We start from the raw sequence: 57671 nt of genomic DNA on the forward strand, positions 1-57671 counted from the left end.
GACGCGCTGATCGCCCTGATCAACGCTGAGGTTTATCCGCACATTCCGCTGAAAGGTTCGGTGGGTGCCTCCGGTGACTTGGCGCCATTGGCCCACATGTCGCTGGTGCTGCTGGGCGAAGGCAAAGCGCGCTACAAGGGCGAGTGGATGGAAGCGGTCGAAGCGCTGAAAGTCGCCGGCCTGACTCCGTTGACCCTCGCCGCCAAAGAAGGCCTGGCGCTGCTCAACGGCACGCAGGTGTCGACCGCGTTTGCCCTGCGTGGCCTGTTCGAAGGCGAAGACCTGTTTGCCGGTGCCCTGGCCCTCGGCGGTCTGACCGTTGAAGCGGTACTCGGCTCGCGCTCGCCGTTCGACGCACGCATCCACGCGGCCCGTGGCCAGAAAGGCCAGATCGACGCTGCTGCCGCTTACCGCGATCTGCTGGGCGAGCGCAGTGAAGTGTCCGATTCCCACGAGAACTGCGAGAAGGTTCAGGACCCGTATTCCCTGCGCTGCCAGCCACAAGTCATGGGCGCCTGCCTGACCCAGTTCCGTCAGGCTGCCGAAGTGCTGGCCGTCGAAGCCAACGCTGTATCGGACAACCCGTTGGTATTCGCTGCTGAAGGCGACGTGATTTCCGGTGGTAACTTCCACGCCGAACCCGTGGCCATGGCGGCTGACAACATGGCGCTGGCCATCGCGGAAATCGGTTCTCTGAGCGAGCGTCGCATCTCGCTGATGATGGACAAGCACATGTCGCAACTGCCGCCGTTCCTGGTGGCCAATGGCGGCGTGAACTCCGGTTTCATGATTGCCCAGGTGACGGCGGCGGCACTGGCCAGCGAGAACAAGGCGCTGGCCCATCCGCATTCGGTGGACAGCCTGCCGACGTCCGCCAACCAGGAAGACCACGTGTCGATGGCCCCTGCTGCCGGTAAGCGTCTGTGGGAAATGGCCGAGAACACCCGTGGAATTCTGGCTGTTGAATGGCTGGCAGCGGCGCAGGGCCTGGACCTGCGCAATGGCCTGAAGACCTCGACCAAACTGGAAAAGGCTCGCGCCATTTTGCGTAAAGAAGTGCCGTTTTATGAGAAGGACCGGTTCTTTGCACCGGACATCAATGCGGCGATTGAACTGCTGGCTTCGCGGTGCCTGACTGAGCTGGTTCCAACCAAGCTTTTGCCTAGCCTGTGATGCCCCCATCGCTGGCAAGCCAGCTCCTACAGGACCCTGTAGGAGCCAGCTTGCTGGCGATTCGATTTTGAATACTGTGGAGACTAAGGGATGAAAACCCTCTGGCAACACTGCCACGTCGCAACCATGGCCCAAGGCGTCTACTCGATTATCGAGGACGCGGCCATCGTGACGTCCGGTGCGCTCATCGAGTGGATCGGCCCTCGCGCTGAACTGCCGGCGGGCGAGTACCCGGCGGTCAACGATTTGAACGGGGCCTGGGTCACACCGGGTCTGATCGACTGCCACACCCACACGGTGTTCGGCGGTAACCGCAGCGGTGAATTCGAGCAGCGCCTGCAAGGCGTCAGCTACGCGGAAATCGCCGCCAGCGGCGGCGGCATCGCCAGCACCGTGCGCGCCACCCGTGCCGCCAGCGAAGACGAATTGTTCGCCAGCGCCAGCAAGCGTCTGAAAAGCCTGATGCGCGACGGCGTCACCAGCATCGAGATCAAATCCGGCTACGGCCTGGACCTGGCCAACGAACGCAAAATGCTACGCGTGGCCCGTCGTCTCGGCGCCGAACTGCCGGTCAGTGTGCGCAGCACCTGTCTGGCGGCTCATGCTTTGCCGCCGGAATATGCCGATCGCGCCGACGATTACATCGATCACATCTGCGCTGAAATGCTCCCGGCCCTGGCCGCCGAAGGGTTGGTGGACGCCGTGGACGCATTCTGCGAATACCTGGCGTTTTCCCCGGCTCAGGTTGAGCGCGTATTTATAATTGCTCAGGAACTTGGCTTGCCGGTGAAGCTGCACGCCGAACAGTTGTCCTCGCTGCACGGCTCTAGTCTGGCGGCGCGTTACCACGCGTTGTCCGCCGATCACCTGGAATTCATGACCGAAGACGACGCCATCGCCATGGCCGAGTCCGGCACCGTCGCCGTGCTATTGCCCGGTGCTTTTTACTTCCTTCGCGAAACCCAATTGCCGCCGATGGAAGCCCTGCGCAAGCACAGTGTGAAAATCGCCATCGCCAGTGATCTCAACCCCGGCACCTCGCCGGCGCTGTCGTTGCGCCTGATGCTGAACATGGCTTGCACCTGCTTTCGCATGACTCCGGAAGAAGTCCTGGCTGGCGCGACGATTCATGCCGCCACTGCATTGGGCATGGCCGACACCCACGGTTCGCTGGAGGCCGGCAAGGTCGCGGATTTCGTCGCGTGGCAAATCGATCGTCCGGCCGACCTGTGTTACTGGCTCGGCGGCGACCTGGAAAAACGCGTCGTGCGCCACGGCGTCGAATCAAGTTTGTAGGAGATCTGTTGTGGATAAGGTTCTGAACTTCAAACAAGGCCGTGTGCCACTGCTGATCAGCATGCCCCACGCCGGTGTGCGTCTGACCCCGGCCGTCGAAGCCGGATTGATCCCCCAGGCGAAAAGCCTGCCGGACACCGACTGGCACATCCCGCAGCTGTACGATTTCGCCGCTGAACTGGGTGCCAGCACCCTGGCTGCCGAGTATTCGCGGTTCGTCATCGACCTGAACCGTCCATCCGACGACAAGCCTTTGTATGTCGGCGCAACCACCGGCCTGTACCCGGCCACGTTGTTCGATGGCGTGCCTTTGTTCCGCGAAGGGCTGGAGCCTTCCAAAGAAGAACGCGCGACGTACCTTGAGCAGATCTGGACGCCGTACCACAGCACCTTGCAAAACGAGCTGGCGCGTCTGAAGGCTGAGTTTGGCTACGCGCTGCTGTTCGATGCGCATTCGATCCGCTCGCTGATCCCGCACCTGTTTGACGGCAAGCTGCCGGATTTCAACCTCGGCACCTTCAACGGCGCCAGTTGCGATCCGCAGTTGGCGACGCAACTGGAAGCCATCTGTGCGCGTCACGACAATTACACCCACGTGCTGAACGGACGCTTCAAGGGCGGCCACATCACCCGGCATTACGGCAACCCGGCCGAGAACATTCACGCCGCGCAACTGGAGCTGGGGCAGTGCACGTATATGGAAGAGTTCGAGCCGTTCCGTTATCGCCCGGACCTGGCGGAGCCGACGCGAGTGGTGTTGAAGGAATTGCTGCAAGGGTTGTTGGCGTGGGGCGAAAAGCACTACAGCGCTTAAACACGAAACGCTGGCAAGTGGGCCTTTGTGGCGAGGGAGCTTGCTCCCGTCCGGCGGCGAAGCCGTCGTAAACCCGGACAGTCAGGTGTATCTGACAAAACTCGGTTGAAGGGTTTTTGGGCTGCTACGCAGCCCAGCGGGAGCAAGCTCCCTCGCCACAGGTTTGATTGCGAACTCTTGCCAGGCTGGGCATGCTCATTGACGTAAATCGGGTTTATGATGCCCCACGGCAGAATAATAGAAGTCCCCCCAGGGATGACCTCGACCCCTTACGGAGTGCGCAATGCAGACTTTGTACCCGCAGATCAAACCCTACGCCCGGCACGATCTGGCTGTCGATGCGACCCACACCCTGTACGTTGACGAAAGCGGTTCACCGCAAGGTTTGCCGGTGGTATTCATCCACGGTGGCCCTGGCGCGGGGTGTGATGCCCAGAGTCGTTGCTTCTTCGATCCCAACCTGTACCGCATTGTCACCTTCGACCAGCGCGGTTGTGGTCGCTCCACTCCCCACGCCAGCCTGGAAAACAACACCACCTGGGATCTGGTCGCCGACCTTGAGCGGATTCGCCAGCACCTGGGCATCGAAAAATGGGTGCTGTTCGGTGGCTCATGGGGTTCGACCCTGGCGCTGGCCTATGCACAAACCCACCCGGAACGTGTACATGGCCTGATCCTGCGCGGGATCTTTCTTTGCCGTCCGCAGGAAATCGAGTGGTTCTACCAGGCAGGCGCCAGTCGCCTGTTCCCCGATTACTGGCAGGACTACATCGCACCCATTCCACTGGACGAGCGCGACGACCTGCTCACCGCTTTCCACAAGCGCCTGGTCGGCAACGATCAGATCGCCCAGATGCATGCGGCCAAGGCCTGGTCGACCTGGGAGGGTCGCACCGCAACCCTGCGTCCAAACCCGCTGGTGGTCGATCGGTTCTCCGAGCCGCAGCGTGCGTTATCCATTGCGCGCATCGAATGTCACTACTTCACGAACAATGCCTTCCTCGAACCGAACCAGCTGATTCGCGACATGGGCAAGATTGCCCATCTGCCGGGCGTGATCGTGCATGGTCGCTATGACGTGATCTGTCCGCTGGATAACGCCTGGGAATTGCACCAGGCCTGGCCGAACAGTGAATTGCAGGTGATTCGCGACGCCGGCCACGCCGCTTCCGAACCGGGCATCACTGACGCGCTGGTAAGGGCCGCCAAGCAGATGGCTCACCGTTTGCTGGACCTGGCGCCCGAAGAAGCATGAAAGGCTTGCTGCAACGCGTGCGTGGCGCGCGAGTCGAGGTAGCGGGCGAGGTGGTCGGTGCGGTTGACCAGGGTTTGTTGGTGTTGGTGGCTGTAGAGCCCGAGGACACCCGGGCCAGCGCCGACAAACTTCTCAATAAACTGCTTAACTATCGGGTGTTCAGCGATACCGAGGGCAAGATGAACCTGTCCCTGGCGGATGTGGGTGGCGGGTTGCTGCTGGTCTCGCAGTTCACCCTGGCTGCCGATACCAAGAGCGGGTTGCGCCCGAGTTTCTCGACCGCGGCCCCTCCGGCGCTGGGAGAGGAGCTTTTCGACTATCTATTAGCCAAAGCGAAACAAGTGCATGGCACTGTGGCATCGGGTAGATTCGGCGCGGATATGCAGGTGCACCTGGTCAATGATGGCCCGGTAACCTTCCTGTTACAGACCTGAAAGCACTTGAAACAAGTTTTTAAGCTCATTTCGGCTGCAAACAGGGGTTTTTCGCGATAAATACTTTGTTACCCCTGATGCGTTGTAACGCGGCCTACTAGATAATCGCGCGCTACGGGGATCGGCGTTCGTTGGTCCATTTTGACTTAGGTAGAGACTTGTCTGGATCCGATTGGGGAATCATTTTGCCCCAGCGGAGTCGGAACAATGCTCGCCAACTTGGCAAGAGTGGTTTGTAGGGTCGGTTTTTTCACACCGCATTCCTCACAAACCCTTCAACTGGCCGTTGGTTTTTTGATCTGTTTTCGGCGAGGGTTGCTCGTGATTGTTAGTCCCTGTAATGCACCAAAATTGTCTGCCAAACGGTTACGTAACGCACTGGTAGCGGGCTCTGCACTGCTCTGCCTGTTCAGCGCCGGCCAGCTTTGGGCATTCAATCTGGATGATGTATCGGTCAAGGCAAAAGAGCTGGCCGGGCAGAAGTACGAAGCGCCGCGCAGTAACCTGCCGAACGAATTCCGTGAAATGAAATTCGCGGACTATCAGAAAATCCGGTTTCTGACCGAAAAAGCCGAGTGGGCTGATCAGAAGACGCCGTTCAAGCTGTCCTTCTATCACCAGGGCATGCATTTCGATACGCCGGTGAAAATCAACGAAATCACCGCGAACACTGTCGAAGAGATCAAGTACGACCCAAGTCGTTTCGACTTCGGCGACCTGAACTTCGACCCGAAGGCCACTGAGCAATTGGGTTATGCCGGTTTCCGTGTGCTGTACCCGATCAACAAGGCCGACAAGCAAGACGAAATCATGACCATGCTCGGCGCGAGCTACTTCCGCGTCGTCGGCAAGGGTCACGTCTATGGTCTGTCCGCCCGCGGCATGGCGCTCGATACCGCATTGCCATCCGGCGAAGAATTTCCGCGTTTTCGCGAGTTCTGGATTCAACAGCCAAAACCGGGCGACAAGCACCTGGTGATCTTTGCGCTGCTGGATTCGCCACGTGCCACCGGTGCCTATCGCCTGACCTTGCGTCCGGGCAGCGACACCATTGTCGACGTCAAGGCGCAGATGTTCCTGCGTGACAAGGTCGGCAAACTGGGTATCGCGCCGTTGACCAGCATGTACCTGTTCGGCGCCAACCAGCCGTCGAAAGTGCTGAACTACCGTCGTGAACTGCATGACTCCAGCGGCCTGGCGATCCATGCCGGCAATGGCGAGTGGATCTGGCGTCCGCTGAACAACCCGAAACACCTGGCTGTCAGCAACTTCTCGGTCGAGAACCCGCGTGGTTTCGGTCTGCTGCAACGTGGTCGCGACTTCAGCCATTACGAAGATCTCGACGACCGCTACGACAAGCGCCCAAGCGCCTGGATCGAGCCGAAGGGCGACTGGGGCAAGGGCACCGTCGATCTGGTCGAAATTCCGACCGCCGACGAAACCAACGACAATATCGTAGCCTTCTGGAACCCGGAAAAGTTGCCGGAACCTGGCCAGCCACTCGATGTTGCTTATCGTATGCACTGGACCATGGACGAAGCGTCGATCCACGCCCCGGACAGCGCCTGGGTCAAACAAACCCTGCGTTCCACCGGTGACGTTAAACAGTCCAACCTGATTCGTCAGCCGGACGGCAGCGTGGCTTACCTTGTGGATTTCGAAGGTCCGTCCCTGGCCGCTTTGCCTGCCGATGCGGACGTTCGCAGCCAGGTCAGCGTTGGTGACAACGCCGAACTGGTCGAGAACAGCGTGCGCTACAACCCTGAAACCAAGGGCTGGCGCCTGACGCTGCGCATGAAGGTCAAGGATCCGAGCAAGGCCACCGAAATGCGTGCCGCGCTGGTGCAGAACATCGTGCCTGCGGACTTGGCCAAGACCTCGATTCCGGCGTCGAACTCGTCGGTTGCCAAGGCCGACAAGGTTGCTGCCAAGCAACAAGAGAAAGCAGACAAGGACGCCAAGGCAGCGGAGGCCAAGCAGGCCGACGTCAAGCCGGTTGCAGATGCCAAGGACAAGGCCAAAAACAAAGACGCCCAGCAGCCTGTCGCTGCCGGCGCGGCCCCAGCCACACCGGAATCGGCGCCGACTGAAGAAGTCCTGACCGAGACCTGGAGCTACCAGTTGCCTGCCGATGAGTAATTCTCAAGTACAGCCAGAAACTCTTGCCGAGTATCTGGCGCATCTGCCGATGACCGACCAGCAACGCGCGGAGCTCGCGGGTTGCCGGTCCTTCAGCGAGCTGCATGAACGCCTGTCGTCATCCACGTTCGACGCTCCGACCGAGGCCGCCCAGGCTTCGGTGGGCAAGCGCCTGACCCTGAGCACTGCCGAAGAGTTGCAGGATGCGGAAATGCTGGCGCTCGACGCCAATGGTCGGGTCTGCCTCAAGGCGACCCCGCCAATCCGCCGGACCAAGGTTGTGCCGGAGCCGTGGCGCACCAACATTCTGGTGCGTGGCTGGCGTCGGATGACCGGTCGTACCAACCCGCCACAGCCGCCGAAGGACGAACGCGTCCTGCCGGCCGCGCGCTGGCGCACCGTGGGTTCGATCCGTCGCTACATTCTGTTGGTGCTGATGCTCGGCCAGACTATCGTCGCCGGTTGGTACATGAAAGGCATCATGCCGTACCAGGGCTGGTCGTTCGTCGACCTGAACGAAGTGCTGCACCAACCGCTGCTGCAAACCGCCACGCAAGTGCTGCCGTATGCCTTGCAGACCAGCATCCTGATTCTGTTCGGGATTTTGTTCTGCTGGGTGTCGGCCGGTTTCTGGACTGCGCTGATGGGCTTCCTCGAGTTGCTCACGGGGCACGATAAATACCGTATCTCTGGTAAAAGCGCCGGTAACGAGCCAATTCCGAAAGATGCGCGCACCGCACTGGTGATGCCGATCTGCAACGAAGACGTGCCTCGTGTGTTCGCGGGTCTGCGCGCGACGTTCGAGTCGGTTGCAGCGACCGGTGATCTGGATCGCTTCGACTTCTTTGTGCTCAGCGACAGTAACGACGCCGACATTTGCGTTGCCGAGCAGCAGGCCTGGCTGGACGTCTGCCGTGAGGCTGGGGGCTTCGGCAAGATCTTCTATCGCCGCCGTCGCCGTCGCGTTAAGCGTAAAAGCGGCAACCTCGACGACTTCTGCCGTCGCTGGGGTGGTGACTACAAGTACATGGTCGTCCTCGACGCCGATTCGGTAATGAGCGGCGATTGCCTGACCAGTCTGGTGCGTTTGATGGAAGCCACGCCGGACGCCGGGATCATCCAGACCGCGCCGCGTGCGTCGGGCATGGACACCCTGTATGCGCGCATGCAGCAATTCGCGACCCGCGTGTACGGTCCGCTGTTCACCGCGGGCCTGCACTTCTGGCAGCTGGGCGAATCGCACTACTGGGGTCACAATGCGATCATCCGCATGAAGCCGTTTATCGAGCACTGCGCCCTGGCGCCGTTGCCGGGTAAAGGCGCGTTTGCCGGTGCGATCCTGTCCCACGACTTCGTTGAAGCCGCGTTGATGCGTCGTGCCGGTTGGGGCGTGTGGATTGCCTACGACTTGCCGGGCAGCTACGAAGAACTGCCGCCGAACCTGCTGGACGAACTCAAGCGTGACCGTCGCTGGTGCCACGGCAACCTGATGAACTTCCGCCTGTTCCTGGTCAAGGGCATGCACCCGGTGCACCGTGCGGTGTTCCTGACCGGCGTGATGTCTTACCTGTCGGCGCCGTTGTGGTTCTTCTTCCTTGTGTTGTCGACGGCGCTGCTGGCGGTCAACACGTTGATGGAGCCGCAGTACTTCCTTGAACCGCGCCAGCTCTATCCGCTGTGGCCACAATGGCACCCGGACAAGGCGATTGCACTGTTCTCGACCACCATCGTGCTGCTGTTCCTGCCGAAGCTGTTGAGCATCATCCTGATCTGGGCCAAGGGCGCGAAAGAGTTCGGCGGCAAGTTCAAGGTGACCCTGTCGATGCTGCTGGAGATGTTGTTCTCCATGCTGCTGGCGCCGGTGCGGATGATTTTCCACACCCGTTTCGTCCTCGCCGCGTTCCTCGGCTGGGCCGCGACCTGGAACTCGCCGCAACGTGACGACGACTCCACGCCATGGAGCGAGGCGGTCAAGCGACACGGTCCGCAAACGCTGCTGGGCTTCTTCTGGGCACTGTTGGTGATCTGGCTGAACCCGAGCTTCCTGTGGTGGCTGGTGCCGATTGTCGGTTCGTTGATGCTGTCGATCCCGGTGTCGGTGATCTCCAGCCGTGTTGGCCTGGGCCTGAAGTCCCGTGACGAGAGCCTGTTCCTGATTCCTGAGGAATACAATCCGCCACAGGCGCTGCTGGCCACCGACCAGTACACCCACGAGAACCGCTGGCACGCACTGAACGACGGCTTCGTCCGTTCGGTGGTCGATCCACAGCAGAACGCCCTGGCGTGTTCGCTGGCGACGTCCCGTCACGGTCAGGCCGAGCCGATCGAATGGCTGCGGATCGAACGGGTTCGTCACGCCATGAAAGTCGGCCCTGAAGGGCTGACCAACAATGAGCGTGTGCAACTGCTGAGCGATCCGGTGGCTTTGGCCCGCCTGCATGAGCAGGTCTGGAGCGAAGGTCACCCAGAGTGGCTCAACGCCTGGCGCAAGTCGGTCAAGGCCGACCCTCACGCGCCACTGCTACCGCTCAAGCCAATGAGCGAACAGCCTCAGATGGCGTAATGAAAAAACCCGCGAAAGCGGGTTTTTTATGGCTTGAAGTTTGTTCTTGAGCTTGCACCAGATTCTGTACCGGTAGCGTCGGGTCGATTGCTTTCGCGGGCAAGTCGGATCGCCGCACCGCCGCTCCCACAGGGTCCGGTGGTGTTACGCAAACCGCATGAGCGCCGGAAACTTTGTGTGGGCTTGCCCGCGATTGCATCACCTCGGTCCTGAGTGAGCCGAGGCATGCGGATCACCTCAAACCCTGAACTTGCCCACCAACATCTGCAAATGCGTCCCCAACCGTGCCAGCTCAACGCTGGAGGCCGCTGTCTCCTCACTGGCAGCGGAAGTCTGATCCGACACATCACGCACATTCAGCACGCTGCGGTTGATCTCCTCGGCCACGGCGCTTTGCTGTTCGGCGGCAGCGGCAATCTGCTGGTTCATCGCCTGAATCGCCGAGACCGTGCGGGTGATGCTTTCGAGTGAACCACCGGCACGGCGGGTCAGTTCGACGCTGCTGTCGGTCAGGGCGCGGCTGTTGTCCATGATGGTCGAGACCTGCTGGGTGCCGTTTTGCAGGCCGACGATCAGCTCTTCGATTTCTTCCGTGGACTTCTGGGTGCGCTGGGCCAGGCTGCGGACTTCATCGGCGACCACGGCAAAACCGCGTCCGGCTTCACCGGCGCGAGCGGCTTCAATCGCGGCGTTGAGTGCCAGCAGGTTGGTTTGCTGGGCCACGGATTTGATCACGTCGAGCACGCTGCCGATCTTGTCGCTTTCGCGCTTGAGTTCGCCCATTGCCTCGGTGGAATGACCCACTTCCTTGGCCAGGCGCTCGATCTGCGCGATGGCTTCACCCACTACCTTGTCACCTTCGCGAGCTTGCTGGTCAGCGGCGACGGCGGCTTCGGAGGCTTCCTCGGCATTGCGCGCGACTTCCTGCACGGTGGCGGCCATCTCGTTCATGGCAGTGGCGACCTGGTCGGTTTCAATCTTCTGATTGTTGACCCCGGCGCTGGTCTGCTCGGTGACGGCGGACAACTCTTCGGCGGCGCTGGCAATCTGCGTCACGCCATCGCTGATGCCGCCGATCAGTTCGCGCAAGCCTTGGGTCATGCTCTGCATGGCGCGCTGCAGCTGGCCGAGCTCATCGCGACGCTGAGAGATCAGGTTTTGGGTCAGATCGCCGCTGGCCACACGCTGGGCCACGGCCAGGGTCTGGTTCAGCGGAATGATGATCTGGCGGGTGATCGCCCACCCGGCCAGCAGGCCGAAAGCTGTGGCGAGCACGGTGGCGAGGGTCAGCATGTTTTTGGCATGGGCAGCGTCGGTGTCGCGGATAACGGTTTGCGAGGTGGTGAGTTGGTTGCTCACGTCCAGCAGGATGTTGCCTTGGGCAGCCATGCGCACCAGTGCCTTGGCGCTGGCGGACTGTGAGTCGCGGAACTGGCTGACGGCGGCACGATAGGCCTTGAGCGAGTCGGTCGCCTGTTGCAGGTTGGCGAGATGTTCCTCAGGCAGTTTGGCTGGCAGGCTTTCGAGGTTTTTCAGGGCGTCATCGATAGCGTTCAGCGCGGGCTGTTCGGCGTCGCTCTTGCCGCTGTAGGTGTAACCGCGAACCTGGAAGCGCGCCTGCTGGATCAGTTTGCTCAGGTCGATCACGCTGTTGAAGGCGCTCACGCTTTCACCCTGGAGCATGGATTTTTCCACGTCGGCCACGCGGGCTACGGCGTTGTCGGCGGTGCTGCCGAGTTTGCTGCGGGCATCTTCGCGGTCGGCGCCGGCCTGGATCATTTCGCTGAACGCGCGACGGTACTCGGCGAGTGCAGTCAATTGCTGATCAACCTTGGCGGCATCAGCCGGTTGCTCGATCAGGGTGCGGGCGGTCTGAAGGCTGGTTTCGAGCTTGCCCAGCAAGTCGTTGACGACGCCCGGGCCTTGTTCGCCGCGACGCATTTCGTAGTCCAGGCGCGCGATGCGCAGATCTTTGGTCAGCCCATTGATCTCGGAAATGAAACCCAGTTTATCGCCGCGACTGATCACGTCGCTCAGGCCGGTCCAGCCGGTAAAGGTGATCAACAGGGTCAGAGACAGCACCAGACCAAACCCGATCCCCAGTTTGCGTTTGACGCTGACGTTTCCCAGACTCTCGGCTAGCCATTGGTACATGCTGAAAACTCCCCGGACCATCATTTGGTTTTATGGGAGATGTATCGGCTGCACTGGGCGTATCTGAAGGTGCTGAGAGTTTTTCAGATGCGTGGTGAGCTGTGGCGAGGGGGCTTGCCCCCGTTCGGGTGCGCAGCAGCCGTAAAAGTGGTGCATGCGGTTTGACCGGAGCAACAGCAGTGGCCGCTTCGCGACCAAGCGGGGAAAAGCCCCCTCGCCACAGTGATTGTGTCGGGGGTTTAGAAAAGGCGTGCCAGCAGCGCGGTCACGGCGGTTTCGACGCGCAGGATTCGATCGCCCAGTTGTACCGCTTGCAGGCCGGACTTGCCCAGCAAGTCGATCTCGTAAGGAATCCAGCCACCTTCCGGGCCGATGGCCAGGGTCACCGGTTCGCTGAGGCCGCGGGGGCAGGGCGGGTAGTTGCCGGGGTGGCCAACCAGGCCGAGGGTGCCTTCGGCGATCGCGGGTAGACGGTCTTCAACGAACGGCTTGAAGCGCTTCTCGATCATGATTTCTGGCAGCACAGTGTCCCGGGCCTGTTCGAGGCCAAGAATCAACTGTTCACGAATCGCTTCAGGTTCAAGGAATGGTGTCTGCCAGAAGCTCTTCTCGACGCGATAGCTGTTGACCAGCACGATCCGCGGCACACCCATGGCCGCCACGGTCTGAAACACCCTGCGCAGCATTTTGGGCCGTGGCAGTGCCAACACCAGGGTCAGCGGCAGCTTGGCCGGTGGCGGTTGGTCGAGGGAGACGCGCAGTTCGGCTTCATCGGCGTCCAGGCGCAGCACTTCGGCCGAGCCCATCAGCCCGCCGATTCGCCCGACGCGCATGCTGTCGCCGACTTCACAGCGGTGAACTTCCTGCATGTGCGTCAACCGGCGATCACGCAGGATCGCCCGGTCGGCCGCAATGAAATCGGCCTCTTCGAGGAGCAGCAGGTTCACGCTTGGGTCGCTGGCGGCTGGTCGTTGTGATCGTCAGCCGGTTGATCGTCCGGATGCTCGCCACGCTTGCTGATCAGGCTGCCAAACAGGATGCCGACTTCAAACAGCATCCACATCGGTATGGCCAGCAGGGTCTGCGAGAAGATGTCCGGCGGCGTCAGGATCATGCCGACCACGAAGCAGCCGATGATCACGTACGGGCGGATTTTCTTCAGGTACTTGACGTCGACCACGCCGATCCACACCAGCAGCACCACGGCCACCGGGATTTCGAACGCCACGCCGAAGGCGAAGAACAGCGTCATGACGAAGTCGAGGTAGCTGGTGATGTCGGTCATCATTTCCACACCGGCCGGGGTGGCGGCGGCGAAGAACTTGAAGATCAGCGGGAACACCAGGAAATAGGCGAACGCCATGCCGGCGTAGAACAGAAAGATGCTGGAGACCAGCAAGGGCATGGCGATGCGTTTTTCATGCTTGTACAGGCCAGGTGCGATGAAGCCCCAGATCTGATGCAGGATCACCGGGATCGCCAGGAACAGCGAGACCATCATGGTCAGCTTCAGTGGCGTCAGGAACGGCGACGACACATCGGTGGCAATCATCGTCGCGCCAACGGGCAGGTAAGCACGCAGCGGCGTCGAGACGAAGGTGTAGATCTGCTGGGTGAAGGCAAACAGCCCGGCAAAAATGATGAAGATCGCCGCTACGCAGCGCAGCAGGCGGGTACGCAACTCGGTGAGGTGCGAAACCAGCGGCATGTGCTGGTCATTTTCAGGGAGATCGCTCATGGGGCTCGCGGCGGCAAAGTGGTGTCAGTAGGCGCTGGCGTTGTCGGCGCGGCGGCTGGAGCAACGGGTTCAACCGGCATTGCTGCCACAACCGGCGCAGGTTCCGCTATCGGAGCGGCTGCCGGTGGGACAGCGGCGGCAGGCGTTTGAATCGTCTGCTCGCCCACGTGCTCGACAGGTGTCGGCTCTTGCTGGGTCGGCGTGAAGATCTTCCGCGCTTCCTGCTCAAGCGACAGGATGTGTTCGTTGTGCAGTTGCCGACGAATTTCGTCAGCACCGATTTCACGTTCAACTTCCTGTTTGATCGCATTGAAGCTGCGCTTCAGGCGCCCGACCCACAGGCCGGCGGTTCGCGCTGCGCCCGGCAGGCGCTCGGGACCCAGCACCAGCAGGGCGACGAGGCCGACGAGCAGCAGTTCAGAGAAGCTGATACCAAACATTAGTCAGTGCTCACACGTCTTTGCGGATCGGCTCTTCGACTTTCTGCGCCTGCACGTCGATGGTGTGCGGCTGGTTCACAGAAGCTTGTGGCTGAACAGGCGGAACCGGTTGGGCCGGGGTCGCGTTCGGGTCGGCCGGTTTTTCGTCATCGTTCATGGCTTTGCGGAAGCCCTTGATCGACTCGCCGACGTCAGTGCCGAGATTTTTCAGCTTCTTGGTACCGAACACCAGTACGACAACAACCAGGATGACGATCCAGTGTTTCCAGTCAAAAATGCCCATGTTGCTGCTCCTCTCTAACAGTTATTCAGGCGGACGGGCGCGAGGCTTTCTCGGCGTGTCCGGACAGACCGAAGCGACGGTCCAGTTCATCGAGTACAGCCTGAGGATGCTGCCCCAGTTGGGCGAGCATGACCATGCTGTGGAACCACAAATCGGCGGTTTCGTAGATCACATCGCTGCAGTCACCGCTGATGGCGGCATCCTTGGCGGCAATGATGGTTTCGACCGACTCTTCGCCGACTTTTTCCAGAATCTTGTTCAAGCCCTTGTGGTACAGACTGGCGACATACGAGCTGTCGGCGGCGGCGCCTTTGCGCTCCTCCAGTACCTCGGCCAGACGGGTCAGAGTGTCACTCATGTTTGTGTCCTGCGGAATAGATGGCGTGCGGATCTTTCAGAACCGGGTCGACTGTTGTCCAGTCGCCGTTCTCATAGACGCGGTAGAAGCAGCTCTGACGGCCGGTATGGCAGGCGATGTCGCCGATCTGCTCGACCATCAGAATGATCACGTCGGCGTCACAGTCCAGGCGCATCTCGTGCAGGGTTTGCACGTGGCCGGACTCTTCGCCCTTGCGCCACAGCTTGCCACGGGAACGCGACCAGTAAATGGCACGGTTCTCGGCAGCGGTCAGTTCCAGTGCTTCGCGGTTCATCCAGGCCATCATCAGGACGCGCCCGGTCTTGTGATCCTGGGCAATCGCCGGCACCAGGCCGTCGGCGTCCCACTTGATCTCGTCCAGCCAGTTTTTCATCTTCGACTCCGACAGCGGGCCCGACACTTCATTAGTCGAACCCAACGTTCAAACAGTGTGCCAGTCGTTAACCCAACTGGCTATCGACGAACGACCAGATACAAACCGACGGCCATCATGATGCCAGCCGGCCAATAGGCCAACTGATTCAATGGCCCGCCAGCGGCCAGGATGGCGCCGCCAGCCAGATGCGTGGTGCCGAGCAGGCGCAGGAACCAGTCGTCGCGGCGTCGATGCCACGGTGGCGGCGGGTCGTAGGCGTGGGGCTGGGACATGCGTTCGAGCAGGTCGCGGGCCATGTTGGCCAGGTGCGGCAGCTGTTCGAACTGGCTGTGCACGTTGCCGAGCAAGGCTTTGGGGCTGACGCGCTCGCGCATCCAGCGTTCGAGGAACGGTTGCGCGGTGTTCCACAAGTCGAGGTCCGGATACAGCTGACGCCCCAGACCTTCAATGTTCAGCAGGGTTTTTTGCAGCAGGACCAACTGTGGCTGCACTTCCATGTTGAAGCGACGCGCGGTCTGGAACAGGCGCATCAACACCTGGCCGAAGGAAATGTCTTTTAACGGTTTTTCGAAGATCGGCTCGCACACGGTGCGGATCGCGGCTTCGAATTCATTGAGTTTGGTTTCCGCCGGGACCCAGCCCGAGTCGATGTGCAGCTGCGCTACACGACGGTAATCGCGCTTGAAGAAGGCGAAGAGGTTGCGTGCGAGGTAATCCTGGTCTTCCGGGGTCAGGCTGCCGACGATGCCGCAGTCGATCGCGATGTATTGCGGGCTCCACGGAGTCACGGTGCTGACGAAAATGTTGCCGGGGTGCATGTCGGCATGGAAGAAGCTGTCGCGGAACACCTGGGTGAAGAAGATCTCCACGCCGCGTTCGGCGAGCATTTTCATGTCGGTGCGCTGGTCGGCCAAGGTCGTCAGATCGGTGACCTGGATGCCGTAGATGCGCTCCATCACCAGCACTTTCGGGCGGCACCAGTCCCAATAGACTTGCGGCACATACAGCAGTGGCGAGCCTTCGAAATTGCGCTTCAACTGGCTGGCATTGGCCGCTTCGCGCAACAGATCGAGTTCGTCGTAGATGGTTTTTTCGTAATCGCTGACCACGTCCACCGGGTGCAGCAGACGCGCATCGGACGAGAGTTTTTCGGCGGTGCGGGCAAGAATGAACAGCCACGCCAGGTCCTGGGCGATGATCGGCTTGAGTCCCGGGCGGATCACTTTGACCACGACTTCTTCGCCGGTTTTCAACTGTGCGGCATGCACCTGGGCCACCGACGCAGAGGCCAGCGGCTCAACGTCGAAACGGCTGAACACTTCGCTGATTTTCTTGCCGAGCTGTTCTTCGATCAGCTTGACCGACACCTGCGAGTCGAACGGCGGTACGCGGTCCTGCAGCTTCATCAGCTCATCGGCGATGTCTTCGGGCAGCAGGTCGCGACGGGTGGACAGGATCTGCCCGAACTTGATGAAGATCGGCCCCAGGTCCTGCAACGCCAGGCGCAAGCGTGCGCCACGGCTCAGGTCCAGGGTCTTGCGCGGGAACCAGCGCCACGGCAAGGCATAACGCAGCGCCCGCAAGAACCAGGGCAGCGGCAGGGCGAACAGCAGGTCATCGAGGCGGTAGCGGATCACGACGCGCTGGATGCGCAACAAACGGCGGACGGCAAGCAGCTTCATGCGTTATCGCTTGGGTCGAGGGATCGGGAAAGGCGCTCGAAACGCGCCTCGAGACGTTCCAGATCAAGTTTGATCCGGTCCAGTTCACTGAATCGGGCTTCGGCTTCGCGCTGACCGACGAGGGTGCGCGATTCTTCGGCCAGGTATTCGCTCAGGTTCTGCCCCAGGCTGGCGAAGCCTTGCTGATACCAGCGGGCGCGGCTGCGCAGGTGACCGCCGACCAGTTGCGTGGCCACGGGGCCGAGCCAGCGCGACAGCTCGTACTCCCAGTCCAGCTCCAGGTCCTGAAGGATCGCCGCCAGTTCCAGCAGCACGCCGCTGTCGCCATCGAGTTCGACTTCAGGGCCGTGCAGGATCGAAGTCTTGTCCTTGCTCATGGCCAGTTTCAACAGGCTCGAGGCCGGTGCACGCAAGGTGCAGTCGGCGCCGGTTTCCCATTGGGAGGCGAGCATCAGGCCTTCGTCGCTGGGCAGGATGAACAGTTGCAGCGCCGGGCTGCGACAGTCGACCGCAATCACTTTGCCGGTCAGATGCGCCAGCCGCGGCAGCGCCGTGCTGTCGAGACGCAGCACCCGGTTGATGCCGAGTTCAACGCTGGCGAGCAGGCCGGCGAGCAGCATCAGGGCTTGATGCCGCGGTGCAGAGCGACGATGCCTGCAGTCATGTTGTGATAGGTCACGCGGTCGAAACCGGCCTCGACCATCATCGACTTCAGGGTTTCCTGGTTCGGGTGCATGCGGATCGATTCGGCGAGGTAACGATAGCTTTCCGAGTCGTTGGTGATCAGCTTGCCCATCAGGGGCATGAAGGCGAACGAGTAGGCATCGTAGGCCTTGGACATCAGCGCGTTGGTCGGCTTGGAAAATTCCAGTACCAGCAAACGACCGCCCGGCTTGAGCACGCGCAGCATGGAACGCAGGGCGTCTTCCTTGTGCGTGACGTTGCGCAGGCCGAAAGCGATGGTCACGCAGTCGAAATGGTTGTCCGGGAACGGCAGCTTTTCAGCGTCGGCCTGGACGAACTCGACGTTGCCGGCCACACCCAGATCCAGCAGGCGGTCGCGACCGACCTTGAGCATGGATTCGTTGATGTCGGCCAACACGACCTGGCCGGTCGGGCCTACCAGATGCGAGAACTTTTTGGTCAGGTCGCCCGTGCCACCGGCGATGTCGAGCACGCGGTTGCCGCTGCGCACGCCGGACAATTCGATCGCAAAGCGCTTCCACAGACGGTGCATGCCGCCCGACAGGAGGTCGTTCATCAGGTCGTACTTGGCGGCTACCGAATGGAAAACCTCAGCGACTTTTTCCGCTTTCTGGCTTTCCGGAACGTTTTTGAAGCCGAAGTGAGTGGTGGGTTCGGCATCGCTGCCTTTGCGCTGATCAGTCATATCGCTGTCACCAAAAGAGAATGCGCGACATTCTAATCCCCAAGGGATGCTTTGTCTTGGCAAGGCTGAAGGTAAGATGGATCACCCTCGGGACGTTTTGCCGCAGTGGCGGTCAAGATTCACCGAACAAGCATTCATAAAGCAGGAGTCATTCAATGGCCCATATTAGTGTTGAACGTACCCACGGCCTGGGTAAGGAAGCGGCCCGCGAGAAGGCTGACAAGCTGGCGCAGAAACTTTCCGACCAGTATGGCCTGGAGCCGCAATGGTCCGGCGACACCTTGAACCTCAAGCGTTCGGGCGTGAAAGGCGCGGTGCATGTCAGCGAAGATTTGATCAAGGTCGATGTGGAGCTGGGCCTGATGATGTCGGCCATGAGCGGCATGATCAAAGCGGAAATCGAAAAGGCGCTGGATAAAGCCCTCGCATAAACGCGCTCTTGTAGGAGCACGCTTGCTGGTGATGCAGGCAACTCGGTATTTCAGTTGCACCGAGGTGATGCCTTCGCGAGCAAGCTTGCTCCTACAGTCAGAGGCAACCCTCTATCTATGTCAGTTGTTAGGGTGCCGTTTCTAATTTTTCTCCCTACCTTTGTGCCCAAGCCCGACACTTCTTGCGGGCAGTTCCTCAAACCTTCTGCGCGTGAGGTGCACCATGGCCAAAGTTATTCTGAAGAAAAAAATCGACGCATCGACCACTGCTCTGGGCGACGTCAAATCCTATGCCCGCAAGATCTGGCTGGCAGGCCTGGGTGCTTACACCAAGGTCGGTCAAGAGGGTGGCGAGTACTTTCAGGAACTGATCAAGGCAGGTCAGGTTGTTGAAAAGAAAGGCAAAAAAGTAGTCGCTGAGAAACTTGAAGCAGCGAATGCCGAGATCGATGAAGCCAAGACCGAAGTGAGCACTTTCAAAGGCAAGGTCGAAGTTCAACTCGATCGTGTCGAGAAGGCGTTTGACACTCGTGTCGCAAGTGCCTTGAATCGTATCGGCATTCCGTCTAAACATGACGTTGAGACACTCTCTGCTAAGCTCGATGAGCTGACGGCATTGCTCGAACGTGTCGCGCGTAAATCTTAAGGAGAACGGGATGGCTGGCAAAAAGACTACTGACAAAGAAGGCAGCTCGTGGATCGGGAAAGTCGAAGACTACTCCCGCAAAATCTGGCTGGCTGGCTTAGGCGTGTACTCGAAGATCGACACTGACGGCAGCAAGCTCTTCGATGCATTGGTTAAGGACGGCGAGAAAGCCGAGAAGCTCACCAAGAGCGCTGTTGGCAAGACCGTCGACGCCGCCAAGGACTCCGCTTCTTCGGCCAAGTCGCGCATCAGCGGCGTGAAGGACCGTGCGCTGGGCAAGTGGGATGAACTGGAAGGGGCTTTCGACAAGCGCCTGAACAGTGCCATTTCGCGCCTGGGCGTACCGAGCCGCAATGAAGTCAAGGCACTGCACAGCAAGGTCGATACCCTGACCAAGCAAATCGAAAAGCTGACCGGTGCCAAGGTTGCGCCTGTTGCAGCGAAAACTGCAGCAGCCAAACCAGCAGCCAAAGCCGCTGCAAAACCACTGGCTAAAGCAGCTGCAAAACCAGCGGCCAAGACAGCGGCAGCAAAACCTGCTGCAGCCAAGCCAGCGGCCAAACCAGCTGCCGCGAAAGCCGCCGCTAAACCGGCTGCCAAGCCAGCAGCTAAACCTGCGGCCAAAACCGCAGCGGCTAAACCTGCTGCGGCGAAAAAACCAGCTGTGAAAAAGCCGGCTGCGCCGAAAGCAGCAGCGCCAAAACCAGCAGTGGCTGCCGCCAAACCGGCAACCCCGGCACCTGCAGTCAGTTCGTCGAACTCTGCAATCGCGCCGACCCCTGCTGTAACCCCGACTGCCGCGCCAGCTCCATCGACGCCAACCAGTCAGTCCTGATTTCAGGGCTCATGAAAACGCCCGGCCTGTGAAGGTCGGGCGTTTTTGTTTGTATGGAAAAAAATCGCAGCCTTCGGCAGCTCCTACAGATCTCATTGGTCTTCCAGATACTCCATCGCCATCTGTTCGGTCGCCGCCTTCATCGACGCAAGCAGGTGCGGCGCCACCAGCATCATGATCTGGTAAATCACCAGTCGCACTTCACCTTCGCGGCCGAGAATTCGCTGGTAGTCCAGTGAAAACAGCAATGTCATGGTGATCTGTTCCACCAGTTGCCCAAGCGCCTGGGTTTCACTGACCAGCAAGCCTTGCGCCTGCAAACGCGCCAGCAACGACGCCAATGTGCGCTTGAGTGAATTGAGCAGATTGCGAATGCCCTTGGCCAGTTTCGGCAAGCGCCCGGCGAGGTTCGACAGGTCCTGGAACAGAAACCGGTAGTGCGACAGGCGTTCGACGATCAGGTGCAGGAACAGCCAGTAATCCTCGGGTGCCAATTCGACATCGGGCGGAGGGTCGAGCAGTGGCGCGAGTTCGCTTTGAAAGCGTTCGAACAGTCCGAGAATCAGCGGTTCCTTGCCGTGGAAGTGGTAGTAGAGGTTCCCTGGGCTGATGCCCATTTCGTTGGCAACTTCCATGGTGGAGACATTCGGTTCGCCCTTTTCATTGAACAAACTCAGGGCACATTCGAGGATCCGGTCGCGGGTTTTCATCCAGTCTTCTTATCGATCAGGTCATGCCACGGCAGGCAGCTGCCGTGGCTCGTTGAACGTCAGCGCACGTGCACGTAAGTGCCGGGTGCCGCCTCCATCGGTGGATAGTTCTGGTTGCCGAGCGCCGCGTGTGTTTCTTTTTGCGCGCCCGAGCGTTCCTGGATCCAGCTCAGCCATTGGCCCCACCAGCTGCCCTCGACTTGTTTGGCGTCGTAGAGCCAGGCCCGTGGGTCGCTGCTCAGCTTGGCGCCCTCGACGTAGTTGGCTTTCGGGTTGCTCGGTGGATTGAGAATGCTTTGTATGTGACCGCTGTTGGACAGCACGAAGCGTCGCTCGCCACCCAGCAGCAGCGTTGAGCGATACACCGCATCCCACGGCGTAATGTGGTCGTTGATCCCGGCAACGCTGAAGCTGTCGACGGTCACCTTCTGCAAATCAATCGGCGTGCCGCAGACTTCGAGACCGCCCGGATGGCTCAACGGGTTGTGCTTGAAGAAGTCGAGCAAATCACCGTGCAGGGCGGCAGGCAGGCGCGTGTTGTCGTTGTTCCAGTAGAGGATGTCGAATGCTGGCGGTTCTTTGCCCAACAGGTAATTGTTGACGAAGTAGCTCCAGATCAAATCGTTAGGGCGCATCCAGGCGAAGACCTTGGCCATGTCGCGCCCGTCCAGCACGCCCTTCTGGTAAGAACGGCGCTTGGCGGCTTCCAGGGTCTGTTCGTCAGTGAACAGGGTGGCAGGCGAATCCAGTTGGCTGTCGAGCAGGCTCACCAGGTACGTCGCGCTGGAGACCCGGCGCAGCTGTCGCTTGGCCTGCAAGTGTCCCTGCAACGCCGCAATGGTCAGCCCGCCGGCACAGGCGCCCATCAGGTTGACCTCTCGGGCACCGGTGATGGCCCGGCAGACGTTCATGGCTTCTTCCACGGCCTCAACGTAAGTCGACAGCCCCCATTCACGGTGGCGCACATCCGGGTTGCGCCAACTGATCACGAAGGTTTGCAGGCCATTCTTGAGTGCGTACTGGACGAAGCTGTTGTGCGGGCTCAAATCAAAAATGTAGAACTTGTTGATCTGCGGTGGCACCACCAGCAGGGGTTTTGAGTACTGTTTTTCGCTCATGGGTTTGTACTGGATCAACTCCAGCAGCTCATTGCGAAACACCACCGCGCCGGTGCTGGTGGCGACTGTTTTGCCGACCTCGAACGAATGCTTGGTGACTTGCCGGGGCAGGCCATCGTTGTGCAGGAGGTCGTCCACCAGGTGGCCCATGCCGCGCACCAGGCTGTTGCCGCCGGAGTTGAAGATTTCCTTGATCGCCAGCGGATTGAGCAGGCTATTGGAAGGTGACATGGCGTCGTTGATCAAGGCAAAGGCGAAGTGCGCACGGGCACGGTCGTCCGGGCTCATGTTGCTCTCGTCGATCCACTGACTGACCTGTTTCTGCCAGCTCAGGTAGGCCTGCAGGCTGCGACGATAAAACGGGTTGAGGCTCCATGCCGGGTCCGCGAAACGGGCGTCCTGCGGGTTGGTCGGGTGCAGGGTGTCCCCCAGCAACACGCGCCCCAGTTGACCGCCCAGTTTCAAGGCATGGCGTGCCGTGTGCACCGGGTTTCGCAAACCGTGAGCGGCCATACTGCGCAGAGTCGACAGCAGATCCCGGCCGCGCAGACCGGTGATCGCACTTTGTGCGTTGATGAACGTGGCGGGAGTGGGTAGAGACTCCCTCACGGGTTTATCGCGCATGACTCAACACTCCTTCGTCTTCAGGCCAAATACAAATACCGAACCAGAACACCATAGACGCTGTAATGGGTTGTTGCGCGGCACGGCGTCCTGCCGTTCCCTTTCAATCAAGGTTTAGCCGCCCATTGGCGCCGGATGCGGATGCATCACCGCGCGCTGTCGCTCCTCTTCCAGGAATTTCATGATGATCGGGGCGACCGCTTCGGCCCGGGTGATCAGGAACAAATGCCCGTCATCGATGATGTGCAACTGGGCGTTGGGAATCCGCCAGGCCAGTACGCGCATGTTGATCAGCGGGATCAGCGGGTCATCATCGCCCGCCAGCACCAGGGTCGGCTGCTTGATCTTGTGCAGCCAGTGGATGCTGGTCCAGCCAACGCCGGCGAACAGTTGCCAGTAGTAACCGAGCTTGCCGGCCGATCGCACTTTTGCGGCATGGCTGGCGGCCAGGGTCGGGTCGCGACGGAACGAGCCACCGTAAATCAACGGCGCAATGCGGATCACGTGGGACGGCTGAATGTAACGCCGCGGGCTGGCCATCAACCAAAGCACTTTCGGCTTGCCCGGCACCATCACCGCACCGGCCGCGGTGGCGGCCAATACGAGCTTCTTGCAGCGCTCGGGATAGTCAAAGGCAAACTGCTGGGCGAGCGCGCCACCCCAGGACACACCGATCACGTTGACTTGCCCGTAATCGAGGTAGTCGAGCATCCGCGCCGTCAGCTTCGCCAGACCCGGAAACCGAAAAGGCCGGTTCGGCGTCGACGAGCCGCCAACACCGGGCACGTCGAAAGCGATGACTTCCAGGTCCGGGTCGAGCGCCGCGATGAACGGAAATACCAGCTCCAGGTTGGCGCCGATGCCGTTGAATATCAGCAAGGGCGTCAAGTGAGGCTTGCCGGGGCGTACCGCCGTGCGGAGCGTCTGGCCATCCAGCTCGACGGTACGGAATATAAAGGGTTGCGGCATGCTTCGGGGCCCTGTGGGTCGCGTTGTCAAATTCTTCCCCGATCCCCTGTAGGAGCGAGCTTGCTCGCGAAAAACGCAAAGGCAACGCATTCATCCAGACAGCGCGCGTTATCGTTGACGTCCATCGCGAGCGAGCTCGCTCCTACAAGGGGCGAGGTGTGTCAGTTACCGCTCATGTACATAGGTGCCGGGTGCAGCTTCACCTGCCGGATGGGCCTTGTTGCCCAGTTTCAACGGTGCCTTTTTCAGGTTGCCCGAACGCTCGGCCTGCCAGGCCTGCCAGTGCAGCCACCAGGAGTCGGTATGTTTGGTCGACTCCAACTGCCAGTCATCAGCGTTGACGGGCATTTCGGTGCTGGTCATGTAGCGCGATTTCGGGTTGCCTGGCGGGTTCAGGATGCTCTGGATATGCCCGCTGCTGGACAGCACGAATTCAACCTTGCCGCCGAACAGTTGGGCCGACTTGTAGCAGGAGCGCCACGGGGTAATGTGGTCGCTGGTGCCGGCCAGGGCAAAGATGTCGGCAGTGACCTGCTTGAGATCGATCGGCGTGCCGCACACTTCCAGTGCGTTCGGGCGGATCAATGGATTGTTTTTGAACATTTCGATCAGGTCGCCGTGGAACGCGGCAGGCAGGCGAGTGGTGTCGTTGTTCCAGAACAGAATGTCGAACACCGGCGGCTCGTTGCCCAACAGGTAGTTGTTGACCCAGTAGTTCCAGATCAGGTCGTTGGGGCGCATCCAGGCGAAGACTTTCGCCATGTCGCGGCCTTCCAGCACACCGGCCTGGTAGGAGTGACGCTTGGCGGATTCGAGGGTTTGCTCGTTGACGAACAGGGCAACGTCGCTGTCCAGGGTCGTGTCGAGCACGCTGACCAGCAGGGTCAGGGCATTCACCTTTTTTTCGCCGATTGCCGCGTAGTGGCCCAGCAGTGCGGTGCAGGTGATCCCGCCGGAGCAGGCGCCGAGCATGTTCACGTCTTTGCTGCCGGTGATTGCAGTGATCACGTCGACGGCTTCTTTGAGCGCCTCAATGTAAGTCGACAGGCCCCACTCGCGTTGCGCCTTGGTCGGGTTGCGCCAGCTGACGATGAACGTCTGAACATTGCTGCGCAGGCAGAACCGCGCCAAGCTCTTTTCCGGGCTTAGGTCGAAAACGTAGAACTTGTTGATCTGTGGCGGTACTACCAGCAGTGGGCGCTCATAGACTTGCTCGGTGGTCGGCTTGTACTGGATCAGTTCCAGCACGTCGTTGCGAAAGACCACTGCGCCTTCGGTCACGCCCAGGGTCTTGCCGACCTCGAACGCGCCCATGTTGACCTGGCTCGGCATGCCACCGTTGTGCACGATGTCCTTGGCCAGATGGGAGAGACCGTCGAGCAGGCTTTTGCCGCCGGTTTCGAAGAAGCGTTTGACCGCTGCGGGGTTGGCCGCCGTATTGGACGGAGCGAGTGCTTCGGTCATGAGGTTGATGACGAAATGCCCGCGCCCGACGTCATGCGCCGGCAAATTGCTTTCGTCGATCCAGGTGTGGAGCTCCTTGCGCCACGCCAGGTAAGTCTGCAGATAACGTTTGTAGAGCGGGTTCTGGCTCCAGGCCGGATCAGCGAAACGACGGTCTTCGTTGGTCGGTTGCAGCTCGGATTTGCCAAGCAGCACGTTCTTGAGTTCAAGGCCGAAATGCGCGACATGCTTGGCACTGTGAATCGGTTGCCTGACGGCCTGTCTGAGCACCATTCGAGCTGAAGCCAGTAGATCTTTTCCACGCAGTCCAACGACAGGATTCAGCCCCAAGGTGTTTTCGGAGGCTTGATACTTCAAGTCATCGTTATTCTTGTTACTCATCTACGACGCTCCATTGTCCTGAGACGAGTACCGGGTCGCGCTGTGTAGTCTCACAGCTAATGCCAGGTACTGCTGCTCGGGGTGACCGTTAATACTGCATCGCTGCTTTTTTAATGCAGAGAGCACTGCAGGGAACTTGCCAGTTCCATTGGTTACCCGAGTTTAATTTTTTTCGCAAGCAGACCAATCAGAGGTCCTGGAGCGGAGCATTCAAGCAGATGAAATTAGAAAATGCCTTCTAATGAACAAGAGGCTCGGGCTAGAGCATCAGTTTGACGACAGATTCGTTCGGATCGCGGGTTTTTCCGGCCGCTTTGAGCTCGGCAAGATAGTCTTCCCACAGTGCGTCATAACGTCGCGCCAGTTCGTAGAGGTATTCCCAAGTGAACAGGCCGCTGTCGTGGCCGTCGTCGAAAGTGAGTTTCAGTGCGTACTGACCGGCCGGTTCTATCTTGGTCAGTCCTACGTTGATCTTGCCAAATTGCAGGATAGGTTTGCCGTGGCCCTGGACCTCGGCGGAGGGGGAGTGCACCCGAAGAAACTCGGCGGGCAGGGTGTATTCCTCGCCGGTCGCGTATTTGAGCGACAGGGTTTTCGAGGCTTTGTGCAGTTTGATGTCGGTGGGGAGTTGGGTCATGACCGGATGTCCGTTGGTATGCGTGATCTGACCCTTGCAGGAGCCGGCTTGCTGGCGATGGCGATCTTGGGTGCGTCACCGCCGGCAAGCCGGGCTCCTGCAAGGAATCACATTACCTACAGGATATAACGGGACAGGTCTTCGTTTTGCGCCAATTCGCCCAAGTGGCTGTTGACGTAGTCGGCGTCGATCTGGATCACCTTGCCGTCATGGGTGCTGGCCAGGTCGCCGGCGCTGAACGACACCTCTTCGAGCAGGCGCTCAAGTAGAGTGTGCAGACGACGGGCACCGATGTTTTCGGTTTTTTCGTTGACCTGCCAGGCAATCTCGGCGATGCGCTTGATCCCGCTTGGCTGGAACTCGATGCCCAGGCCTTCGGTTTTCAGCAGTGCGCAATATTGCTCGGTGAGTGATGCATGCGGTTCGCTGAGGATGCGCTCGAAGTCTTCCGGGCTCAGGGCCTTGAGTTCCACGCGGATCGGCAGACGGCCTTGCAGCTCGGGCACCAGGTCGCTCGGCTTGCTCAAGTGGAAAGCACCGGAGGCAATGAACAGGATGTGGTCGGTCTTGACCATGCCCAGTTTGGTGTTGACGGTGCAGCCTTCGATCAGCGGCAGCAAATCGCGCTGCACGCCTTCGCGGGACACGTCGACGCCACCGGAGTTGCCGCGCTTGGCGACCTTGTCGATTTCGTCGATGAACACGATACCGTGCTGCTCGACCGCCTCCAGCGCCTTGGCCTTCAACTCTTCATCGTTGACCAGGCGACCGGCTTCTTCGTCACGGACCAGCTTCAGGGCTTCCTTGACCTTGAGCTTGCGGGCCTTCTTCTTGCCCTTGCCCATGTTGGCGAACAGGCTTTGCAGCTGGTTGGTCATTTCTTCCATGCCCGGTGGCGCGGAGATATCGACGCCGGCCATTTCGGCGACTTCGATTTCGATCTCCTTGTCATCCAGCTGACCTTCACGCAGGCGCTTGCGGAACAGCTGACGGGTGTTGGAATCGGCAGTCGGGGCGTCGTCGTTGCTGAAGCCCATGCGTGCCGGTGGCAGCAGAGCGTCGAGGATACGTTCCTCGGCAGCGTCTTCGGCGCGGTGACGAACCTTGACGATTTCCTGTTCGCGCAGCAGCTTGATCGCCGCATCGGCCAGGTCACGAATGATCGATTCGACGTCGCGGCCGACATAGCCGACTTCGGTGAACTTGGTCGCTTCGACCTTGATGAACGGTGCGTTGGCCAGTTTTGCCAGGCGACGGGCGATCTCGGTTTTACCGACACCGGTCGGGCCGATCATCAGGATGTTCTTGGGGGTTACTTCAACGCGCAGCTCTTCAGGCAGCTGCATCCGGCGCCAGCGGTTACGCAGGGCAATGGCGACGGCGCGCTTGGCATCGTCCTGGCCGATGATATGGCGATTGAGTTCGTGGACGATTTCACGGGGAGTCATGGACATAATATTTAAAGGACCTCAAGCAAGAATGAGCCGTGGCACGGGGCCGAGACAGGCTTACTCGGCGCAGTCCTGCTCCTCAATGGTCTGGGTGTGGTTGGTGAATACACAGATGTCGCCGGCGATGCCGAGGGCGGTTTCGACGATTTCGCGGGCCGACAGATCAGTCTTTTTCAGCAGTGCGCTGGCGGCCGCTTGAGCGTAAGCGCCGCCGGAGCCCATGGCGATCAAGCCGTCTTCAGGCTCCACCACATCGCCGTTACCGGTGATGATCAGGGAAGCGTCTTTGTTGGCGACGGCGAGCATGGCTTCGAGGCGGCTCAGGGAGCGGTCGGTGCGCCATTCTTTGGCGAGTTCGACGGCGGCACGGACCAAATGGCCCTGATGCTTTTCAAGCTGGCCTTCGAAACGTTCGAAGAGGGTAAAGGCGTCGGCGGTGGCACCGGCAAAACCGGCAATGACCTGGCCGTGGTACAGGCGGCGAACTTTTTTCGCGTTGCCTTTCATCACGGTATTACCAAGGGAAACCTGGCCGTCGCCGCCCATGACGACTTTGCCGTGGCGGCGAACTGAAACGATGGTGGTCAAGGGAAGAGTCTCCACGCAGCGGGGCGAAAATGCCTTATGCCCATTCATATGGGGGTGGTGGGGCGTTTTTCAACTGCAAGGCGGGAGAAGGGACGAGCGGTGTTTCGTGCACAAGGTTGTGTTGTGTGGTCTGACGCCATCGCCAGCAAGCCGGCTCCTACAGGTTGTGTGACTTTCACGGATACGGTGAACCGTGGACTTCACGGCGTTCGCGATACCGCGAACGATACATAACCTGTGGAAGCCGGCCTGCTGGCGAAGAACGATGACGCGGTGTTCCTTAAGGACTCAGCGGTTCTGGCGTTGTTGTAACAACAAGTTGCTGAAGCCGGCACCCGCCAGTTGTTTCTGGGCGGTGGTCAGTTGTTCGCGATTGCTGAACGGTCCGACCAAAACCCGATACCAGGTTTCGTCCTTGACTGTGCCGGACTCGACCGCCACAGCCTGGCCCAACAGAATGATCTGCGCGCGCACCTTGTCCGCATCAGCCTCTTTACGGAACGAGCCGGCCTGCAGGAAGAACTTGGTCACCGGTGCAGCCTTGACCGGTGGCGCGGGTGGCGGCGTAATCCCGGCGAGGGCTGCCTGGGCGCGTGCGGTGTCGATCTTCGCCGCTTCGGCCGGGGTCACCGGCGTAGTCGGAATCGCTGGCACCTGTGGCGTCGGCAGGGTCTTCTCCGGCACGGCGTCCGGCGGCACGATGACTTCCGATTCCGGCAGCAAGGTGTAGAAGTCGTACTTCGGCTTCACCGGTTGCGTCGGGCTCGGCGGGGTCTTGTTGGCCTCGGCGATCTTGGTGGCTTTCTGTTGCTCCACTTTCTCGCGTTTGACCGTATCGCTGCCCTTGCCCGGTTCCAGTTTCATCAGAAACACTAGGAACGCGCCGACCGTGAGGCCGATAACCATCCACAACCAACCCGGAATCGGTTGCTTTGCAGGAGCTTGGTAACGGCTGGCGCCACGCTTGGGTGCAGGTTTTTTCTTGGCGGCCAACTTACATACGCTCCAGAGTTTCCAGGCCCAAGAGTTCCAGGCCTTGCTTGAGGGTGCGTCCGGTCAGTGCGGCGAGACGCAGGCGGCTCTGCATTTGTGCCGGGGTGTCGGCGGCGAGGATCGGGCAGTTCTCGTAGAAGCTGGAGAACAGGCCGGCGACGTCGTAAAGGTAAGTGCAGAGGATGTGCGGCGTGCCTTTCTCGGACACGTTGTTCAGCACTTCGCCGAACTGTGCGAGTTTCGCCGCCAGCTCGTGTTCGTGCGGTGCTTCGAGCACGATCTGGCCTTCGACTTCGCTGAAGTCCTTGCCGAGTTTGCGGAACACGCCGGCCACGCGGGTGTAGGCGTACAGCAGGTACGGCGCGGTGTTGCCTTCGAAGTTGAGCATCAGGTCGAAGTTGAAGCTGTAGTCGCTGGTGCGGTGCTTGGACAGGTCGGCGTATTTCACCGCGCCGATGCCCACGACCTTGGCGATGTTGCGCAGCTCGGCTTCGGCCAGCTCGGGGTTCTTGTCTTTCACCAGGGCGTAGGCGCGTTCCTGGGCTTCGGTCAGCAGGTCGATCAGCTTCACGGTGCCGCCATCACGGGTCTTGAACGGACGGCCATCGGCGCCGTTCATGGTGCCGAAGCCCATGTGTTCCATTTCCATCGGATGGGTCACGAAACCGGCCTTGCGCGCCACAGCGAACACTTGCTGGAAGTGCAGGGCCTGGCGCTGGTCGACGAAGTACAGTGCGCGATCAGCCTTGAGCTTGCCGCTGCGGTAGCGCACGGCTGCCAGGTCGGTGGTGGCGTAGAGGTAGCCGCCGTCGGCCTTGACGATGATCACCGGCAGCGGGTCGCCGTCGGCGTTCTTGAATTCATCGAGGAACACGCACTGGGCGCCGTTGCTCTCGACCAGCATGCCCGCCGCTTTCAGATCGTTGACCACATTGATCAGGTCGTCGTTGTAGGCGCTTTCGCCCATCACGTCGGCCATGGTCAGTTTGACGTTGAGCAGTTCGTAGATCTTCTGGCAGTGGGACAGCGAGATGTCCTTGAACTTGGTCCACAGCGCCAGGCAGTCGGCATCGCCGGCCTGCAACTTGACCACCAGGCCACGGGCGCGGTCGGCGAACTCTTCGGATTCGTCGAAGCGTTGCTTGGCGGCGCGGTAGAAGTTTTCCAGGTCCGACAGCTCATCGCTGGTTATCGGGTTTTCCTGCAAATAAGCCATCAGCATGCCGAACTGGGTGCCCCAGTCGCCGACGTGGTTCTGACGGATGACTTCGTCGCCGAGAAATTCCAGCACGCGGGCTACGCCGTCGCCAATGATGGTCGAACGCAAGTGGCCGACGTGCATCTCTTTGGCCAGGTTCGGGGCCGACAGGTCGACCACGGTGCGCTGCACCGGACCGGCCTTGCGCACGCCGATGTGGGCGTCGGCCAGGGCCGCGTCGAGGCGCGAGGCCAGGGCATCGGTGTTCTGGAAGAAGTTCAGGAAGCCAGGGCCGGCGATTTCGGTCTTGGTGATGTTTTCATCGGCCGGCAGCGCGGCGATGATTTTTTCCGCCAGATCGCGCGGCTTCATACCGGCCGGTTTGGCCAGCATCATGGCGATGTTGCTGGCGAAGTCGCCGTTTTTCTTGTCGCGGGAATTTTCCACCTGGATCGCCGGCGACAGGCCTTCAGGCAACACACCTTCGTTGACGAGTTGGGTGATGGCTTGTTGGATCAGCTGGCGAATGGTGTCTTTCATGGTCTTCTCTTTCGACCGCTGGCGCGGCGGCGCATCATGCGCTGGTGGAAAAACTGGGCATTATCCGTTGCGAAGACGGGCTTGCCAACCTTAGCAGGCAGGTTGTGGATGTGTGGTGACAATTGGACTGCTATCGCTGGTGTTCACCCAGGCAGGTATCACCACAAAACCCCTGTAGGAGCTGGCTTGCCAGCGATAGCGATCTCCCGATCAATACAAATCGACCGGATCAACATCCAGCGACCAGCGCACCGCCCGCCCGCTCGGCATCTGCTCCAGCACCAGCAACCAACTGGCCAGCAGCCTGTGCAGCGGCGCCCGTGCTGTCGCCTGCAACAAAAGCTGAGCGCGATAACGTCCGGCCCGGCGTTCCATCGGTGCGGGCACCGGCCCCAGTAGCTCGATGCCGGTCAGGTTCTGTTCCGCCAGCAATCGCTCGGCTTCGCTGCAGGCTTCATCTAGAAAACCTTCGGCCTGCCCCGGTTTATGCGCTTCGGCCCGCAACAACGCCAAATGTGCAAACGGCGGCAGGCCGGCAGCGCGACGCTCGCTCAAGGCTTGCTCGGCAAATGCAAAGTAGCCTTGCTCGGTCAGCTGAATCAGCAGCGGATGGTCGGCGAGGTGTGTCTGAATGATCACTTTACCGGGCTCTTCAGCACGACCTGCACGGCCCGCGACCTGGACTATCAGTTGCGCCATGCGCTCGCTGGCGCGGAAGTCGCCGGAGAACAGCCCGCCGTCGGCATCCAGGATCGATACCAGCGTCACCCGTGGAAAGTGGTGCCCTTTGGCGAGCATTTGCGTGCCGATCAGGATGCACGGCTGGCCCTTCTGAATCGTTGCGAACAGTTGGTTCATCGCGTCCTTGCGCGAGGTGCTGTCGCGGTCGACGCGCAGTACCGGGTAGTCCGGGAACAAAATCGCCAGCCGTTCTTCGGCCCGTTCGGTGCCGGCACCCACCGGGCGCAAATCGACCTTGTTGCACTTCGGGCATTGGCGCGGCACGCGTTCGACGTAGCCGCAATGGTGGCAACGCAGCTCGCCATAACGTTGATGCACCGTCATGCGCGCATCGCAGCGCTGGCACTCGGACATCCAGCCGCAGTCGTGACACAGCAGGGTCGGCGCGAAACCTCGGCGATTGAGGAAAACCAATACTTGCTGACCAGCAGCCAGTGTCTGGCCGATGGCCTGCTGCATCGGCCCGGATATGCCGCTGTCCAGCGGACGGCTTTTCACATCCAGACGCAGGAACCGTGGCTGCTTCGCGCCGCCGGCGCGTTCGTTCAATCGCAGCAGGCCGTAGCGACCGGTGTAGGCGTTGTGCAGGCTTTCCAGCGAAGGTGTCGCGGAGCCAAGGACGATCGGGATGTTTTCCTGTCGCGCCCGCACCAGCGCCAGATCGCGGGCGTGGTAGCGCAAACCTTCCTGCTGTTTATAAGAACCGTCGTGCTCTTCGTCGATGATTATCAGGCCAGGGTTCTTCATCGGTGTGAACAGTGCCGAGCGGGTGCCGATGATGATGTCGGCCTCGCCGTCACGGGCGGCGAGCCAGGCTTCGAGGCGCTCGCGATCATTGACCGCCGAGTGGATCAGCGCGATGCGCGCATTGAAACGCTGCTCGAAGCGCGCCAGGGTTTGCGGGCCGAGGTTGATTTCCGGGATCAGCACCAGCGCTTGTTTGCCGGCCTCCAAGGTTTCGCGGATCAGCTGTAAATACACTTCGGTCTTGCCGCTGCCCGTGACGCCCGCCAGCAAAAACGCGTGATAACTGTCGAACCCGGCGCGAATCGCTTCATAAGCGGCGTGCTGTTCCGGGTTGAGCGGCAACTCGGGTTGCGCCAGCCAGTGTTCATGGCGTGCGCCGGGTGCGTGTCGACGGATCTCGACTTGCACCAGGTCCTTGGCCAGCAACAGGTCCAGGCTGTCTTTGCTCAGCATCAGTTTGCTCAACAACTGATGGGCGACGCCGTGGGGGTGTTGGGCCAGCGTTGCCAGGGCTTCGCGCTGACGCGGGGCGCGGGCGATGCGCGGGTCATCAAGACTGGCGCCGGGTGCGGCGGACCAGAAACGTTCCTGGCGCGCTTCGGCCAGTTCACCTTGGCGCAGCAGCACCGGCAAGGCCCAGCTCAGCGTGTCGCCAAGGCTGTGCTGGTAATACTGGGAAGTCCACAGGCACAGCTTGAACAGCGCGGGCGGTAGCGGCGGCGTGGCGTCCAGCAGCGCCAGGGCCGGCTTGAGCTTCTCCGCCGGGACTTCACTGGTGTCGGCGACTTCGACCAGAATACCGATCATCTCCCGCCGGCCAAACGGCACCCGCAGGCGCATGCCGGGGTGCAACTGCGCGCGCAGCACGCCGGCCGGCGCCCGGTAGTCGAACAGGCGGCGCAGCGGCGAAGGCAGGGCGAGGCGCAGAATGGCGTCGGGCACGCGGGGGGATCTCGATTAGCGAAAGATAAAAGCGGGGTTGCATGTCCCCTGTAGGAGCAAGCTTGCTCGCGATAGCGTCGTGTCAGGCAATACATAGGCTGACTGACACGCCCTCATCGCGAGCAAGCTTGCTCCTACAGGGGGCGCGTATTGGTCCGGGAGCCTAGCAGACGGTCGGTCTCAGGGACAGCTTGCGTGATTGGCATTGTCTGGTAGAATCCGCGGCCTAATTACGTGCGGTATTCAACAATAGTGTTGGGTGGCGGCACGCTAGCCCGAGGAAGACACCATGAAAGCTGATATCCATCCAGAATACCCAGCAGTTGCTGTTACCTGCAGCTGCGGCAACAAGTTCGAAACCCGTTCGACCTTCGGCAAAGCCCTGGCGATCGACGTTTGCAACGAATGCCACCCGTTCTACACCGGTAAGCAGAAGACTCTGGACACTGGCGGCCGCGTTCAGCGCTTCGCAGACCGTTTCGGTGCTTTCGGCAAGAAAGCTCCAGCTGCTGCAGAGTAAGGTTAAAGAGCCTTATGGGCTTTTCCTTGCTGTTAAAAAAGGCGTCCCTTGCGGGCGCCTTTTTTGTGTCCGCGATTTGGCTTTCCGGCGCCCAGGCGTTCTGCCCGGCACCCGAGGGGCTGGCCTCTGTCGCCGTGGAGCGGGTGGTCGATGGCGACACCTTGCGCCTGGACGATGGTCGCAATGTGCGCATGATCGGCCTGAATACGCCGGAGCTGGGCAAGAAGGGCCGTTCCGACGAACCGTTCGCAGTGGCGGCGCGCAAGCGTCTCGAAGCGTTGGTGGCGGCCAGCGATGGGCAGCTCGGTTTGTTGCCCGGTAAAGAAAGCAAAGATCGCTACGGCCGCACCCTGGCCCACGTCTACGGCGCTGATGGCGCCAACCTTGAGGCGCAAATGCTCGCCGAGGGCCTCGGTTTCCTGGTGGCAGTAGCACCGAATGTCGATCTGGTCGTGTGTCAGCAGGCCGCGGAGCGCAGCGCCCGTCAGGCCGGGCTCGGTGTGTGGCGCCAGTCACCTGTACTGAAGGCGGATCAGATCAGCGCGTCCGGGTTTGCCGTGCTCAGTGGTCGTGTGAGCAAGGTTCAGCGCAATCGCGGCGGGGTTTGGATCGAGTTGCAGGATTCAGTTGTACTGCGTGTTGCACCCAATCAACTGGCGCGATTCGATATCGCCTCGCTGGAACGCCTGGAAGGCAAGCAGGTCGAGGCGCGTGGCTGGGTGCTGGACCGTTCGCGCCGTGGCGGACTCAAGGAGGGTCAGCCGCGCTGGATGTTGCCATTGACCGATCCGGCGATGCTGCAAGCGTCGCAGTGACAAAAAAATTGTAGACATTTTTTCGCTCGATTGTGAACAGTCGATCCCTTGTGTTCCGCGGCTCTTGGCCCAAAGTCGTAGGGCAGGGCGCTTGACAGGGGTGACCGGTCAGTCTTGTGGGGACTTTGCGAGGCGCGTATCCTCGCTGACCAGTCTGTCCAACAGTAAAAAGCGGAATGCCAAAATGTCTGATCTGAAAACTGCCGCTCTCGAATATCATGCCCATCCTCGTCCAGGGAAGCTGAGTGTCGAGCTCACCAAGGCCACTGCTACCGCTCGCGACCTGTCGCTGGCGTACAGCCCGGGCGTAGCCGAACCAGTACGCGAGATCGCCCGCGATCCTGAACTGGCCTACAAGTACACCGGCAAAGGCAACCTGGTTGCAGTCATTTCCGATGGCACCGCGATTCTCGGCCTGGGTAACCTCGGCCCACTGGCTTCCAAGCCAGTGATGGAAGGTAAAGGCGTACTGTTCAAGCGCTTCGCCGGCATCGACGTTTTCGACATCGAAGTCGACTCCGAAAGCCCGCAAGCCTTCATCGACACCGTCAAGCGCATCTCCATCACCTTCGGTGGCATCAACCTGGAAGACATCAAGGCACCTGAGTGCTTTGAGATCGAGCGCGCTCTGATCGAACAGTGCGACATTCCGGTATTCCACGATGACCAGCACGGCACCGCTATCGTGACCGCTGCGGGCATGATCAACGCCCTGGAAATCGCTGGCAAAACCCTGGCTGACGCCAAGATCGTCTGCCTGGGCGCGGGCGCTGCCGCTATCTCCTGCATGAAGTTGCTGGTGAGCATGGGCGCCAACATCGAAAACATCTACATGGTCGACCGTACCGGCGTGATCCACTCCGGCCGTGACGACCTGAACCAGTACAAGGCTGTGTTCGCTCACGCGACCGACAAGCGCACCCTGGCTGACGCCCTGCAAGGCGCTGACGTGTTCGTGGGCCTGTCCGGTCCGAACCTGCTGAGCGCTGAAGGCCTGCTGTCGATGGCGCCGAACCCGATCGTGTTCGCGTGCTCCAACCCTGATCCGGAAATCTCCCCGGAACTGGCACACGCTACCCGTAACGACGTGATCATGGCCACCGGTCGTTCCGACTACCCGAACCAGGTCAACAACGTACTGGGCTTCCCGTTCATCTTCCGTGGTGCCCTGGACGTTCGCGCCAAGCGCATCAACGAAGAAATGAAAGTGGCTGCGGCCAACGCCCTGCGTGAACTGGCCAAGCTGCCGGTTCCTCAGGAAGTGTGCGACGCCTACGGCGGCATCAAGCTGGAATTCGGTCGTGAGTACATCATTCCGAAGCCAATGGATGCTCGTCTGATCACCCTGATCTCCGACGCTGTGGCCAAAGCCGCAATCGAGACCGGTGTGGCGACCCTGCCGTATCCGAAGAACTACCCGCTGAAAAGCGTGGATGACGTGTTCAACGGCTAAGCCGTTGTAGCGCTTCAACCCAAAAGCCCTGGCTCGTGAGTGTCGGGGCTTTTTTGTGCCTGAGATTTTGGTGTTGGCTGTGCGCGTCTCTTCGCTGGCAAGCCAGCTCCTGCTGATGCACGCGGTCCTTGTAGGCGCTGGCTTGCCAGCGAAGGGGGCGGCTAAGGCGATACAAAAAGGGCAGGTAAAAAAAGCCCCGCACTTCTCTCGAAGGCGGGGCTTTTTTGCGGCTCAGGATCAGAACAAATCGATCGGTGCCGCTTCGTCCGCTGGCAGTGGGCTGCCCGGTGCTGTGCCGTTGCTCAGTTCATTGACCGATGGCGGCGTGTCCTCGGCCTTGAACAGCTCGAAGTAGGCCCCAGGTGTGCCTGGGCTCGCTGCACGCCCGCTGATCGGGTCGACCCGCAGGCTGAGAAGGCCTTCCGGCTCCGCTTGCGTGTGTGGCGGCTTGTCCTTGAGGGCGGCGCCCATGTAGTTGATCCAGATCGGCAATGCGACGGTACCGCCGAACTCCTTGCGCCCCAGGCTTTCAGGCTGGTCGAAGCCGGTCCAGACCGTGGTCACGTAATCGGCGTTGTAGCCGGAGAACCAGGCATCCTTGGATTCGTTGGTCGTACCGGTTTTGCCTGCGATGTCGGAGCGGCCCAGCGCCAGGGCGCGACGGCCGGTGCCGAGCTTGATGACGTCCTGGAGCATGCTGTTGAGGATGTACGTGGTGCGTCCATCAACAATGCGTTCGGCCACGGCCGGTGTTTGTGGTGCGGGTGTTGTGCCAGGAATTTCGCTCGGGGTTGCATTGACCGTGATGGCTTCAGTCGCTGGCACGGCAATACCGTCGCTGGCAGCGCCACCCTGAGGCACGCTCGGCGGGTTGGCGCGGAACAGCGTATCGCCGTTGCGGCTTTCGATCTTGTCGATGATGTACGGGGTGATCTTGTAGCCGCCGTTGGCGAAGGTGCTCCAGCCGGTGGCGATCTCCATAGGCGTCAGGGTTGCGGTGCCCAGCGCCAGGGACAGGTTGGGCGGCAGATCCTGCTTGTTGAAGCCAAAGCGGGTGATGTAGTCAATGGTCTTGCCAACGCCCATCGCCTGCAGCAAGCGAATCGATACCAGGTTGCGCGACTTGTAGAGCGCTTCACGCAGGCGGATCGGGCCAAGGAACGTGTTGGTGTCGTTCTTCGGGCGCCAGACCTTGTCCAGGTACTCGTCAACGAACACGATCGGCGCGTCGTTGACCAGGCTGGAAGCGGTGTAGCCGCTGTCCAGCGCTGCACTGTAGACGAACGGTTTGAAGCTCGATCCGGGCTGGCGCTTGGCCTGCATGGCGCGGTTGTAATTGCTCTGCTCGAAGGCGAAACCACCGACCAGCGAACGAATCGCGCCGTTCTGCGGATCAAGGGAGACCAGCGCGCCCTGAGCCTGTGGAATCTGACTGAATTTCAGTGAATTGTCCGGCTGGCGCTGCACGCGAATCAGATCGCCAACCTGCGCCACGTCCGAAGGCTGCTTCGGATTGGGGCCCATGCTGTTGGTGTTCAGGAATGGGCGAGCCCATTTCATGGTGTCCCAGCTGACAGTTTCCTGGCCAGTGCGGGTCAGTACTTGCAGGCCGTTCTTGTCGACCTGGGTCACGATGGCCGGCTCAAGGCTGCTGATGGTGCGCTGCTTGGTCAATTCCGTTGCCCAGGCTTCGCGAGTCTTGCCCGGCAGACGCGATTCCGGACCACGGTAGCCATGGCGCCGGTCGTAAGTTATCAGGCCTTCGTGGAGGGCGGTGTTGGCCAGTTCCTGAAGGTTGCTCGGTACCGTGGTGGTAACGCGGAAACCTTCGGTGTAGGCGTCGCTGCCGTAGCGGCCGACCATTTCGGCGCGGGCCATTTCAGCGATGTACGGCGCATTCACCTCCGGTGTCGGCACGTGATAACTGGCGTTCAGCGGTTCGTTGACGGCGGTGGTGTAGTCGGCTTCGGTGATTTTGCCGAGCTTGTACATGCGGCCCAGGATCCAGTCGCGACGTTCCTTGCTGCGGGCCGGGTTGGCCAACGGGTTGAAGCGCGACGGTGCTTTTGGCAGGCCGGCGATCATTGCCATCTGCGCCAGGCTGACGTCGCGGATCGACTTGCCGTAATAAACCTGCGCCGCCGCCTCGATACCGTAGGCGCGGTTACCCAGGTAGATCTTGTTGACGTATAGCTCAAGGATCTCGTCCTTGGTCAGCTGTCGTTCGATCTGCAGGGCCAAAAGGATTTCGGTGGTTTTGCGCGAGAAGCTGCGTTCGCTGGTCAGGAAGAAGTTCTTCGCGACCTGCATGGTGATGGTGCTGCCGCCGGACTGAATGTGTCCGCTTTTGATCAATTGGGTCGCGGCACGCATCAGGCTGCTCGGATCGACGCCGTAGTGGTTGGCGAAGTTATCGTCTTCAGCACTTAGTAACGCATTAATGAAATTGGGGGGAATGTCGGCGAAACGGATCGGAGTACGGCGCATTTCGCCAAACTCTGCGATCAACTTGTCGTCGCTGCTGTAGACGCGCAGGGGAATCTGCAACTGGATGCTTCGCAGGGCCTCCACGGACGGTAATCCAGGGCTAAGGTAGAGAAACGCCCCGCTCAGACCCAGAAGGAGTCCGCAGAAAACCGCGACGATGGACCAACCGAAAAACTTCAGCAGACGAATCAAGGCTTTGGGATATCCAGGGCAAAAAATGAATTGGGCATCAGGGTTCAGGGTAAAGGAAACGAACCACGCTTGAGCAAATGCGAAAAAAAACGCTGGGCATTATAAGCACTTTTCTGTCGGGCAGCGTCATTTGCACAGCTGTCAAGACGGGCGGGTTGAACGCAATGGACATTGCAGAGTCCGTAACTCACGGATAGTCATAGGGAATTGGTAGTGCTAGGACTCTTCAACAAAAAAGCCAAAACGCTGTTAGGCATCGACATCGGATCCACCTCGGTGAAATTGCTCGAATTGAGCCGTCAGGGTGATCGCTACCGGGTCGAGGCCTATGCGATCGAGCCGCTGCCGACCGGTGCCGTGGTCGAAAAGAACATCGCCGAACTCGAAGGGGTGGGGCTCGCGCTTGCTCGCGTGCTGGTCAAAGCCAAAACCGGACTGAAGAACGTCGCCGTGGCGGTGGCCGGTTCAGCGGTGATCACCAAGACCATCGACATGCAGGCTGGCCTTTCTGACGATGAAATGGAGACCCGGCTGAAGATCGAGGCTGACCAGTACATTCCCTACTCGTTGGATGAAGTCGCCATCGACTTCGACGTTCAAGGTGCATCAGCGCGCAATCCCGAGCGTGTGAATGTACTGCTCGCCGCCTGTCGCAAGGAAAAAGTCGAAGTCCTCGAGGCGGCCCTGACGCTGGCCGGCCTCACGGCTCGAGTGGTCGATGTCGAGGCTTATGCGCTGGAGCGTTCGTTTGGCTTGCTCGCCAGCGGGTTGGCAGCCTCCGGCGAGGGCTTGACGGTGGCGCTGGTCGATATTGGTGCGACCATGACTACCCTGAGCGTGCTGCACTGCGGGCGGATCATCTACTCGCGGGAACAGTTGTTCGGTGGTCGACAGCTGAACGAGGAGATTCAGCGGCGCTACGGCTTGAGCGTGGAGCAGGCAGACCTGGCGAAAAAGAATGGTGGGCTGCCGTCGGACTACGTCAATGAAGTGTTGCAGCCCTTCCGCGAGGCATTGGTGCAGCAGGTTTCCCGTTCGTTGCAGTTGTTCTTCGCCTCGGGTCACTCCAAAACGGTTGACCACATCTTGCTGGCCGGTGGCACCGCATCGGTCCCGGGGCTGGAACGCTTGATCGAGCAGCAATTGAACACGCCGGCCCGGATCGCCAATCCATTCTCGGACATGGTTCTGGGCGGCAAGGTCGATGGCGTTGCCCTGGCCAATGATGCGCCCGCGTTGATGATTGCCTGTGGGCTGGCCCTCAGGAGTTTCGACTGATGGCGCGCATCAATCTTTTACCCTGGCGCGAAGAACAGCGTGAAATCCGTCGCAGGCGCTTTTTAGGCGTTCTGGTTGCCGTGCTGATGGGGGCCGCTGGCACCGTAGCGATTGCGAGTCAGATCCTCGATGGCGCTGTCGAGCGGCAAGTCGCCCGTAATGATTACATCGGCAAGCAAATAGCCATCGTCGATGAGCGGATCAAACAGATCAGTGATCTCAAAGAGCGTCGCCAGCAATTGGTCGAACGCATGCGCATCATCCAGGACCTGCAAGGCAATCGCTCGATCAACGGGCGCGTCTTTGACCAGTTGACCCGCACCTTGCCCGACGGTGTGTATTTCACCGAAGTCAAAATGGCCGGCAATGTTCTGTCTATCACGGGCGCGGCGGAGTCCAACCATCGGGTTTCTGACCTGATGCGCAACCTGGACGCTTCGGACTGGTTCGATGCGCCGAGCCTGACCGAGGTCAAGGCGAGCGCGGTCGGTCGGGTTGATCAGGCCAACGTCTTTCAACTGACCGTGCGTCAGGTTCAGCCCGCAGCGCCGGAGGCGGGCGAATGAGTCCCACCGAGTGGTTCGACGGGTTGCGAAAAATCGACATCAGCGATCTGGACAGCAGCAACATCGGCTCCTGGCCCCCGGCAATCAAAGTCCTGGTGGCCTGCTTGCTGATGATTCTGGTGCTGGCAGTGGGCTACAGCTTTTCCATCAGCGAGCTGGAGGGGCAGCTTGATCTGAAGCGCGAGCAAGAGTTGCTGCTCAAGGAACAGTTTGCGGCCAAATCGCGTATGGCCGCGAATCTGCAGCCCTATACCCGGCAGATGGAGGAAATGGAGGACGCCTTCAGCGTGCTGTTACGGCAATTGCCCAGCGACACCGAAGTGCCCGGTCTGCTTGAAGACATCACGCGTACCGGCCTGGGCAGCGGCCTGGAGTTCGAAGAAATCAAACTGCTGCCGGAAGTCTCCCGGCCGTTCTACATCGAATTGCCGATCCAGATCACCGTCACCGGTGGTTATCACGATCTTGCGATGTTCGTCAGCGGCGTGGCGCGCTTGCCTCGAATCGTCACCTTGCATGACTTCGAGCTTGCACCGGTCAATCCCGAGGGCGGGACGAAGTTGCGCATGAGCATTCAGGCCAAAACGTATCGCGACAACGGCAAGGGGTTGGCGCAATGAGCCTGCGTAATCTGGCGATTGTCCTGCTGTTGGGTGTACTCGGCGGGTGTGGTGGCGATGATGACGTCGCTGACCTGGATGCGTACATGAACCAAATGCGCTCGAGTGCGCCGGGCAAGATTGAACCAGCGCCGACATCCCGGTCTTACCCGGTATTCACTTACAGCGCCGGGAACCTGCGAAGCCCGTTTTCGCAGCAGGTGCGAATCGATCGGGCGGGTCAGAAACAGGGCTCTCGCAACGTCAGCCCCGACCCTGATCGGGTCAAGCAATACCTCGAAGGTTTCAACATCGAGCAATTCGAAATGGTCGGCACCCTCTCCAATGCAGCGGGCTCTTTTGCGTTGCTGCGCGGGGCGGGGGGTGTGCATCGACTGAAAGTCGGCGATTACCTGGGGCGCAACGACGGACGGATAGTCGCCATCAGCAGCTCGCAAGTCGATGTGATCGAAATCGTCCCGGACGGTGAGGGCGCGTGGCTGGAGCGACCCCGGACCCTCCCTTTGAAAGAGCACTCATAGTGGAACAAAAATAATGAACAGGATTTTTTCCACCCTCGGTCTTTCGCTATGGATAGCGATGTTGTCGCCGATGGTACAAGCGGCCAGCCTCAAAGCGCTGGATGTCGACGCGCTGCCAGGGGGGCGCGTTGAGTTGAAGTTGTCATTCGATGGGCCGCCTCCGGTTCCTCAGGGCTACACGACAGAATCACCCGCCCGAATCGCGCTGGACATGCCGGGCGTTGTCAGTCAGCTCGCCACCAAGACCCATGATTTGGGAGGCGGCAATGCCCGCAGCGCCACGGTCGTCGAGGCCAAGGATCGTACGCGGCTGATCATTAACCTGAACCAACTGTCGCCGTACGATTCACGGATCGAAGGCAACGATCTGTTCGTCGTGGTCGGGCAAGAGGTCAGACCCCTGGTCTCACAGCGGGCCCCCGCTGCTGCATCAAGCCCGGCACGAAATACTGCGCCCGCAGGCAAAGCCATTCGTGGCGTGGATTTTCAGCGCGGGACCCAGGGTGAAGGCAATGTCGTGATCGACTTGTCGGATCCGTCGATGGCTCCCGACATTCAGGAGCGCGACGGCAAAATCCTCCTCGGGTTTGCCCGGACGCGACTGCCTGAGCCATTGCGCGTACGGCTGGATGTGAAGGATTTCGCTACACCCGTGCAGTTCGTCAAGGCCAGTGCGACCGGCGATCGGGCAACCATCAGCATTGAACCCAGCGGGGCCTTCGAATACTCGACCTATCAGACCGATAACAAGCTTACGGTCAGCATCCGCCCGATGACCGTCGACGGCCTGCAGCAGCGCAATACCAATCGGCCCTACAGCGGGGAGAAGCTCTCGCTGAACTTTCAGGACATCGATGTGCGCTCAGTCCTGCAATTGATCGCCGATTTCACCAACCTCAACCTGGTGGCCAGCGATACCGTACAAGGCGGCATTACCTTGCGCTTGCAGAACGTTCCGTGGGATCAGGCGCTGGATCTGGTGCTGAAAACCAAGGGGCTGGATAAGCGCAAGGTTGGCAATGTCCTGCTCGTTGCGCCGGCCGACGAAATTGCCGCCCGCGAACGTCAGGAGCTCGAATCGCAAAAGCAGATCGCCGATCTCGCGCCGTTGCGCCGGGAGCTGTTGCAGGTCAATTACGCCAAGGCCGCCGATATCGCCAAGCTGTTCCAGTCGGTGACCAATGCCGAGGCGAAAGCCGACGAGCGGGGTTCTATCACCGTCGATGAGCGCACCAACAACATCATTGCCTACCAGACTCAGGACCGTCTCGACGAATTGCGTCGCATCGTCGCGCAACTGGATATTCCGGTACGTCAGGTGATGATCGAGGCGCGGATCGTCGAAGCCAACGTCGACTATGACAAGAGTCTCGGGGTGCGCTGGGGTGGTTCGATACAAAACAAAGGTAACTGGAACACCTCCGGCGTCAGCAATGGCGTCAACGGTTCGTCGACCATCGGTACGCCCGGCAGTACCAGCACCAATACACCGTTCGTCGACTTGGGGGCTGCGGCAAATACCTCGGGAATCGGCATTGCGTTCATTACCGATAACGTCTTGCTGGACCTTGAACTGACCGCCATGGAGAAGACCGGCAACGGCGAAATTGTCTCGCAACCCAAGGTGGTCACGTCCGACAAGGAAACCGCAAAAATCCTCAAGGGCACCGAGATTCCTTATCAGGAAGCCAGCTCCAGCGGCGCTACGTCGGTGTCCTTCAAGGAGGCGTCGCTGTCGCTGGAGGTGACGCCGCAGATCACGCCGGACAACCGGATCATCATGGAGGTCAAGGTCACCAAGGACGAGCCGGATTACCTGAACATGGTCCAGGACGTGCCGCCGATCAAGAAAAACGAGGTCAACGCCAAGGTCCTGGTCAACGATGGCGAGACCATCGTCATTGGCGGTGTTTTCTCAAATACTCAGAGCAAGGTTGTAGATAAGGTGCCATTTCTTGGCGATGTGCCGTATCTTGGCCGCCTTTTCCGGCGTGACGTGGTTTCGGAGAAAAAATCCGAGCTGTTGGTGTTTCTCACACCGCGTATCATGAATAACCAGGCGATTGCTGTGAGTCGTTGATTCTGTGCGAAATTTGATTCTTGTAGGACCGATGGGCGCTGGAAAAAGCACCATCGGCCGATTGCTGGCCAAAGAGTTGCGCTTGCCATTCAAAGATTCCGATAAGGAAATTGAATTACGCACGGGCGCCAATATCCCATGGATTTTCGATAAGGAAGGCGAACCGGGCTTTCGTGATCGCGAGGAGGCAATGATTGCCGAATTGTGCGATTACGACGGTGTGGTGCTGGCGACCGGTGGTGGCGCAGTCATGCGCGAAGCCAATCGGCGGGCGCTGCACGCCGGTGGACGGGTGGTTTATCTGCATGCCTCTGTCGAGCAGCAGGTCGGCCGCACGGCCCGCGACCGCAATCGACCGCTGTTGCGCACCGCCGATCCGGCCAAGACCCTTCGGGATCTGCTGGCCATCCGCGATCCGCTTTATCGGGAGATCGCCGATCTGGTGGTCGAAACCGATGAGCGGCCTCCGCGAATGGTCGTGCTGGATATTCTCGAGCGTTTGCAGCAGCTGCCGCCCCGTTAAAACGCCGCTCGAAATGCGCTATCCTCGGCGTCCTGCCATGACCGCTCAAGGTTGTGGCGGACGGCTTGCGATTGGCGTCATACCAGCAAACGCCGTGGACATTCGTTAACCCAAGGCAAGACGCCTGATTTCATCTTCACTGTGGGGACACATGCAGACACTCAAGGTCGATCTAGGCGAGCGCAGCTACCCGATTCATATTGGCGAAGGTTTGTTGGATCAGCCTGAGCTGCTGGCCCCGCACATTCACGGACGGCAAGTGGCGATCATCTCCAACGAAACCGTTGCGCCGCTTTATCTTGAACGTCTGACCCGCAGCCTGTCGCAATTCTCGGTGATTTCCGTGGTGCTTCCCGATGGCGAAGCCTTCAAGACCTGGGAAACCCTGCAACTGATTTTTGATGGCCTGCTGACCGCGCGTCACGACCGTCGCACCACGGTGATCGCCCTCGGTGGCGGCGTGATCGGCGACATGGCCGGTTTCGCGGCAGCCTGCTATCAGCGTGGCGTCGATTTCATTCAGGTCCCGACCACGCTGTTGTCGCAAGTCGACTCTTCCGTGGGCGGCAAGACCGGGATCAACCACCCGCTGGGCAAGAACATGGTCGGCGCCTTCTATCAGCCGAACGTGGTACTGATCGATACCGCCAGCCTCAATACCCTGCCGGCCCGTGAGCTCTCAGCTGGCCTGGCGGAAGTCATCAAGTACGGTTTGATCTGCGACGAGCCGTTCCTGACCTGGCTCGAAGACAACGTCGACCGCCTGCGCAATCTGGATCAACAAGCCCTGACCTATGCCATCGAGCGCTCTTGCGCGGCCAAGGCGGCGGTGGTCGGTGCCGATGAAAAGGAGACGGGTGTTCGCGCCACGTTGAACCTGGGGCACACTTTCGGTCACGCCATCGAAACCCACATGGGCTATGGTGTCTGGCTCCATGGGGAAGCGGTCGCTGCTGGCACCGTAATGGCTCTGGAAATGTCAGCGCGCCTGGGCTGGATCAGCGAACAGGAACGCGATCGCGGCATTCGCCTGTTCCAGCGTGCCGGGTTGCCGGTTGTCCCGCCAGAAGAGATGAGCGAAGCCGATTTCCTCGAACATATGGCAATTGATAAAAAAGTGATCGACGGTCGTTTGCGCCTGGTGCTGCTGCGCCAAATGGGCGAAGCGGTGGTGACCGACGATTATCCGAAAGAGGTTCTACAGGCCACGCTGGGAGCGGATTACCGCGCCCTGGCTCAGCTTAAAGGTTAATAAGATCGAGATGACTAGTTTGCATGCCGACGAGGCGTTCCTCGGCCATTTCCAATTGAGTCATGACCCTTTTGCTCCGCGGGTTCCTGGCTTCAAATTCTTCCCGGCCCAGCGCAAACCGGTACTGGGGCAACTGCATCATCTGGCGCGTTACAGCCAGTTGTTGCTGGTCGTCACTGGCCCGCAGGGCAGTGGCAAGACCCTGCTGCGCCAGGCCCTCGTGGCCAGTACCAACAAGCAAACGGTGCAGAGCGTGGTGGTTTCCGCCCGTGGTGCCGGTGATGCGGCGGGTGTCCTGCGCCAGGTGGCCCAGGCGCTGGACGTGGCGCACGCCGAAATCGACGCGATCCTGGCCCAGGTGGTGCAACTTGCCCTTACCGGGCAGGAAGTCTACCTGCTGGTGGATGATGCCGAGCAGCTCGACGAGTCCGCGCTTGAAGCCTTGATGGGCCTGGCTGCCGGCGCGCCGGAAGGTCGCCCACATGTGTTCCTGTTCGGTGAGTCGTCGCTGATTGCTCAGCTTGATGCGTTGCACCTTGAGGAAGAACGCTTCCACGTCATCGAGCTGCAGCCTTACACCGAAGAAGAGACCCGCGAATATCTGGATCAGCGCCTTGAGGGTGCGGGTCGGGGTATCGAACTTTTCACCGCGCAACAGATCTCTGATATTCACGAAAGCTCCGACGGTTGGCCTGGCAACATCAACCAGGTCGCCCGCGATGCAATGATCGAAGCCATGATTGCCAGCCGCTCAGCGGTGAAGCGTCCAAAAATGGGGTTCAATATGCCGAAGAAACACGTATTGGCGATTTCCGCCGTCGTCGTGGTCGCGGTAGCCGCCGCCTGGTTGATGCCAGGTCGCAGCAAAGCACCGAGCACCGGTGCGCCGGCCAACGAACAGGCGCAATTGCCACTCGGCCAGGGCGCGCCACAATCGAGCGATGGCGCTCCGTCCGTCGAATTCGCCGGCAACACGCAGCCGATGCCTTTGCCGTTGGTCGGTAACTCGCAGCCGGTCATGCGTGGCCCGCTGGCCGAAGCGGCGGGTGGCATCACCGAAGGCGATGATGGCGTGCCGCTTGAAGGTTCGAGCGATACACCGCCAACCGTGACCACGGTTGCGCCGCCAGCGGGCGTTTCGGCCGGTGCTGCGCCGACGCCAGCGGCCAAGCCGACACCTGCGCCGACTCAAGTCGCTACAGCCAAGCCGGCACCGGTTCCGGCGCCTGCCGCCAAGCCTGCTCCAGCGCCTGCCAAACCGGCCGTCGCCGCAGCCAAGCCTGCCGAGAAAACCGCGCCTGCCGCCAAGGCCGCTGGCGGTACCTGGTATGCCGGTCAGGCGCCGGGCAACTACGTGGTGCAGATCCTCGGCACCAGCTCTGAAGCGAGCGCGCAAAGCTTCGTGAAAGAGCAGGGCGGCGAGTACCGTTATTTCAAGAAAGTCCTCAACGGCAAGCCGCTTTACGTCATCACTTACGGCAATTTCTCCAATCGTGATGCAGCCGTTTCCGCCATCAAGGCCTTGCCAGCGAAGGTTCAGGCTGGTAAACCTTGGCCTCGCACTGTCGCCAGCGTCCAACAGGAACTGGCAACAACTCGCTGAAGATTCGGCGGCCTTACCCAGGCCGCCTCTCCAGGCACCTCAAAATCTCTGCAAGTGCGCGCCGTCTCTACAGACTGCGTGCCTTGTGGTGTCTGCGTCACAGTAGTCTTTGAGTCGTTGCGGTCAGAATTAAAAAAAGTTTTGACTAGCACAGCGTATCGCTTTAAACCTTTCACAAATGCGACATAGATTTGCGACATCTCGTCGTCAAATTTGTGAGCCTCTGTGTCGGTGTGTACAATGACCTCCCTTTTGCCCCCGCAAAGCTGGCGTACGTTCGGCGCGGAAGGTAACTAGTTGAATTGAAAAGAAATTTGCCTCGATAAGAGGCAGCCTGGTGAGAAAGTGTCTATGAAAGCAGGTCTGTACCAACCAGATGAATTCAAGGATAACTGCGGTTTCGGCCTGATTGCCCATATGCAGGGCGAGCCCAGTCATACCCTTTTGCAAACGGCCATCGAGGCCCTGACCTGCATGACCCACCGCGGTGGGATTAATGCCGACGGCAAGACCGGTGACGGTTGCGGTCTGCTGATTCAAAAGCCGGACGCGTTCCTGCGCGCTATCGCCCAGGAAACCTTCGGCGTTGAAATGCCCAAGCAATATGCGGTGGGCATGGTTTTCTTCAACCAGGACCCGGTGAAAGCCGAAGCCGCTCGCGAGAACATGAACCGCGAGATCCTGGCCGCCGGCCTGCAACTGATCGGCTGGCGCAAAGTGCCAATCGACACCAGCGTCCTCGGCCGCCTGGCCCTTGAGCGCCTGCCGCAGATCGAGCAGGTGTACATCGGCGGAGAAGGCCTGAGCGATCAGGACATGGCCGTCAAACTGTTCACCTCCCGTCGTCGCTCGTCCGTGGCCAACGCCGCCGACAGCGATCACTACGTGTGCAGCTTTTCCCACAAGACCATCATTTACAAAGGCCTGATGATGCCGGCGGATTTGACCGCCTTCTATCCAGACCTGAGCGATGAGCGCCTGCAAACTTCGATTTGCGTGTTCCACCAGCGCTTCTCCACCAACACCCTGCCGAAATGGCCGCTGGCTCAACCGTTCCGCTTCCTGGCGCACAACGGCGAGATCAACACCATTACCGGCAACCGCAACTGGGCCGTGGCCCGTCGCACCAAGTTCACCAACGATCTGATGGATCTGGAAGAACTCGGCCCGCTGGTCAACCGTGTCGGTTCCGACTCCTCCAGCATGGACAACATGCTCGAGCTGATGGTCACCGGTGGCATCGACCTGTTCCGTGGCGTGCGGATGATCATTCCGCCTGCGTGGCAGAACGTCGAGACCATGGACCCGGATCTGCGTGCGTTCTACGAATACAACTCGATGCACATGGAACCGTGGGACGGCCCGGCCGGCGTGGTAATGACCGACGGTCGTTACGCGGTGTGCCTGCTCGACCGTAACGGTCTGCGTCCGGCACGTTGGGTGACCACCACCAACGGCTTCATCACCCTGGCTTCGGAAATCGGCGTCTGGAACTACCAGCCTGAAGACGTGATTGCCAAAGGCCGCGTTGGCCCGGGCCAGATCTTTGCCGTGGACACCGAAACCGGCCAGATCCTCGACACCGACGCCATCGACAACCGTCTGAAGTCCCGTCATCCGTACAAGCAATGGCTGCGCAAGAATGCCCTGCGCATCCAGGCAACCATGGAAGACAACGATCACGGTTCGGCGTTCTACGACGTCGATCAGCTCAAGCAATACATGAAGATGTATCAGGTCACGTTCGAAGAGCGCGACCAGGTGCTGCGTCCGCTCGGCGAGCAGGGCTACGAAGCCGTTGGCTCGATGGGCGACGATACGCCGATGGCCGTGCTGTCCCAGCGCGTGCGTACGCCGTACGACTATTTCCGCCAGCAGTTCGCGCAGGTCACCAACCCGCCGATCGACCCGCTGCGTGAAGCCATCGTCATGTCGCTGGAGATCTGCCTCGGTGCCGAGCGCAACATCTTCCAAGAGTCGCCGGAACACGCCTCGCGCGTGATCCTCAGCTCGCCGGTCATTTCCCCGGCCAAGTGGCGCTCGCTGATGAACCTCGATCGTCCGGGCTTCGAGCGCGCGATCATCGATCTGAACTACGACGAAAGCGTCGGCCTGGAAGCTGCGATCCGCAACGTTGCCGATCAAGCTGAAGAAGCCGTGCGCGCCGGTCGTACTCAAGTCGTGCTGAGCGACCGTCATATTGCCCCGGGCAAGTTGCCGATCCACGCTTCGCTCGCCACCGGCGCGGTGCACCACCGCCTGACCGAAAAAGGCCTGCGTTGCGACTCCAACATCCTTGTTGAAACCGCGACTGCACGTGACCCGCATCACTTCGCCGTGCTGATCGGTTTCGGCGCCTCTGCCGTTTATCCGTTCCTGGCCTACGAAGTGCTGGGCGACCTGATCCGGACCGGTGAAGTGCTGGGCGACCTCTACGAGGTGTTCAAGAATTACCGTAAAGGCATCACCAAGGGCTTGCTCAAGATCCTGTCGAAGATGGGCATCTCGACCATCACTTCGTACCGCGGTGCGCAGCTGTTCGAAGCCATCGGCCTGTCCGAGGAAGTCTGCAACCTGAGCTTCCGTGGCGTGCCGAGCCGCATCAAGGGTGCGCGTTTCGTCGACATCGAAGCCGAGCAGAAGGCCCTGGCCACCGAAGCCTGGAGCCCTCGCAAGCCGATCCAGCAAGGCGGCCTGCTGAAGTTCGTCCACGGTGGCGAATATCACGCGTACAACCCGGACGTGGTCAACACCCTGCAAGCCGCTGTGCAGCAGGGCGACTACAGCAAGTTCAAGGAATACACGTCGCTGGTGGATAACCGCCCGGTGTCGATGATCCGCGACTTGCTGAAAGTCAAAACCCTCGACACTCCATTGGACATCAGCGAGATCGAACCGCTGGAATCGGTGCTCAAGCGCTTCGACTCCGCCGGTATCTCGTTGGGCGCCCTGTCGCCGGAAGCTCACGAAGCCCTGGCCGAAGCCATGAACCGCCTCGGTGCGCGTTCCAACTCCGGCGAAGGCGGCGAAGACCCGGCACGCTACGGCACCATCAAGAGTTCGAAAATCAAGCAAGTCGCGACCGGCCGTTTCGGTGTGACCCCGGAATACCTGGTCAACGCTGAAGTGCTGCAGATCAAGGTCGCCCAGGGCGCCAAACCGGGCGAAGGCGGTCAACTGCCAGGCGGCAAGGTCAACGGCCTGATCGCCAAGCTGCGTTATGCAGTACCAGGCGTGACCCTGATTTCGCCACCGCCGCACCACGACATCTATTCGATCGAAGACTTGTCGCAGCTGATTTTCGACCTGAAACAAGTCAACCCGAAGGCACTGGTCTCGGTGAAGCTGGTAGCAGAAGCGGGCGTCGGCACCATCGCCGCCGGTGTGGCCAAGGCCTATGCGGACCTGATCACCATCTCCGGCTACGACGGCGGCACCGGCGCATCGCCGCTGACCTCGATCAAATACGCGGGCGCTCCGTGGGAACTCGGCCTGGCCGAAACCCACCAGACCCTACGCGGCAACGACCTGCGCGGCAAAGTCCGGGTACAGACCGACGGCGGCCTGAAAACCGGCCTCGACGTGATCAAGGCAGCCATCCTCGGCGCTGAAAGCTTCGGCTTCGGCACCGCGCCAATGATCGCCCTGGGCTGCAAATACCTGCGCATCTGCCACCTGAACAACTGCGCCACCGGCGTTGCGACTCAGAACGAGAAGCTGCGCAAGGATCACTACATCGGTACCGTCGACATGGTGGTGAACTTCTTCACCTACGTCGCCGAAGAAACCCGTGAGTGGCTGGCCAAGCTGGGCGTGCGCTCCCTCGAAGAGCTGATCGGCCGTACCGATCTGCTGGAAATCCTCGAAGGTCAGACCGCCAAGCAACATCACCTCGACCTGACCCCGTTGCTGGGCAGCGACCACGTGCCGGCGGACAAGCCGCAGTTCTGTGGCGTTGAGCGCAACCCGCCGTTCGACAAGGGCCTGCTGGCCGAGAAAATGGTCGACATGGCCACCTCGGCGATCAACGACCTGAGCGGCGCCGAGTTCGCCCTGGATATCTGCAACTGCGACCGTTCCATCGGCGCACGGATCTCCGGCGAAATCGCGCGCAAGCACGGCAACCAGGGCATGGCCAACGCGCCGGTCACGTTCCGCTTCAAGGGCACTGCCGGTCAGAGCTTCGGCGTGTGGAACGCTGGCGGCCTGAACATGTACCTGGAAGGCGATGCCAACGACTACGTCGGCAAGGGCATGACCGGCGGCAAGCTGGTCATCGTTCCGCCGAAGGGCAGCGTCTACCGCACCCAGGACAGTGCCATCATCGGCAACACCTGCCTGTACGGCGCCACTGGCGGCAAGCTGTTCGCCGCCGGTACCGCGGGCGAGCGTTTCGCCGTGCGTAACTCCGGTGCCCACACCGTCGTGGAAGGCACTGGCGATCACTGCTGCGAGTACATGACCGGTGGTTTCGTCTGCGTTCTGGGCAAGACCGGTTACAACTTCGGCTCTGGCATGACCGGCGGTTTCGCCTACGTGCTCGACCAGGACAACACCTTCGTTGACCGGGTCAACCACGAACTGGTGGAAATCCAGCGGATCAGCGGCGAGGCGATGGAAGCCTACCGCAGCCATTTGCAACGCGTGCTGAACGAGTACGTCGAGGAAACCGACAGCGAGTGGGGTCGTGAACTCGCCGAGAACCTTGATGATTACTTGCGTCGTTTCTGGCTAGTCAAACCTAAGGCGGCGAGCTTGAAATCTCTGCTCTCCAGTACTCGTGCGAATCCGCAGTAACGACGCAGCTGCAAGCGGCAAGCTTCAAGCCGCAAGTTAACAGCAGTGCGCGTTGTGCCTGCCACCGTGATTGTCTTGCAGCTTGAAGCTTAGAGCTTGAAGCTGTCGTGTAAGAGGTTTTGAAGATGGGCGAACGACTCAGCAACGACTTCCAATTCATCGAGGTCGGGCGCAAGGATCCGAAGAAGAAACTGTTGCGTCAACGCAAGAAAGAGTTCGTGGAAATCTACGAACCCTTCAAACCCCAGCAGTCGGCCGACCAGGCCCACCGCTGCCTGGGTTGCGGTAACCCGTATTGCGAATGGAAGTGCCCGGTGCACAACTTCATTCCCAACTGGCTGAAGCTGGTGGCCGAGGGCAACATCCTCCAGGCCGCCGAACTGTCGCACCAGACCAACACCCTGCCGGAAGTCTGCGGCCGGGTGTGCCCGCAGGACCGTCTGTGCGAGGGTGCCTGCACCCTTAACGACGGCTTCGGCGCGGTGACCATCGGTTCGGTGGAGAAGTACATCACCGACACCGCGTTCGCCATGGGCTGGCGCCCGGACATGTCCAAGGTCAAGCCGACCGGCAAGCGTGTCGCGATCATCGGTGCCGGGCCTGCGGGCCTGGGCTGTGCCGACGTGCTGGTGCGTGGCGGCGTGACTCCGGTGGTGTTCGACAAGAACCCGGAAATCGGCGGTCTGCTGACCTTCGGCATTCCCGAGTTCAAGCTGGAAAAGACCGTGCTGAGCAATCGTCGCGAAGTCTTCACCGGCATGGGCATCGAGTTCCGCCTCAACACCGAGGTGGGCACGGACGTGACCATGGAGCAACTGCTCGAAGAATACGATGCCGTATTCATGGGCATGGGCACCTACACCTACATGAAGGGCGGCTTTGCCGGTGAAGACCTGCCGGGCGTGTACGACGCGCTGGATTTCCTGATCGCCAACGTCAACCGCAACCTGGGCTTTGAAAAGTCGCCGGAAGATTTCGTCGACATGAAAGGCAAGAAGGTCGTGGTACTCGGCGGTGGCGACACGGCGATGGACTGCAACCGTACGTCGATCCGCCAGGGCGCCAAGTCGGTGACCTGCGCCTATCGTCGTGACGAAGCGAACATGCCGGGCTCGCGCAAAGAGGTGAAGAACGCCAAGGAAGAAGGCGTGAAATTCCTCTACAACCGCCAGCCGATCGCCATTGTCGGTGAAGACAAGGTCGAAGGCGTGAAGGTGGTCGAGACCCGTCTCGGCGAGCCGGACGCCCGTGGCCGTCGCAGCCCCGAGCCGATCCCGGGTTCCGAAGAGATCATCCCGGCCGACGCCGTGGTTATCGCCTTCGGTTTCCGTCCAAGCCCGGCGCCGTGGTTTGAGCAGTTCAGCATCCAGACCGACAGCCAGGGCCGTGTCGTGGCACCGGAACAAGGTCAGTACAAGCACCAGACCAGCAACCCGAAAATCTTCGCCGGTGGCGACATGGTGCGCGGTTCCGACCTGGTGGTGACGGCGATCTTCGAAGGCCGCAATGCCGCCGAAGGGATCCTGGATTACCTGGGCGTCTGATCGACGCCTCACCCTGTAGGAGCCGGCTTGCTGGCGATGAACGATAACGCGGTGTACCTGATACACCGCGTCGTCTGCATCGCCAGCAAGCCGGCTCCTACAGTGTTTTTGGGTGCTGCGAAAATGCGACAAATTGACTCGATAGACAAAAGGCTGACCTGCAACCGTGCCTTTTGCGTCGCGCTCTGAGAAAATGCCCGCACTTTTTTTCCGGATGCCGACATGACTGCCCTGAAGAACGACCGTTTCCTGCGCGCCCTGCTCAAGCAACCCGTAGACGTCACCCCTGTGTGGATGATGCGTCAGGCCGGTCGCTACCTGCCTGAATACCGCGCCAGCCGTGCCAAGGCCGGCGATTTCATGAGCCTGTGCATGAACCCGGCGTTCGCTTGCGAAGTCACGATGCAGCCGCTCGACCGCTACCCGCAACTGGACGCGGCGATTCTCTTCTCCGACATCCTGACCATCCCCGATGCCATGGGCCAAGGCCTGTACTTCGAAACCGGCGAAGGTCCGCGCTTCAGGAAAGTCGTCAGCACCCTGGCCGACATCGAGGCCCTGCCGATTCCTGATCCGCACAAAGACCTCGGCTACGTGATGGACGCGGTCAGCACCATCCGCCGCGAACTGAACGGCCGCGTGCCGCTGATCGGCTTTGCCGGCAGCCCATGGACCCTGGCCACCTACATGGTCGAAGGCGGCTCGTCGAAAGACTACCGCAAGACCAAAACCATGCTCTACGACAACCCGCAAGCCTTGCACCTGCTGTTGGACAAGCTCGCGCAGACGGTCACCAGCTACCTCAACGGCCAGATCATGGCGGGTGCGCAAGCGGTACAGATCTTTGACAGTTGGGGCGGTGCCCTCTCGGCGGCGGCGTACCAGGAATTCTCCCTGGCCTACATGAAGAAAATCGTCAGCGGCCTGATCCGCGAACACGAAGGTCGCAAGGTGCCGGTCATCCTGTTCACCAAGAACGGTGGCCTGTGGCTGGAAAGCATCGCCGATGCCGGCGCCGATGCACTGGGCCTGGACTGGACCTGCGACATTGGCAGTGCCCGCGCCCGCGTGGGTGACAAAGTCGCCCTGCAAGGCAACATGGACCCGACCGTGCTTTACGCAAAACCGGAAGCCATCCGTACCGAAGTCGGGCGCATTCTGGCCAGCTATGGCAAAGGCAGCGGCCACGTGTTCAACCTCGGCCATGGCATCACCCCGGAAGTCGATCCGGAGCACGCCGGTGCCTTCCTGCGCGCGGTGCATGAGTTGTCGGCGCAGTATCACGAGTAACGGTTAATCCCGGTTTCGCAAAAACCTGTCCCGCCTCGTGCCGGACAGGTTTTTTTATGCCGTTTAAAAGTTCGGTCGATAAATCATCACTGGCTGTAAGAGTAGTTTCTGATGTTGTCAGATAGGGGAATAGAGAGACTGTTCCCGCCTCGTTTGTTGACTCCTCCTACATAGAATTTTCTTCTATCCCCGTAAGGTTCCAGGCCCTTGTCCGGCGCAACGCCGAACAATCACGAAGCGAACTTCGGCGCCCACAAGGTGCCCTGTTTTCGATAATCAGCCTGGAATATTCATGAAAATCACGTTTGATAAAAGAAGTGCGTTGACCGCGTGCACGTCCACTGCGGTCCTGTTGTCGGCAATGCTGACCACGCAAACCGTTTCCGCTCACGGCTATCTGGAAGTGCCACCTTCCCGTGCCCTGGTTTGCCAGAAAGGTTTGAACACAAACTGCGGCGGCGCCCAGTACGAACCGCAAAGCGTCGGTGAAACCTTCAAAGGCTTCCCGGCTGGCGTCGGCGGCGCACCGCTGCAGGGCCCGGTCGATGGCAAGATCGCCAGCGGCGGCCACTCGCTGTTCTCCGCACTGGACGCACAGTCCGCCACCCGCTGGCACCTGACTGAAATCAAGAATCGCACGATCGATTTCCAGTGGCGCTACACCGCCGTTCACCCAGCCACCAAACATGAGTACTTCATCAGCCGCAACGGCTGGAACCCGAACGAAGCACTCAAGCGCGCCACGTTCGAAAGCACCCCGTTCTGCACCGTCGATGGTGGCAATCAGAAGCCGTCTGACAGCGATAAGCACACCTGCACCATCCCCCCTGAGAAAACCGGTCATCACGTCATTCTGGCGATCTGGACCGTTGGTGATACCGATGCGGCGTTCTACAACCCGACTGACGTGAACATCCTGGCGGAAGCAGAATTGCCGGGTGGTTGGTCCTCCGTGGGCAGCATCGCGCCTTCGACCACATTGCTGGTGGGCGACAAGGTCAAGGCTCGTGCGTTCTCCGCTACTGGCGAGAAACCGGAGTACAGCGTCGAAATCAGCATCGACAACGCTGAAGGCGGCGTGCCGCAAAACTGGGCATTCAACCTGGCAGAAAAGATCAACGCCACCCACACCCTGGTCCGTGCCGGTGTCCGTGATGAAAGCGGCAATATCGAACCGGTCAAAGGCAGCAACAGTATTTACGCCCAGAAACAAAGCGGTGTTATCCGTTACGAAGTGCAGCTGGACATGAAGGAAGACGCCGCCGCGCGCCTTGGGGTGTCGACGCTGCAACCTGAGTACGTGCTGGACAAAGGTCAGGCCAAAGTCGATTTCGGCGTGCTGTCCAACCGCAGGATGAACATCGAAGCGACGTTGTTCGACAAGAGCAATAAGCCGGTCGGTGTGACCTCGACACAAATCGACAGTGGTTCAGCCATGCTCAGCATGGATGTTCGCAGCAATCCGGATGTGCACACCCTGACGCTCGTCGGCACCACCCTGGATGGCCGTACCACTCGCCAGGATACCCAGACCGTCAACATGACCGGTGAAGGCGCAGGCGCTGACTATGACTTCGTGTTCCCCGAAGGCATCAGCGACTACACCGCCGGCACCAAAGTCCTGCAACCGAAGACCAATGAAGTCTTTGAATGCAAGCCGTTCCCTGAGTCCGGTTACTGCAAGCAGTACAGCCCGAGCGCCAACGGTTACGAGCCCGGTGTCGGTGCTCACTGGCACATGGCGTGGAACAAGCTGTAAGTCCTTTGCGTGACACTTCAGGCGATCGAATTCGGGTCGCCTGAAGACTCATCTCATCTGTTGATGATCGGGTTGAAAATGACGGTTTTGGTTTACTCCACGCTGCGTGTATGGCTGCACTGGTTTTCGGCGGCTGTCATTTTATGGACGTTGCTGTCCGGTTTTTTTGTGGCCAGTGTTGACGTTTCGGCACCCATCAAACAGTCGGTAGCGTCCTTCAATGTCTCGCTGACGACCGTGTTCATACCGTTTTTTGTATGGCGGCTGTTTTTGTTTTTTTCGCATGTCCGTTGTTTGGACTGGAAATCCATTTTGCTTGTCGATGCGCTTGCACCGTTGGTGCACGTGCTGATTTATCTGATTGTCGCCATCGTACTGGTGACTGGCGTGTTGATGATGGATCGTCCGATTGATGTGTTTGGGGTTGTGGAATTTGCTCAACCGCTGCGTGATCCGCATCTGATCGCCCGTTACTTCACCGTGCATATTTGGGCATGTGTTGTGCTTTCGTTACTGATTGCGCTGCATGTCGGTGCCGTGATTTTCCATGAGGCCTGCAACCATCGCGTGTTGCGACGAATGTCATTTTTTCGGTGCAACAAGGCGGCGAAGGGGCAATTTGAGTGAATGGAGCTGTGAGGTTTTCACTGGCACGTTTGACCAGGCTCGCTGCACGTCTGTGCTTATTGGCGGTGCCAGTAAGCTACGGCGCATTTCTGGCCTGGCAAGAGTGGCGTTTTCGCGAAGGCCTTGCGACTCCTCCCCAGCCCGTCGAGATCATTCGAACAGCTGCACTGCCCCGAGAAATGCTAGATGCAACCTCGGTCGCTACGGTGCTCGGCCTCACGGCCGGTGCGCAGTTGCTACCCAGTACCGAACCACTGATCTTGCACGCGAGTTTTGTTATCCGCAGCGGATTATCCAAAGCGTTGCTGGCGGACTCCCAGGGTTCGCACCTTTACAAGGTGGGAGATCGCCTGCCCGGCGGCAGCGTACTGCGCCGGATCGAGGCCGGTCAGGTGGTGTTGTGGAGCAAGGGGCGAGAAGAATTGTTGGCCCTCAAGCCTGCTGCCAGCGCATTTCTGCATCGGGTTGAAGCCCCCGCCAAATCACCGGCACCGATCATTTCTCCGCGTTTTTTCCTCCCCGATACCGGGGTGTCAGAGTGAACACATTCATGAATAGCGTTCTCGGGGCACAGGCGTTGCGGCCGGTGCTTTTTTTTGTCGCCATGACGATC

49 protein-coding genes and 1 pseudogene (2 of these 50 running past the window's edge) are annotated in these 57671 nt (G+C 60.2%); 28 read left to right on the forward strand and 22 right to left on the reverse strand.

Features of this window, described 5'->3' with window-relative positions; all coding sequences use genetic code 11:
• The 7 genes from hutH to mdoH form a co-directional block, all read left to right on the forward strand.
• Positions 1-1173, forward strand: the 3' portion of a protein-coding gene (hutH, locus tag CKW15_RS05240) for a histidine ammonia-lyase (protein ID WP_095151754.1). 360 nt of this gene lie to the left of the window's left edge; only the last 1173 of its 1533 coding nucleotides appear in the window; its start codon lies off the left edge, out of view; it ends in the stop codon at positions 1171-1173.
• Between the two features lie 90 nt (positions 1174-1263).
• Positions 1264-2469, forward strand: coding sequence for an imidazolonepropionase (gene hutI / locus CKW15_RS05245; RefSeq protein ID WP_095151755.1), 1206 nt, complete (start codon positions 1264-1266; stop codon positions 2467-2469).
• Positions 2470-2479: 10 nt separating this feature from the next.
• Positions 2480-3283, forward strand: coding sequence for an N-formylglutamate deformylase (gene hutG, locus CKW15_RS05250; RefSeq protein ID WP_095151756.1), 804 nt, complete (start codon positions 2480-2482; stop codon positions 3281-3283).
• 283 nt (positions 3284-3566) lie between these two features.
• Positions 3567-4538 carry a prolyl aminopeptidase gene (pip, locus tag CKW15_RS05255; RefSeq protein WP_095058324.1) on the forward strand — a complete coding sequence of 324 codons (972 nt, stop codon included), beginning with the start codon at positions 3567-3569 and terminating at the stop codon, positions 4536-4538.
• Complete coding sequence (dtd, locus tag CKW15_RS05260) at positions 4535-4972, forward strand: D-aminoacyl-tRNA deacylase (protein WP_095058325.1); 438 nt, start codon at positions 4535-4537, stop codon at positions 4970-4972. The genes pip and dtd overlap by 4 nt, the downstream gene beginning before the upstream one ends.
• Positions 4973-5293: 321 nt before the next feature.
• Complete coding sequence (locus tag CKW15_RS05265) at positions 5294-7111, forward strand: glucan biosynthesis protein G (protein WP_095058326.1); 1818 nt, start codon at positions 5294-5296, stop codon at positions 7109-7111.
• Positions 7104-9674, forward strand: coding sequence for a glucans biosynthesis glucosyltransferase MdoH (gene mdoH / locus CKW15_RS05270; protein WP_095058327.1), 2571 nt, complete (start codon positions 7104-7106; stop codon positions 9672-9674). The genes CKW15_RS05265 and mdoH overlap by 8 nt, the downstream gene beginning before the upstream one ends.
• Positions 9675-9911: 237 nt before the next feature.
• On the opposite strand, the gene CKW15_RS29015 is transcribed toward mdoH, so the two are convergent.
• From CKW15_RS29015 to ubiE, 11 genes and pseudogenes are all read right to left on the reverse strand, one after another.
• Positions 9912-10784 (reverse strand): methyl-accepting chemotaxis protein, encoded by an 873-nt coding sequence (locus tag CKW15_RS29015; RefSeq protein ID WP_371856286.1) that lies wholly within the window; start codon positions 10782-10784, stop codon positions 9912-9914.
• Positions 10767-11852 (reverse strand): annotated as a pseudogene (locus CKW15_RS29020) (methyl-accepting chemotaxis protein); the annotation flags it as partial. The pseudogene CKW15_RS29020 and the gene CKW15_RS29015, both read right to left, overlap by 18 nt.
• Before the next feature lie 215 nt (positions 11853-12067).
• Positions 12068-12775, reverse strand: coding sequence for a 16S rRNA (uracil(1498)-N(3))-methyltransferase (locus tag CKW15_RS05280; RefSeq protein WP_095151758.1), 708 nt, complete (start codon positions 12773-12775; stop codon positions 12068-12070).
• On the reverse strand, positions 12772-13566 hold the full coding sequence (gene tatC, locus CKW15_RS05285) for a twin-arginine translocase subunit TatC (protein WP_095056508.1): 795 nt from the start codon (positions 13564-13566) through the stop codon (positions 12772-12774). Before tatC ends, CKW15_RS05280 begins: the two co-directional genes overlap by 4 nt.
• A complete protein-coding gene (gene tatB / locus CKW15_RS05290) occupies positions 13563-14006 on the reverse strand; it encodes a Sec-independent protein translocase protein TatB (protein ID WP_095056507.1) in 444 nt (147 codons plus the stop codon). Before tatB ends, tatC begins: the two co-directional genes overlap by 4 nt.
• A 10-nt stretch (positions 14007-14016) precedes the next feature.
• Entirely contained in the window at positions 14017-14289 is a 273-nt protein-coding gene (locus CKW15_RS05295; protein ID WP_053153307.1) for a twin-arginine translocase TatA/TatE family subunit, read from the reverse strand.
• Positions 14290-14314: 25 nt separating this feature from the next.
• On the reverse strand, positions 14315-14647 hold the full coding sequence (locus CKW15_RS05300; RefSeq protein WP_008047820.1) for a phosphoribosyl-ATP diphosphatase: 333 nt from the start codon (positions 14645-14647) through the stop codon (positions 14315-14317).
• Positions 14640-15041: a phosphoribosyl-AMP cyclohydrolase gene (hisI, locus tag CKW15_RS05305; RefSeq protein WP_007989281.1), complete on the reverse strand. Its 402-nt coding sequence runs from the start codon at positions 15039-15041 to the stop codon at positions 14640-14642. The genes CKW15_RS05300 and hisI overlap by 8 nt, the downstream gene beginning before the upstream one ends.
• A gap of 80 nt (positions 15042-15121) precedes the next feature.
• A complete protein-coding gene (ubiB, locus tag CKW15_RS05310; RefSeq protein WP_095151759.1) occupies positions 15122-16726 on the reverse strand; it encodes a ubiquinone biosynthesis regulatory protein kinase UbiB in 1605 nt (534 codons plus the stop codon).
• The gene (locus CKW15_RS05315; protein WP_095056505.1) at positions 16723-17346 is read right to left on the reverse strand and encodes an SCP2 domain-containing protein; all 624 of its coding nucleotides are present in this window, start codon (positions 17344-17346) and stop codon (positions 16723-16725) included. Before CKW15_RS05315 ends, ubiB begins: the two co-directional genes overlap by 4 nt.
• Positions 17346-18116 carry a bifunctional demethylmenaquinone methyltransferase/2-methoxy-6-polyprenyl-1,4-benzoquinol methylase UbiE gene (ubiE, locus tag CKW15_RS05320; protein WP_060542605.1) on the reverse strand — a complete coding sequence of 257 codons (771 nt, stop codon included), beginning with the start codon at positions 18114-18116 and terminating at the stop codon, positions 17346-17348. The genes CKW15_RS05315 and ubiE overlap by 1 nt, the downstream gene beginning before the upstream one ends.
• A gap of 155 nt (positions 18117-18271) precedes the next feature.
• On the opposite strand from ubiE, the gene CKW15_RS05325 reads away from it, so the two are divergent.
• The 3 genes from CKW15_RS05325 (at position 18272) to CKW15_RS05335 (ending at position 20028) form a co-directional block, all read left to right on the forward strand.
• The gene (locus CKW15_RS05325; RefSeq protein WP_095151760.1) at positions 18272-18547 is read left to right on the forward strand and encodes a polyhydroxyalkanoic acid system family protein; all 276 of its coding nucleotides are present in this window, start codon (positions 18272-18274) and stop codon (positions 18545-18547) included.
• A 223-nt stretch (positions 18548-18770) separates the two neighbouring features.
• A complete protein-coding gene (locus CKW15_RS05330; protein ID WP_095056503.1) occupies positions 18771-19193 on the forward strand; it encodes a phasin family protein in 423 nt (140 codons plus the stop codon).
• Positions 19194-19203: 10 nt separating this feature from the next.
• On the forward strand, positions 19204-20028 hold the full coding sequence (locus CKW15_RS05335; protein ID WP_095056502.1) for a phasin family protein: 825 nt from the start codon (positions 19204-19206) through the stop codon (positions 20026-20028).
• A gap of 92 nt (positions 20029-20120) precedes the next feature.
• Here the strand turns inward: CKW15_RS05335 and CKW15_RS05340 are convergent, their stop codons facing one another.
• From CKW15_RS05340 to CKW15_RS05385, 10 genes are all read right to left on the reverse strand, one after another.
• A complete protein-coding gene (locus CKW15_RS05340) occupies positions 20121-20738 on the reverse strand; it encodes a TetR/AcrR family transcriptional regulator (protein WP_095056501.1) in 618 nt (205 codons plus the stop codon).
• 59 nt (positions 20739-20797) lie between these two features.
• Positions 20798-22480, reverse strand: a complete 1683-nt coding sequence (phaC, locus tag CKW15_RS05345) for a class II poly(R)-hydroxyalkanoic acid synthase (RefSeq protein ID WP_095056500.1) — start codon at positions 22478-22480, stop codon at positions 20798-20800.
• A 114-nt stretch (positions 22481-22594) separates the two neighbouring features.
• Positions 22595-23449 carry a poly(3-hydroxyalkanoate) depolymerase gene (gene phaZ / locus CKW15_RS05350; protein WP_095056499.1) on the reverse strand — a complete coding sequence of 285 codons (855 nt, stop codon included), beginning with the start codon at positions 23447-23449 and terminating at the stop codon, positions 22595-22597.
• Positions 23450-23614: 165 nt separating this feature from the next.
• Positions 23615-25294, reverse strand: coding sequence for a class II poly(R)-hydroxyalkanoic acid synthase (phaC, locus tag CKW15_RS05355; RefSeq protein WP_095056498.1), 1680 nt, complete (start codon positions 25292-25294; stop codon positions 23615-23617).
• A 259-nt stretch (positions 25295-25553) separates the two neighbouring features.
• The gene (locus CKW15_RS05360) at positions 25554-25931 is read right to left on the reverse strand and encodes a gamma-butyrobetaine hydroxylase-like domain-containing protein (protein ID WP_095151761.1); all 378 of its coding nucleotides are present in this window, start codon (positions 25929-25931) and stop codon (positions 25554-25556) included.
• Between the two features lie 116 nt (positions 25932-26047).
• Positions 26048-27385, reverse strand: a complete 1338-nt coding sequence (gene hslU / locus CKW15_RS05365) for an HslU--HslV peptidase ATPase subunit (protein WP_095056496.1) — start codon at positions 27383-27385, stop codon at positions 26048-26050.
• Between the two features lie 54 nt (positions 27386-27439).
• Positions 27440-27970, reverse strand: a complete 531-nt coding sequence (gene hslV, locus CKW15_RS05370; protein WP_007975582.1) for an ATP-dependent protease subunit HslV — start codon at positions 27968-27970, stop codon at positions 27440-27442.
• 288 nt (positions 27971-28258) lie between these two features.
• Positions 28259-28963 (reverse strand): SPOR domain-containing protein, encoded by a 705-nt coding sequence (locus CKW15_RS05375; protein ID WP_095056495.1) that lies wholly within the window; start codon positions 28961-28963, stop codon positions 28259-28261.
• A 1-nt stretch (position 28964) separates the two neighbouring features.
• Complete coding sequence (gene argS / locus CKW15_RS05380; RefSeq protein WP_095151762.1) at positions 28965-30701, reverse strand: arginine--tRNA ligase; 1737 nt, start codon at positions 30699-30701, stop codon at positions 28965-28967.
• Positions 30702-30911: 210 nt separating this feature from the next.
• Positions 30912-33131: a primosomal protein N' gene (locus CKW15_RS05385; RefSeq protein ID WP_095151763.1), complete on the reverse strand. Its 2220-nt coding sequence runs from the start codon at positions 33129-33131 to the stop codon at positions 30912-30914.
• A gap of 289 nt (positions 33132-33420) precedes the next feature.
• On the opposite strand from CKW15_RS05385, the gene rpmE reads away from it, so the two are divergent.
• The 3 genes from rpmE (at position 33421) to CKW15_RS05400 (ending at position 35919) form a co-directional block, all read left to right on the forward strand.
• The gene (gene rpmE, locus CKW15_RS05390) at positions 33421-33651 is read left to right on the forward strand and encodes a 50S ribosomal protein L31 (protein ID WP_053153366.1); all 231 of its coding nucleotides are present in this window, start codon (positions 33421-33423) and stop codon (positions 33649-33651) included.
• A gap of 14 nt (positions 33652-33665) precedes the next feature.
• Positions 33666-34466: a thermonuclease family protein gene (locus CKW15_RS05395; RefSeq protein WP_095151764.1), complete on the forward strand. Its 801-nt coding sequence runs from the start codon at positions 33666-33668 to the stop codon at positions 34464-34466.
• 184 nt (positions 34467-34650) lie between these two features.
• Complete coding sequence (locus CKW15_RS05400; RefSeq protein WP_095056491.1) at positions 34651-35919, forward strand: malic enzyme-like NAD(P)-binding protein; 1269 nt, start codon at positions 34651-34653, stop codon at positions 35917-35919.
• A gap of 237 nt (positions 35920-36156) precedes the next feature.
• Here the strand turns inward: CKW15_RS05400 and CKW15_RS05405 are convergent, their stop codons facing one another.
• Positions 36157-38595, reverse strand: coding sequence for a penicillin-binding protein 1A (locus CKW15_RS05405; protein WP_371856287.1), 2439 nt, complete (start codon positions 38593-38595; stop codon positions 36157-36159).
• Between the two features lie 216 nt (positions 38596-38811).
• Here CKW15_RS05405 and CKW15_RS05410 point away from each other — a divergent pair, with 216 nt between their 5' ends.
• The 15 genes from CKW15_RS05410 to gspD form a co-directional block, all read left to right on the forward strand.
• Entirely contained in the window at positions 38812-39876 is a 1065-nt protein-coding gene (locus tag CKW15_RS05410; protein WP_095151765.1) for a pilus assembly protein PilM, read from the forward strand.
• Positions 39876-40442: a PilN domain-containing protein gene (locus CKW15_RS05415; protein ID WP_095151766.1), complete on the forward strand. Its 567-nt coding sequence runs from the start codon at positions 39876-39878 to the stop codon at positions 40440-40442. Before CKW15_RS05410 ends, CKW15_RS05415 begins: the two co-directional genes overlap by 1 nt.
• Complete coding sequence (locus CKW15_RS05420; RefSeq protein WP_095151767.1) at positions 40439-41062, forward strand: type 4a pilus biogenesis protein PilO; 624 nt, start codon at positions 40439-40441, stop codon at positions 41060-41062. The genes CKW15_RS05415 and CKW15_RS05420 overlap by 4 nt, the downstream gene beginning before the upstream one ends.
• The gene (locus tag CKW15_RS05425; protein WP_095056486.1) at positions 41059-41583 is read left to right on the forward strand and encodes a pilus assembly protein PilP; all 525 of its coding nucleotides are present in this window, start codon (positions 41059-41061) and stop codon (positions 41581-41583) included. Before CKW15_RS05420 ends, CKW15_RS05425 begins: the two co-directional genes overlap by 4 nt.
• Before the next feature lie 13 nt (positions 41584-41596).
• Positions 41597-43663: a type IV pilus secretin PilQ family protein gene (gene pilQ, locus CKW15_RS05430; RefSeq protein WP_095151768.1), complete on the forward strand. Its 2067-nt coding sequence runs from the start codon at positions 41597-41599 to the stop codon at positions 43661-43663.
• A 4-nt stretch (positions 43664-43667) separates the two neighbouring features.
• On the forward strand, positions 43668-44186 hold the full coding sequence (aroK, locus tag CKW15_RS05435; RefSeq protein WP_053153402.1) for a shikimate kinase AroK: 519 nt from the start codon (positions 43668-43670) through the stop codon (positions 44184-44186).
• A gap of 151 nt (positions 44187-44337) precedes the next feature.
• A complete protein-coding gene (gene aroB / locus CKW15_RS05440; RefSeq protein ID WP_095151769.1) occupies positions 44338-45438 on the forward strand; it encodes a 3-dehydroquinate synthase in 1101 nt (366 codons plus the stop codon).
• A 10-nt stretch (positions 45439-45448) separates the two neighbouring features.
• A complete protein-coding gene (locus CKW15_RS05445) occupies positions 45449-47041 on the forward strand; it encodes an AAA family ATPase (protein WP_095151770.1) in 1593 nt (530 codons plus the stop codon).
• 351 nt (positions 47042-47392) lie between these two features.
• Complete coding sequence (gene gltB, locus CKW15_RS05455; RefSeq protein ID WP_095056482.1) at positions 47393-51838, forward strand: glutamate synthase large subunit; 4446 nt, start codon at positions 47393-47395, stop codon at positions 51836-51838.
• A 125-nt stretch (positions 51839-51963) separates the two neighbouring features.
• Complete coding sequence (locus CKW15_RS05460; protein ID WP_095056481.1) at positions 51964-53382, forward strand: FAD-dependent oxidoreductase; 1419 nt, start codon at positions 51964-51966, stop codon at positions 53380-53382.
• A gap of 222 nt (positions 53383-53604) precedes the next feature.
• Positions 53605-54672: a uroporphyrinogen decarboxylase gene (gene hemE, locus CKW15_RS05465; RefSeq protein WP_095056480.1), complete on the forward strand. Its 1068-nt coding sequence runs from the start codon at positions 53605-53607 to the stop codon at positions 54670-54672.
• Positions 54673-54964: 292 nt separating this feature from the next.
• Complete coding sequence (gene gbpA, locus CKW15_RS05470) at positions 54965-56431, forward strand: N-acetylglucosamine-binding protein GbpA (RefSeq protein WP_095151771.1); 1467 nt, start codon at positions 54965-54967, stop codon at positions 56429-56431.
• A 9-nt stretch (positions 56432-56440) separates the two neighbouring features.
• A complete protein-coding gene (locus tag CKW15_RS05475; protein WP_367316863.1) occupies positions 56441-57058 on the forward strand; it encodes a cytochrome b/b6 domain-containing protein in 618 nt (205 codons plus the stop codon).
• Between the two features lie 179 nt (positions 57059-57237).
• Entirely contained in the window at positions 57238-57600 is a 363-nt protein-coding gene (locus CKW15_RS05480; RefSeq protein ID WP_371856284.1) for a hypothetical protein, read from the forward strand.
• Positions 57601-57608: 8 nt separating this feature from the next.
• On the forward strand, positions 57609-57671 hold the start of the coding sequence (gene gspD, locus CKW15_RS05485; protein ID WP_095056478.1) for a type II secretion system secretin GspD. Its footprint extends 1857 nt past the window's final position; the window shows 63 of its 1920 coding nt (coding positions 1-63); its start codon is at positions 57609-57611; the stop codon falls past the right edge of the window.

The sequence above is a fragment of the Pseudomonas sp. Irchel s3b5 genome (genome assembly GCF_900187435.1).
Taxonomy (GTDB): Bacteria; Pseudomonadota; Gammaproteobacteria; order Pseudomonadales; family Pseudomonadaceae; genus Aquipseudomonas.

Excerpts from the sequence above, each read along its gene's own strand:
- CKW15_RS05420 (WP_095151767.1), top strand. The coding sequence starts at position 40,439 with ATGAGTCCCACCGAGTGGTTCGACGGGTTGCGAAAAATCGACATCAGC.
- pip (WP_095058324.1), top strand. The coding sequence starts at position 3,567 with ATGCAGACTTTGTACCCGCAGATCAAACCCTACGCCCGGCACGATCTG.
- CKW15_RS29015 (WP_371856286.1), bottom strand. The coding sequence starts at position 10,784 with ATGCAGAGCATGACCCAAGGCTTGCGCGAACTGATCGGCGGCATCAGC.
- mdoH (WP_095058327.1), top strand. The coding sequence starts at position 7,104 with ATGAGTAATTCTCAAGTACAGCCAGAAACTCTTGCCGAGTATCTGGCG.
- CKW15_RS05480 (WP_371856284.1), top strand. The coding sequence starts at position 57,238 with ATGCTAGATGCAACCTCGGTCGCTACGGTGCTCGGCCTCACGGCCGGT.
- CKW15_RS05295 (WP_053153307.1), bottom strand. The coding sequence starts at position 14,289 with ATGGGCATTTTTGACTGGAAACACTGGATCGTCATCCTGGTTGTTGTC.
- gbpA (WP_095151771.1), top strand. The coding sequence starts at position 54,965 with ATGAAAATCACGTTTGATAAAAGAAGTGCGTTGACCGCGTGCACGTCC.
- CKW15_RS05415 (WP_095151766.1), top strand. The coding sequence starts at position 39,876 with ATGGCGCGCATCAATCTTTTACCCTGGCGCGAAGAACAGCGTGAAATC.
- hutI (WP_095151755.1), top strand. The coding sequence starts at position 1,264 with ATGAAAACCCTCTGGCAACACTGCCACGTCGCAACCATGGCCCAAGGC.
- dtd (WP_095058325.1), top strand. The coding sequence starts at position 4,535 with ATGAAAGGCTTGCTGCAACGCGTGCGTGGCGCGCGAGTCGAGGTAGCG.
- CKW15_RS05460 (WP_095056481.1), top strand. The coding sequence starts at position 51,964 with ATGGGCGAACGACTCAGCAACGACTTCCAATTCATCGAGGTCGGGCGC.
- hslU (WP_095056496.1), bottom strand. The coding sequence starts at position 27,385 with ATGTCCATGACTCCCCGTGAAATCGTCCACGAACTCAATCGCCATATC.
- phaC (WP_095056498.1), bottom strand. The coding sequence starts at position 25,294 with ATGAGTAACAAGAATAACGATGACTTGAAGTATCAAGCCTCCGAAAAC.
- ubiE (WP_060542605.1), bottom strand. The coding sequence starts at position 18,116 with ATGACTGATCAGCGCAAAGGCAGCGATGCCGAACCCACCACTCACTTC.
- CKW15_RS05425 (WP_095056486.1), top strand. The coding sequence starts at position 41,059 with ATGAGCCTGCGTAATCTGGCGATTGTCCTGCTGTTGGGTGTACTCGGC.
- CKW15_RS05330 (WP_095056503.1), top strand. The coding sequence starts at position 18,771 with ATGGCCAAAGTTATTCTGAAGAAAAAAATCGACGCATCGACCACTGCT.
- CKW15_RS05395 (WP_095151764.1), top strand. The coding sequence starts at position 33,666 with ATGGGCTTTTCCTTGCTGTTAAAAAAGGCGTCCCTTGCGGGCGCCTTT.
- CKW15_RS05300 (WP_008047820.1), bottom strand. The coding sequence starts at position 14,647 with ATGAGTGACACTCTGACCCGTCTGGCCGAGGTACTGGAGGAGCGCAAA.
- phaC (WP_095056500.1), bottom strand. The coding sequence starts at position 22,480 with ATGCGCGATAAACCCGTGAGGGAGTCTCTACCCACTCCCGCCACGTTC.
- tatC (WP_095056508.1), bottom strand. The coding sequence starts at position 13,566 with ATGAGCGATCTCCCTGAAAATGACCAGCACATGCCGCTGGTTTCGCAC.
- CKW15_RS05325 (WP_095151760.1), top strand. The coding sequence starts at position 18,272 with ATGGCCCATATTAGTGTTGAACGTACCCACGGCCTGGGTAAGGAAGCG.
- ubiB (WP_095151759.1), bottom strand. The coding sequence starts at position 16,726 with ATGAAGCTGCTTGCCGTCCGCCGTTTGTTGCGCATCCAGCGCGTCGTG.
- CKW15_RS05360 (WP_095151761.1), bottom strand. The coding sequence starts at position 25,931 with ATGACCCAACTCCCCACCGACATCAAACTGCACAAAGCCTCGAAAACC.
- hemE (WP_095056480.1), top strand. The coding sequence starts at position 53,605 with ATGACTGCCCTGAAGAACGACCGTTTCCTGCGCGCCCTGCTCAAGCAA.
- CKW15_RS05315 (WP_095056505.1), bottom strand. The coding sequence starts at position 17,346 with ATGCTGCTCGCCGGCCTGCTCGCCAGCGTTGAACTCGGCATCAACCGG.
- argS (WP_095151762.1), bottom strand. The coding sequence starts at position 30,701 with ATGAAAGACACCATTCGCCAGCTGATCCAACAAGCCATCACCCAACTC.
- rpmE (WP_053153366.1), top strand. The coding sequence starts at position 33,421 with ATGAAAGCTGATATCCATCCAGAATACCCAGCAGTTGCTGTTACCTGC.
- pilQ (WP_095151768.1), top strand. The coding sequence starts at position 41,597 with ATGAACAGGATTTTTTCCACCCTCGGTCTTTCGCTATGGATAGCGATG.
- CKW15_RS05335 (WP_095056502.1), top strand. The coding sequence starts at position 19,204 with ATGGCTGGCAAAAAGACTACTGACAAAGAAGGCAGCTCGTGGATCGGG.
- hisI (WP_007989281.1), bottom strand. The coding sequence starts at position 15,041 with ATGAAAAACTGGCTGGACGAGATCAAGTGGGACGCCGACGGCCTGGTG.
- tatB (WP_095056507.1), bottom strand. The coding sequence starts at position 14,006 with ATGTTTGGTATCAGCTTCTCTGAACTGCTGCTCGTCGGCCTCGTCGCC.
- aroB (WP_095151769.1), top strand. The coding sequence starts at position 44,338 with ATGCAGACACTCAAGGTCGATCTAGGCGAGCGCAGCTACCCGATTCAT.
- CKW15_RS05445 (WP_095151770.1), top strand. The coding sequence starts at position 45,449 with ATGACTAGTTTGCATGCCGACGAGGCGTTCCTCGGCCATTTCCAATTG.
- phaZ (WP_095056499.1), bottom strand. The coding sequence starts at position 23,449 with ATGCCGCAACCCTTTATATTCCGTACCGTCGAGCTGGATGGCCAGACG.
- CKW15_RS05340 (WP_095056501.1), bottom strand. The coding sequence starts at position 20,738 with ATGAAAACCCGCGACCGGATCCTCGAATGTGCCCTGAGTTTGTTCAAT.
- CKW15_RS05400 (WP_095056491.1), top strand. The coding sequence starts at position 34,651 with ATGTCTGATCTGAAAACTGCCGCTCTCGAATATCATGCCCATCCTCGT.
- gltB (WP_095056482.1), top strand. The coding sequence starts at position 47,393 with ATGAAAGCAGGTCTGTACCAACCAGATGAATTCAAGGATAACTGCGGT.